The following is a 57,255-nucleotide window of genomic DNA, read 5'->3' on the forward strand; positions in this document are numbered from 1 at the left end:
CAGCCGGACCCGCCAGCATCGTCGCCGCATGGTCCAGCCCACGCCCCAGCGAACCCGGAGCACCCGGCGGACCGGGAGGAGCGGGCGGCTGACCCACACCGGCGCCGTTCGACCCACCCGGAACACCAGGCGGACCGGGAGGACCGGGAGGCGCCGGCGGCCCACCGGCCACCACAGCCGGACCCGCCAGCATCGTCGCCGCATGGTCCAGCCCACGCCCCAGCGAACCCGGAGCACCCGGCGGACCGGGAGGAGCGGGCGGCTGACCCGGCGCGGCAGCACCCGGAGCGGCCGGCGGCGCCGCAGGCGGGGGCGAGACGCGGGCCAGGTCCGTGGGCTCCTGGGCCAGCGCCTCGGCGGAGGCGCCCCCGGCCACAGGCGCGGGCCCGGGCGGGGCAGGCGGCGCGACAGAAGGCGCGGGCGGCATCGGCGGCATCCCGGGCGGAGTGACCGGGGCGCGGCTCGTGGGCTCCTGGGCGAGCGCCTCCGGGGTCCCGGGAACGGGCACCGCCGGCGCCCCCGCCCCGAGGTCGACGGCGGACACGATGGCCGTCTTCGGCAGCTGGCTGCCCCCCGCCATCAGCGTGGTCTTCGCCTCCGCGGACGCACCGGCGGACGACGCGAGCTCCTCCAGGTCCGACCCGGACAGCGGCGGCGCGAACACGGTCGCCGGCAGCGCCACCGACCCCTCGTCCGCCCCCGGGTTCACGTCCGTACCCGCCCAGGGCGTCGCCCCGGCGGGCACCCCTTCGCCGGCGGTCGGCTCGTACGGCACCTCACGCCGCAGCGGCACCGGCTCCGGCCCGGCCGCGGGCACACCCGGCAGCGACCCGGCGGACTCCTCCACCGCAGCCGCAGCCGCAGCAGGCGCCGCCGGAGCCGCAGCCCCGACCCCCGCGCCCGAAGACGCGCCCGCACCCGAAGACGCCGGTCCGCCCGGGATCCCCGCCCGGTCCGCGGCCTCCTGCAGCCACTCGGGCGGGCTCAGCATGAACGACGTCTGCTCCGAGTCGATCCGCGGGGACGGCACCGAAGCCTCCGCCGCCGGAGCGGCCACGGCCCCGTACTCCTCCTCGTACCGGCGGATGACCTCACCCACCGGCAGCCCCGGCCACAGCGTCACCTCACCGCTGTCCCGCGCGATGACCAGCCGCTGCCGGCCACCCCCGGACACCGGACCGCCCGGACGGTCCTCCGCCCACACCACGAACCCCAGCCCGAACTCCCGCACCCGCACCTCACGGTGCTGGTACGGGGGCACGTCGCCGTTGATCCACTCCTCGGCACGCTCCTGCGCCTGCGCAAACGTCACCATAGCGCTGTCATCCCTCCACCGGCGCCGCACCCGGCGCCGGAACCGGCCCCTCCACGGGAACCGAGCGTGCAAATCCGCCGTCCACCATCAGACCGGCGACGGTCTCCAACTCCGGTGGATTTCCGGCCAGTCGTTCGAGAAAGGCATCGAAATCGGCACCGCACGGCAGCAACAGCCGCTCGACGCGCTCCTGGACGGACCAGCCGTCCCGGTCACGTCCGTCGTCGTACGGGGAGAACCACACCGACCCGAGGCCCTCGCCCTTCACCTTCAGCGCGAGCAGCCCGCCCTGCGCGAACGCCACACACAGGTAATCCTTCGTCAGGTGGTCGCGCAGACACTTGTTGACGTACACCAGGTCGTTGACCGCCGCCTCCTCACGCACTGTGAAGAACGGCTGGTCCACCAGCACACCCAGATCCACGTCCAGACCGACACCCACCGGCGCGCTCCCGCCCGCCGCCTTCAGGAACGAGCGGTACGCCTCCGGCAGCCGGAACCCGAGATCCTCCTCGATCCCCTGCACCTGCTGCTCCGACACCGAAACCACCGACTTCGGCAGCCCCAAGTGCACCGGGCGCACCTCCTGCAGCGGCCGCGTCCCCCGCTTGTCGTGGTCCACCGGCGCCGTCGCCAGCCCCGCGTGATGCCGCAGCAGCGCCTTCACCTCGACCGGAACCAGCTCCATCCGCCGCGTCCCCGCCACGTGGTGCCAGGTCCAGCCGTGCGGTGTCGCCACCGGCCCGACCGTGTCCCACAACGGGTGACCCACCGCACGCATGGCCGCGTTCGCGGACACGTAGTCCGTCAGCCGCAGCTCGTCCACACCGAAACCCTCCGGCGGCTCGGCGATCTCCACCGCCGCCCGCGCGTACACGGAGAAGTCGGGATGTCCCTGCGCGCCCATCCGCACACCGTGGGGATGCCGAGCGGCCCGGACCGGGTCCGGGAAATGCACGACCTGCCCCGAATAAGCGGCGTTGGGTGGCGCGGCGTGCTGGCCGAGCCGACCTGTCGTCATGGCAGTAGCCCCCTGCTGGATCTGGCTGGTTCACCACAGCCTATGTGCTCCGGCAAGAGGCACACCCGCCCCCGAGCCCCGCACCCATCCGACGGCCGGGAACATCCGAATTGATACGAATATTCGACCCCCGTTCCACACCGCGAGAGACATTTGACAGGCTGTCCCCACAGCACGGGGGCGTGCGCGCCAGCGGCCATCACCGCAGCCACGGGAGGGAAGACGCATGCAGAACACGGCAACACGCACAACAGCAGCCGACACCGGACCGGAAGCCGCAGGCCCCGCCTCGGACCCGCGCCTGCGCTGGAGCGCCGACGGCAGCCGCACCGCCGCACCCGTACCCCGCTTCCGCCGCGACGGCATCCTCCCCACCATCGCCGCCGCCCTCTCCGTACGCGGCGAAACCCTCACCGGCACCGCCGGCAAGGCCGACCAGCCACCCGCACTGCACCCCCTCGTCCAGGACTTCCTCGACACCCTCACCAGCAGCCAGCGCGAACGCTTCACCGGCCGCTGCCCCGAGGCCATCCTCCTCTCCCGGCACCTGACCACCGCCGAGAAGGCCCGCAGCAAACGCGCCTCCCGCAAACCCCTCACGGCCAACGAGGCACGCCGCTCCCTGAAGAACGCCAAGATCACCGCCCGCCGCATCCGCGAGGACGGCGACCCCCTCCACGGCACCTACGCACCCCCCTGCCGCTCCTGCGAGGCCCTCCTCGCCCACTTCGGCGTACGACACGTCGACCTCACACCCGCCTCCGAGAGGGCCTGACCCCCGCCACCATGACCACCACCTCCTCCGCCTCCTACGACCGCTCCTCCGCCACCCGCTTCCCCACCGCCGTCGACACCGCCCTGCGCACCGCCGGCTGGGAACCGGGCCGCTGGGACATCAAGCAGGCCGAGTACTGGGCCGACGCCCTCCGCGACCACACCACACCGGCCGGGCACCGCCACACCGTCTTCCCCGCCGCCGTCGAGGCCTGGGCCGAATTCGGCGGCCTCACCATCACCGCGAACGGCCCCGGCCGCCAGATAGCACCCGTCCCCGTCCACCTGGACCCGCTGACCGGCCTGCACCTCGCCCGCACCTTCGCCGACCTCGGCCGCGCCCTGTCCACGCAGCTCTGCCCCCTCGGCGTCGACTCCGACCGGGGGAACCTCCCGGCGGCGGCCGGGGGCGCCTCCCACCTCGCCATCGACCGTGAGGGCCGCGTCTACGCCATCGACCACACCGGCGACTGGTACCTCGGCTCCGGCATGGACGAAGCCCTCACCCTCCTCCTCACCGGCCTCCAGCCGACCCGCCTCACCGCCGACCACTGACCCGCCCGCCCCGGCGCACCGGATGCGCCGGGACCGGCCGGAGCAGACGCACCGGGACGGCCGGAACGTGAACCGCAGCCGGCAGGGCCGCCCCCACGGCCAGGCCCGAGACCGGGCCGCCCGACGGCACCGGCCGCTACCCCTGCCCCGCGGCACCCGGCAGCACCGCCGACACCCGGAAACCCCCCGCATCCGTCGGACCGGACACGAACACCCCGCCCAGCCCCAGCACCCGCTCCCGCATGCCGACCAGCCCGTTCCCCCCGCTGGGCAGCTCGGGCCGCGCCACGTCCGCCGCACCGGGCCCGTTCTCCACCTGCATCGCCACCTCACCCTCCCGGTGAGCCAGCCGCACGACGACCTTCGCGCCCGGCGCATGCTTGTGGCAGTTCGTGAGCGCCTCCTGCACCACCCGGTACGCCGTCTGCTCCACCTCCGCCGGATACGCGCCCCCCGCACCCCGGACGTCCAGGTCCACGGCCATCCCCGCCGCCCGGGACTGCCCGACCAGCGCCTCCAGCTCCGCCAGCGTCGGCCCGTCCTCCGGCCCCGCCGCCGCGGCCCCCACCGCCACCGGCTCCGCCACGACGGCCGCCGGAGCCGACACCGCCGGCCTCGCCGCGGCCGGCGCCCGCAGCACGCCCAGCATCTCCCGCAACTCCGTCAACGCCTGCCGGCCCATGTCCCCGACCAGCGCCGCGTTCCGCGCCGCCTTCACCGGGTCCTTGGCCGCCACCGCCTGCAAAGCCGCCGCGTGCACCACCATCAGCGACACCCGGTGCGCCACCACGTCGTGCATCTCCCGCGCGATCCGGGTCCGCTCCTCCCGCCGGGCCCACTCGGCCCGCTCCTCCGCCCGCTCCGCCAGCAGCAGCAGCTCCCGCTCCAGCGAGTCCGCCCGCTCCTGCAGGCTCTCCATCAGACGGCGCCGCGCCCCCATGTAGAGGCCGAGCAGCACCGGCACGACGTTCAGCGCCACCGCCAGGACCCCGGACAGCGCGAGCACCACGCCGTGCGTGGCGCCGACGCCCCCGCTGGTGCGCACGTACATGACGGCGAACGTCGCCACCAGCGCCAGCGCGGTCAGCGTCGAGGTGATCCGGCGGGGCACCTCGCTGGCGGCGAGCGTGTACAGCCCGACCACGCTGAGGACGATGCCCATGGCCGCCGGTGCCACGGCGATCCCGAACAGCACCACCGCGACCGGCCAGCGCCATCGCAGCAGCACCACGGACCCCACCAGCACCCCGAAGAGCACCCCCAGCGCCGTCGGAATCCCGGTCTCGTGCGCGAAGGCCACCCCCTCGGCCGCGCACTCCGCGGCCGACACCGCCGCGATCCCCCCGTCGAGCACCGCCGCCTGCGGCCGGTCCCACCACAGGGGCCCGTCCCGCCCGGCCCCGCCCTGCAATTCCCCCGTCATGGTCATGCCGTCCAGCCTACGCAGCGGCCCCGGCACACCACCGCCCGGAATTCCCGCGGAATCCGTCTCCAGGGCAATGGCCCACGACCGGATCCCGCTCGGGCATCGACGAGAACTGCCGCGGCCGTCTCGCTCTTTGCGTCAGCCGAAGCGCAGACATCTACCGTCGCATCGAGGGCGCTTGGTGCGGCATAGTAGGGGCGGTCAGCCTGAACCGGAAAGCTGGAATATCCGATTTGGGGTGATTTACCATCCCCTGTGGTGTAATGGCAGCACTGAGGTTTTTGGTACCTTATGTCCGGGTTCGAATCCTGGCAGGGGAGCTTTGCAGGTGCGGGCCCTGACCGGAAGGTCAGGGCCCGCCCTCGTTCACACCCTCTGACCCCCCGGTATCCTTCGGGAGTCCACCACCCGAAGCCGAAGGGCACACCCGTGAGCGCCAACCGCCCGGCAGCCGTCGTCGTACTCGCAGCGGGTGAGGGCACCCGCATGAAGTCGGCCACTCCGAAGGTCCTGCACGAGATCTGCGGGCGGTCGCTCGTGGGACATGTCGTCGCCGCCTCGCGCGAGCTCGACCCCGAGCACCTCGTGGTCGTCGTCGGCCACGCCCGTGAGCAGGTCACCGCGCACCTCGCCGACATCGACGCCGGCGTCCGCACGGCCGTGCAGTACGAGCAGAACGGCACCGGCCACGCCGTCCGCATGGCGCTGCAGGAGCTCGGCGGCTCCTGGGGGTCCCCCCGGACGGAGTCTGGGGGAGGGACCGTGGTCGTGGTCTGCGGCGACACCCCGCTGCTGACCGGCGAGACCCTGTCTGCCCTGGTCGCGACGCACGGCGCCGACGGCAACGCCGTCACCGTCCTGACCGCCGAGGTCCCGGACTCGACCGGCTACGGCCGCATCGTCCGCGATGCGGAGACCGGCGCGGTCACCGCGATCGTCGAGCACAAGGACGCCACCGGGGAGCAGCGGGCGATCCGGGAGATCAACTCCGGTGTCTTCGCGTTCGACGGTGCGCTGCTGGCCGACGCCCTGGGCAAGGTGCGGACGGACAACAGCCAGGGCGAGGAGTACCTGACCGACGTGCTGGGGATCCTGCGGGAGGCCGGCCACCGCGTGGGTGCGTCCGTGGGCAGTGACCACCGGCAGATCCTGGGGATCAACAACCGGGTGCAGCTGGCCGAGGCGCGGGCGCTGCTGAACGCGCGGCTGCTGGAGCGGGCGATGCTCGCGGGCGTGACGGTCGTGGACCCGGCGAGCACGTTCGTGGACGTGACGGTGACGTTCGGGCAGGACGCGCTGGTGCACCCGGGTACGCAGCTGCTCGGCGCGACGCACGTCGCCGAGGGTGCCGAGGTCGGCCCGAACACGCGGCTGAAGGACACGCAGGTGGGTCCGGGGGCGCGGGTGGACAACACGGTGGCGGACTCGGCGGTGATCGGTGAGTCGGCGTCGGTGGGTCCGTACGCGTACCTGCGGCCGGGAACGAACCTGGGCCTGAAGGCGAAGGCCGGTACGTACGTGGAGATGAAGAACGCGACGATCGGTGAGGGGACGAAGGTTCCGCACCTGTCGTACGTGGGTGACGCGACGATCGGCGAGTACTCCAACATCGGTGCGGCGAGCGTGTTCGTGAACTACGACGGTGAGCACAAGCACCACACGACGGTGGGCTCGCACTGCAAGACGGGTTCGGACAACATGTTTGTGGCGCCTGTCACGATCGGGGACGGTGCCTACACGGCGGCCGGGTCCGTGATCACCAAGGATGTGCCGCCCGGTGCGCTGGCCGTTGCGCGTGGTCAGCAGCGGAATATCGAGGGCTGGGTGGCCCGTAAGCGTCCGGGGAGTGCTGCTGCGTCTGCTGCGCAGTCGGCGGCCCGGGAGGGGTCCGCGGAGGGCTGAGGAAGTCCTTCCGGGTGAACTGTCCGGAAACAGGTGCGCTGGAGACGGCGTACCGTGATAGGTGCACGCAATCGGCTGGCTCACCGTGTGCGGGACGGACGCACGCGGGGGCGAGCAGCTTTCAACACGTCTGAGGAGACTGTGCTGTGACCGGGATCAAGACGACCGGCGAGAAGAAGCTGATGCTCTTCTCCGGCCGCGCCCACCCCGAGCTGGCCGAGGAGGTTGCGCACCAGCTGGGCGTCCAGCTCGTGCCGACCAAGGCTTTCGACTTCGCCAACGGTGAGATCTACGTCCGCTTCCAGGAGTCGGCGCGTGGTGCGGACTGCTTCCTGATCCAGAGCCACACGGCTCCGATCAACAAGTGGATCATGGAGCAGCTGATCATGCTGGACGCGCTGAAGCGCGCGTCGGCCCGGTCGATCACGGTGATCATCCCGTCGTACGGGTATGCCCGCCAGGACAAGAAGCACAAGGGCCGTGAGCCGATCTCGGCGCGTCTGGTGGCGGATCTGCTGAAGACGGCGGGTGCGGACCGGATCCTGACGGTCGACCTGCACACGGACCAGATCCAGGGCTTCTTCGACGGCCCGGTGGACCACCTGTCGGCGCTGCCGGTCCTCGCGGACTACGTGGGCGCGAAGGTGGACCGTACGAAGCTGACGATCGTGTCTCCGGACGCCGGCCGTGTGCGGGTGGCGGACCGCTGGTGCGACCGTCTGGACGCGCCGCTGGCTATCGTGCACAAGCGGCGCGACAAGGACGTCGCGAACCAGGTGACGGTCCACGAGGTCGTGGGTGAGGTCCGGGGTCGTGTCTGCGTCCTGGTCGACGACATGATCGACACGGGTGGCACGATCTGCGCCGCGGCCGAGGCGCTGTTCGCGCACGGTGCGGAGGACGTGATCGTGACGGCCACGCACGGCATCCTGTCGGGCCCGGCTGCGGACCGCCTGAAGAACTCCAAGGTGAGCGAGTTCGTGTTCACGAACACGCTGCCGGACCCGTCCGACCTGGAGCTGGACAAGATCACGGTGCTGTCGATCGCCCCGACGATCGCGCGCGCCGTGCGCGAGGTGTTCGAGGACGGTTCGGTGACGAGCCTCTTCGAGGAGCAGCAGTAGCGGTAGGGGTCGGGCGGCGGGTCCTGTTCCGGGGCCTGCGGTAGATCCTTTTGGGTGCGGTCTCCGCGCCGGGTAGACTTGGTGAGTTGCTCGGCGAGGGAGGCCGCGCCTTTTTTGTGAAGGTGCCGGTGCTCCGTTATCGACGCGCTCTTCGTAGCAGGCCGTTTCGTGGCCGGGTGACCGTTGTCCGTTTCCGTCACCCCACGAGGAGTGTTCATGTCCGAGGTCAAGCTCTCCGCTGAGATCCGTACGGTGTTCGGCAAGGGTGCCGCCCGTGCCACCCGTCGCAACAAGCAGATCCCCGCGGTCATCTACGGCCACGGCGAGGCCCCGAAGCACGTCGCCGTCGAGGGTCACGCCCTCACCATGGCGCTGAAGACCCCGAACGTCCTGATCTCCCTGGACATCGCGGGCGACGGCACCGAGCTGGTCATCCCGAAGGCCGTTCAGAAGGACCCGCTGAAGCGCACCATCGACCACGTCGACTTCCTCGCCGTGAAGAAGGGCGAGAAGGTCACCGTCGAGGTTCCGGTCCAGGCCGAGGGTGAGCTGGCCGCCGGCGGCAACCTGCTGGAGCACGTCCTCGCCACCGTGTCGGTCGAGGCCGAGGCCACCCACCTGCCCGAGTCCGTGACGGTCTCCGTCGAGGGCCTGGAGGCCGGTTCCTCCGTGCTCGCCCAGGACATCGCGCTGCCGTCGGGCGTCTCCCTGGTGACCGAGGGCGAGGCTGTCGTCCTGCAGGTCGTCGCGGCCCAGGTCGAGGAGCCGGCTGCCGAGGCCCCGGCCGAGGGCGCCGAGGCCTGAGCCTCGCCCTTCCTTTTCAGCTGATGCTGAACGACCGCCGTTCTGTTCCACTGGGGCAGGACGGCGGTCGTCCACGTTAAGGAGCTTTGTGATGTCGGACGACGCGGCGCCCTGGTTGATCGTCGGCTTGGGGAATCCCGGGGCGGAGTATGCGGGCAACCGCCACAACATCGGGTTCATGGTGGTCGATCTGCTGGCCGACCGGATCCGGGGGAAGTTCAAGGCGCACAAGGCGCGGGCGCAGGTGGTGGAGGGGCGTGTCGGGCCTCCGGGGCCGGCGAACCGGCGGGTGGTGCTGGCGAAGCCGATGTCCTTCATGAACCTGTCGGGTGGTCCGGTGACGGCGCTGCGGGACTTCTACAAGGTGCCGGTGGACCGGATCGTGGCGGTCCATGACGAGTTGGACATCGATTACGCGGCGCTGCGTCTGAAGCTGGGCGGTGGCGACAACGGGCACAACGGCCTGAAGTCGATGACGAAGGCGATGGGGGCGGAGTACCACCGGGTGCGGTGCGGGATCGGGCGTCCGCCGGGCCGGATGCAGGTGGCGGACTTCGTGCTGAAGGACTTCTCGTCCACGGAGCGCAAGGAGCTGGACTGGTTCGTGGACCGGGCGGCGGATGCCGTGGAGTGCTTGATCACGGAGGGTCTGGAGCGGGCGCAGTCCGCGTACAACTCCTGACGGGCCGACTCAGAGGTGGTCGACCACTGCGAGATCGATGCTCATGTCATAGGGGGCGTCGACCTTGAGCGTGTCGCGGTGCATCCCGGCGTGGATGTACTGGTTCGTCTGCGGGTCGAGGGTGTAGACGTGCACCACGGGGCGGCTTCCGGTGCCGGACCGCTCGACCCGCCAGAAGTTCGGGATGCCGGCGGCCGCGTACTTGCGGGGCTTGGTGTCGCGGTCGCGGGACTCGGAGTCGGGTGAGACCACCTCGACGGCGAGCAGGACGTCAGCTGCCCGGTAGGAGGACTGGTCCGGCCCCGTGACGGCCTCGGCCCGGACAACGGAGATGTCCGGCTCGGGGCCGTTGCGCTTGTCGATGATGACGGTCATCTCCCGCTTGACCCTGAGGTCGGACGGCACCGTCTGGCGCAGGCCGCTCACCAGCATGTCGATGACGTCGGTGTGGAAGTTGCGCTGCGGACTCACGAAGACCAGGCTCCCGTCGATCAGCTCGGTGTGCGGCGGGAGGTCCGGCAGCGTAAACAAGTCGTCCACGGTGTACCCGTCCTGCGGGGGCACCGGCCATGGGTGATGCACGTGGTGTACGGGCTCTGCGGTCATGGTTCCTCCCATGGACGGAACTCTGGTCCAGGGGATCAACGGTAGCGGCCCGTATCCGCCCCCGTCATCACATCGTGTGACGGGGGCGGATACCCCGGCTGCTGGTTCGCGCGGGCGGGTCAGCCGGTGTTGCGCAGGCCGGCGGCGACGCCGTTGACGCTGAGGAGCAGGGCGCGGGAGAGGACCGGGTCGGCTTCCTCGCCGCGGGCTGCGGCGGCGCGCTGGCGGGCCAGCAGGGAGACCTGGAGGTAGGAGATGGGGTCCAGGTAGGCGTCGCGGACGGCGAAGGTCTGCTGGAGGACGGGCTGCGAGTCGAGGAGGCGTTCGCCGCCGGTGATGCGCAGGACCTCGCGGACGGTGAGTTCGTGTTCGGCGCGGATGCGGTCGAAGACGTGCTTGAGGCCGTCGGGGACGAGGGTGTCGACGTAGTGGCGGGCGATCCGCAGGTCCGTCTTGGCGAGGGTCATCTCGACGTTGGACAGGAAGTTGCGGAAGAAGTGCCAGCGTTCGCCCATTTCGGTGAGGACGTTCTCCTGGCCGGCTTCGCGGATGGCCTTGAGGCCGGAGCCGACGCCGTACCAGCCGGGGACGATCTGGCGGGACTGGGTCCAGCCGAACACCCACGGGATGGCGCGGAGGCCGTCGAGGCCGGCACCGGAGTCGGGGCGGCGGGAGGGGCGGGAGCCGAGGTGGAGGTCGGCGAGCTGGTCGACGGGGGTGGAGGCGAAGAAGTACGCGGGCAGGTCGGGGTCCTCGACGAGGGTCCGGTAGGCGGCGTGGGCGGCGTCGGAGGCGATGTCCATGGCCGCGTCCCAGCGGGCGAGGTCGTCGTCGGACTGGCGGGGGGCGGTGTGCAGGGCGGAGGCCTGCAGGGTGGCGGCGACGGTGAGTTCGAGGTTCTCGCGGGCCAGGGACGGCACGAGGTACTTGTCGGAGATGACCTCGCCCTGCTCGGTGACCTTGATCTCGCCTTCGAGGGTGCCCCACGGCTGGGCGAGGATCGCGTCGTGGGAGGGGCCGCCGCCGCGGCCGACGGTGCCGCCGCGGCCGTGGAAGAGGCGCAGGCGGACGCCGTAGCGGTGGGCGACGTCGCGCAGGCGGCGCTGGGCGCGGTGGATCTCCCACTGGCTGGTGGTGATGCCGCCGAACTTGGAGGAGTCGGAGTAGCCGAGCATGACCTCCTGGACGTCGCCGCGGAGGGAGACCAGGCGCCGGTAGGAGGGGTCGGCGAGCATCTCGTCGAGGATGACGTCGGCGGCGCGCAGCTCGTCGGTGGTCTCCAGGAGGGGCACGATGCCGATCTTGGCCCAGCCGGCGTGGAGGTCGACGAGGCCGGCCTCGCGGGCGAGGACGGCGGCGGCGAAGACGTCGTCGGCGCCCTGGCACATGGAGATGATGTAGGACTCGATGACCTCGGGGCCGAACTTGTCGAAGGCGTCCTTGACGGCGAGGAAGACGCCGAGGGTCTTGTGGCCGGCCGCGTCGAGGGGGGCGGGGGTGGGGGCGAGGGGGCGGCGGGAGCGGAGCTCCTTGGCGAGGAGCTTCTGCCGGTACTCGCGGGGCATGTCGGAGTAGCGCCAGGACTCCTCGCCGAGTCGGTCGAAGAGCTGGCCGAGGGCGTGGTGGTGGGCGTCGGCGTGTTCGCGGACGTCCATGGTGGCGAGCTGGAGGCCGAAGGCGGCGAGGGTGCGGATGGTGCGGTCCATGCGGCCGTCGGCGAAGAGGCCGCCGCGGTGCTCGCGCAGGGAGGTCTGGATGAGGGTGAGGTCGGTGAGCAGCTCGGCGGTGCCGAGGTAGTCGCGGCCCTCTTCGTGGGGGGTGCCCTTGGCGAGGCGTTCGCGGGTGTTGAGGAGCTTCTGCCGGACGCAGGTCACCTTGAGGCGGTAGGGCTCTTCGGCGTTGAGCCGCTTGTAGCGGGGGCTGATCTCGGGGAGGCGTTCGAGGTCGGCCTGGAGGGAGGAGAGGAGTTCCTCGGTGGCTCCGGTGTAGCGGATGGAGTTGGACAGCAGGCTGCGCAGGAAGTCGACGAGTTCGAGGGCGTCGGTGATGCCGTGCTCGTGCTGGAGGATCAGTACGTCGCGGGTGACGTCGGGGGTGACGTTGGGGTTGCCGTCGCGGTCGCCGCCGATCCAGGTGCCGAAGGTGAGGGGGCGGGTGCCGGGGGGCAGTTCGATGCCGACGCGCTGGAGTTCGGCGGCGAGGTCTTCGAGGACGTCGCCGACGGCGCCGGCGTGGAGCTCGTCGAGGTAGTAGATGGCGTTGCGGGCCTCGTCGGCGGGTTCGGGGCGGACGACGCGGAGTTCGTCGGTCTGCCAGACGAGGTCGATGTTCTCGGCGAGGCGGAGGTCCTGGCGGCGTCGGTCTCCGGCGCCGGAGGCGGTCTCCTCCAGGAGGGCGGCGATGCGGCGCAGCTTGTTGAGGACGCTGCGGCGGGCTGCCTCGGTGGGGTGGGCGGTGAAGACCGGGCGGACGTTGAGGTTGCGGACGGTCTCGCGCAGGTGCTCGGGGTCGGCGTCCTTGAGCATGTCGGCGGTGCGGGCGAGGAGGCCGCCCTCGGCGGCGCGGTGGGCGCGCAGCTCGCGGCCGCGGTGGACCTGCTCGGTGACGTTGGCGAGGTGGAAGTAGGTGGAGAAGGCGCGCACCAGCTTGGCCGCGGTCTCCAGGTCGGTGTCGCCGAGGAGGGTGGCGGCGGCCTCGCCGTCGGTGCGGGTGAGGGCGCGGACGCGCTCGACGAGGTCGAGGAGTTCCCCGCCTTCCTGGCGGACGATGGTTTCGCCGAGGAGGTCGCCGAGTCGGCGGATGTCCGCGCGCAGCTCGGCGTTGACGGCGGCGACGGCGGACGGGGCCCGGCCCGGGGTGTGGGCGGTGGAGGCCTGGTCGGCACTGCTCACGGGTGCGGCTCCTTGCAGTGGTCGAGCGCTACGGGGAGGTGGGCTCCGGCGTGCGCGCGTGGTGGTACTGCCGCCCGGCCGGGTGTCTGTCCCGTTGCGGCGGAGTCCCTCTGCGGCGCAGCTCGGCTGCCCGTGCGGACCGCGCTGTCCGACGACACCAGGATAGGTGTCCGGGCCTCGTGCCTCGGTAAACGTCTCGACAGGCGGGCGCTGTGCGCCGTGTGGGCGGGCGTGGGCGGTCGATGGGCGGGCGTGGGCGCCGTGTGGGCGGGCGTGGGCGGCGGGTGGGTGGCGGGTGTGCGCCTGTGGGTGCGCCGTGCCGTGTTGTTGCGCCCCCCTTGTCGTGGGGCCGCGCTTTGCCATACTTACGTTGCCGTAGGTTACGCATCCGTAGCCAGGGTGCCTGCCTCCTCCCTCTTCCCTACAGGGGACACCCATGACCACCGGTCCCGATCTGATCGAGGGCGTCCCGGCGCCCTCGGATCCGCCGTCCGACCCCTCCTCCGGCTCCCCGGCCGGTTCCCCCTCCTCGGCCGCCTCCCCGCCGTCCGGTCCGCCGCTGCCGTCCGCGACCCGCGGCGGCGAGCACAAGCGGTCGGTGGAGCAGATCGCGCTGCTGCTGTTCATCACCGTCCCGTTCCTGGCGCTGCTGGCGGCGGTGCCGCTGGCCTGGGGGTGGGGGGTGAGCTGGCTGGACCTCGGCCTGATGGCGTTCATGTACTTCCTGACCTGCCACGGGATCACCGTGGGCTTCCACCGCCATTTCACGCACGGCTCCTTCAAGGCGAAGCGGCCGCTGCGGATCGCGCTGGCGGTCATGGGGTCGATGGCGGTGGAGGGGCCGCTGGTGCGGTGGGTGGCGGATCACCGCAAGCACCACCGGTACTCCGACCAGGAGGGGGACCCGCATTCGCCGTGGCGGTTCGGGGAGACCCTGCCGGCGCTGCTGAAGGGCCTGTGGTGGGCGCACGTCGGGTGGCTGTTCGATTCGGAGCAGACCGACCAGCACAAGTACGCCCCCGATCTGATCAAGGATCCGGCGCTGCGGCGGGTCTCGCGGGACTTCGTGCTCTGGACTGCGGTGTCGCTGGCGGTGCCGCCGCTGGTGGGCGGTCTGGTGACGCTGTCGTGGTGGGGTGCGTTCACGGCGTTCTTCTGGGGTTCCCTGGTGCGGGTGGCGCTGCTGCACCATGTGACGTGGTCGATCAATTCGATCTGCCATGCGGTGGGCAGGCGGCCGTTCCGGTCCCGGGACCGGTCGGGGAACGTGTGGTGGCTGGCGGTGCTGTCGTGCGGGGAGTCCTGGCACAACCTGCACCACGCGGACCCGACGTCGGCCCGGCACGGGGTGCTGCGCGGGCAGGTGGATTCCAGTGCGCGGCTGATCCGCTGGTTCGAGCGGGCGGGCTGGGCGACGGACGTGCGGTGGCCGTCCGGGGCCCGGATCGACGCCCGACGCAGGGAAAACGCGTCGCACGCGGCATGATGGGGGACGTGGCGATCGACGGCAGCACTTCCAGCAGCGACAAGCCCAGGCGTGGCCGCCGGGTTCGGATGACGGGCGCGGAGCGGCGCCAGCAACTGCTGGACATCGGCCGGGCCCTGTTCGCCGAGAAGGGTTTCGAGGGCACGTCGGTGGAGGAGATCGCGGCCAAGGCCGGGGTGTCCAAGCCGGTGGTGTACGAGCACTTCGGCGGCAAGGAGGGCCTGTACGCGGTCGTGGTGGACCGGGAGATGCGGCAGCTGCTGGACATGGTGACGGGTGCGCTGACGGCCGGTCATCCGCGGGAGCTGCTGGAGCAGGCGGCGTTCGCCCTGCTGGACTACATCGAGTCCTACACGGACGGCTTCCGGATCCTCGTGCGGGATTCGCCGGTGGCGCAGTCGACGGGTACGTTCGCGTCGCTGATCAGCGATATCGCCACACAGGTCGAGGACATCCTGGGTCTGGAGTTCAAGGCGCGCGGGTTCGATCCGAAGCTGGCCCCGCTGTACGCGCAGGCGCTGGTGGGGATGGTGGCGCTGACCGGGCAGTGGTGGCTGGACGTGCGGCGGCCGAAGAAGGCGGAGGTCGCGGCGCACCTGGTGAACCTGGCCTGGCACGGGCTGGACGGGCTGGAGTCGAAGCCCCGCCTGGTGGGCCACCGCAAGAACTGAGGACGTGCGGGCTCCCGCGGGAGCCCGCACGGGGTACGGCGGCGGGGGCGCCCCCCCCCCCCGGGGGGGGGGGGGCGGCGCGGGGGGGGGGGGGGGGCCCCCCCCGCGGGGGGGGGGGGGGGGGGGCGCGGGGGGGGGGGGGGCGGGGGGGGGGGGGGGGGGCGCCCGCCCCCCCCCCCCCCCCCGGGGCCCCCCCCCCGCCCGGCCCCCCCCCCCCGGGGGGCGCCCCCCCCCCCCCCCCGGGGGGGGGGCGCCCCCCCCGCCGTACGTCCGGGCCGGCTCACCCCGCCGGGTGGTGCGGTTCCAGGAATTCGAGGCGGTTGCCGACGGGGTCCTCGGAGTAGAAGCGGCGGTGTCCGGGCAGGTTGTCGTCCCAGACGACGGTGGCGCCGCGTTCTTCGAGTCCGGCGGCGTAGACCTCGATGCCGGTCACCCGCAGCCCGGGGTGGGCCTTGCGGGCGGGCCGGAAGTCCTCCTCGACGCCGAGGTGCAGCCGGACGGCGCCGGCGGCGAACCAGCAGCCGCCGCGGGCGGCGAGGGCGGGCGGTTTGGGGGTCTCGGTCATGCCCAGGACGTGGGTGTAGAAGGCGCGGAGCCGGTCCTCGGTGCCGGGCGGCGCGGCGAGCTGGACGTGGTCGACTGCGGTGAGCAAGGTCAGTGCTCCTTGACGGCGACGGCGAAGATGCGGCGGAAGGGGAACACCGTGCCGCGGGGGCCGGGCGGGTAGGCGGTGCGCAGCAGGTCGCGGTATGCGGTGAGGAAGGCGTCGGCGGCCCGGGGGTCGTCTTCGAGGGCGGTCAGGACGGGGCGCAGGGCGGTGCCCTTGACCCAGTCGAGGACGGGGTCGTCGCCGGGCAGCAGCTGGAAGTAGGTGGTCTCCCAGGTGTCGGCGGTGCAGCCGAGCTCGGTGAGCCGGTCGAGGTATTCGGCGGCGTCGAGGACGTGGGTGTAGCGGGAGCCGTGGCCGGCGAGCCGGTCGCGCCAGCGCGGGCTGTCGCAGAGCCGGGCGAGGAGGGCGTGGCTGGGGGCGGCGTGGTTGCCGGGGACCTGGAAGGCGAAGGTGCCGCCGGGGCGCAGTGCGTTGATCCAGGTGGCGAAGGACCGGGGGTGGCCGGGGACCCACTGGAGGGCGGCGTTGGAGACGATCAGGTCGTGGGTCTCGTCGGGGAGCCAGTCGGTGAGGTCGGCGCGGCGGAAGTCGAGGGTGCCGCCGCCGGGGGTGGGTCCGGCGTGTTCGGTGTCGGCGCGGTCGAGCATCTCCGTGGAGAGGTCGTAGCCGGTGATGCGGGCGCGGGGCCAGCGTTCGGCGAGGAGGGCGGTGACGTTGCCGGGGCCGCAGCCGAGGTCGGCGATGCGGGCGGGGTCGGCGGGGAGTTCCGGTATGCGGTTCAGGAGGTCGACAAAGGGGCGGGTGCGGTGTCCTGCGTGCCGGAGGTATTGGCGGGGGTCCCAGGTGGGCGCGGCGCGGGTGGCGGTGGTGGGGATGCGTGCCGGGGTGTGCGTATCGGAATGCATGTTCGAGCCTCCCTGCTGGCGGGGCGGTCGGAAGCGGACGCCGCTCATGGCCCCCTCCATGCCCGCGGCCACCAGAAATATATCTCGATATCAAGACTCACGTCTTGAAGATTCACGTCTTCAAGATATACCTCTCCGAGACTCTCGCATTCAAGAGACTTCACATCGACAGACCCCTTACACTGATCGGCATGGAGGACGAGGTCGACCGGTTGGTCGCGGCATGGCGGCGGGAACGCCCTGACCTCGACGTGGAACCGCTGGAAGTGCTGAGCCGCGTGAGCAGGCTCGCCCGCCATCTCGACCGCGCCCGCAGGCTGGCCTTCTCCGAGCACGGCCTGGAGCCGTGGGAGTTCGACGTGCTGACCTCGCTGCGCCGCGCCGGCGCGCCCTACCAGCTCTCCCCCGGCCAGCTGCTGACGCAGACCCTGGTCACCTCCGGCACCATGACCAACCGGATCGACCGGCTCGCCAAGAAGGGGCTCGTCGAGCGGCTGCCCGACCCCAGCGACCGGCGCGGTGTCCTGGTCCGGCTGACCCCCGAGGGCCGCGACCGCGCCGACGAGGCCCTCGCGGGACTGCTGGCCCAGGAGCGGGCGATCCTGGCCCAGCTCTCCCAGACCCAGCGCGCCGACCTCGCCGACCTGCTACGCCAGTTGACCGCTCCGTTCGACAACATCCCCGGATAGGTCCGCCGGCCGTACGCCCGCGCGCCGGGCCAGCGCCACGGCCGCGAGCGTGGAGTGCACCCCGAGCTTGCCCAGCACGTTCTGCATGTGCGTGCGGACGGTGTGCGGGGACAGGAACAGCCGGGCCGCCACGTCCTTGCGGCCCAGCCCCGCCACCATGCAGCGCAGCACCTCGTGCTCGCGCGGCGTCAGGGACTCCACGAGCCGTTCGCTGTCGCTGCGGTGCTTGCGCGCCGCGGTCAACTCCCGCAGGACGCCGGTGAGCAGAGCGGGCGGCAGGTGCGTCTCCTCGCGCAGGACGCCCCGGATGACGGCCAGCAGCCGCGAGAGCGAGCAGTCCTTCGCCACCCAGCCCGACGCCCCCGCCTGGAGGGCGTACGCCGCCCGGCGCGGGTCGTCGCGTTCGGCGAGGACGACGGTGCGGACCGCGGGATGGGCCGCCCGTACGCCGGCGACGAGCGCGATGCCGTCGGAGCCGGGCGGCGGGGCCCCGGACCCCGCCTCGCGCTGGGCGGGCACCTGCCCGGCGCCCGCGCCGAGGTCGGCGTCGACCAGCAGCACGTCGAAGCGGCGCCCCTCCGCGACCGCGCGTTCCAGGCAGCGCAGTGCGGCCGGGCCGCTGCCCGCCGCGGACACGTCGACGTCGGGCTCGGCCGCGAGAGCCGCGGCCAAGGACTCGGCGAAGATGCGGTGGTCGTCGACCACGAGAACTCGGATGCGAACCACAAAACCCCCAAGGGTCGGGGACGGACGACTGCGGGTACGGCGTCCGGACCGGGTGATGGAAGCTGTCGCGGCCGCCGCCGAGACATCTCTTGCACTACCCCGGACCGGACGCCGTACCCGGCGTGTCTCGACCCCTGAATCAACACCGGCCCCCACCGGTGTCACGCATCAGCGTAGAGCGGGGTGCGGCTCGCGGTTGGCCGAATAGCAGAACTTTTCCGAGCGATTTTCCGGTCGGCGCCGCCCCGAACGGCCCTCTGTATGGCCTGAATTCAACGGCTGCAAGTACGGTAAGGCCCTTTCCGGCCCTGGAGGTGCTCCGGGCTGATGCACGGGGGGCATTTCACCCGGCGTGTGCACGCCGGGCGCCCGCGCACTGCGCCTGCCCGCGGCGCTCCCGGTGCCCGGTGCGCTCCCCCGGCGGGCGCCGGGAGACACACCGCGCCCCCCGCACGACGGGTGCGGGGGGCGCGGTGGAGGCGTGCGGGGGCGGTCAGCCGCGGAGGGCGCGCGTGAAGTTCCACGCGTCGGCGATGATGCCCTCCAGGTCGGGGCGGGACGGGGTCCAGCCGAGCCTGTCGTGCGCGGCCTGCGCGGAGGCGACGAGGACGGCCGGGTCGCCGGCCCGGCGCGGGGCGACGGCCTCCGGGATGTCCTTGCCGGTGACCTTGCGGACGGCCTCGACGACCTCGCGGACCGAGAAGCCGTTGCCGTTGCCCAGGTTGCAGATCAGGTGCTCGCCCGCGGTGGCGGCGTCCAGGGCCGCGAGGTGGGCCTCCGCGAGGTCGGCGACGTGGATGTAGTCGCGGACGCAGGTGCCGTCGGGGGTCGGGTAGTCCTCGCCGAACACCGAGATCGACTCCCTCTCGCCCAGGGCGACCTGGAGCACGAGCGGGATCAGGTGCGTCTCGGGGTCGTGGCGCTCGCCGTACTGCCCGTAGGCGCCGGCGACGTTGAAGTAGCGCAGCGACACGGCCGCGACGCCGTGGGCGGCGCACTCACCCGTGATCATGTGGTCCACGGCCAGCTTGGAGGCGCCGTACGGGTTGGTGGGGCGGGTGGCGGACGCCTCCGTGAGCAGGTTCTCGGTGGGCTCGCCGTAGGTGGCGGCGGTGGAGGAGAACACCAGCTTGCGCACCCCGTGCGTGCGCATGGCGCCCAGCAGGGCGAGGGTGCCGCCGACGTTGTTGTCCCAGTACTTGGCCGGGTTCACGACGGACTCGCCGACCTGGGAGAACGCCGCGAAGTGCAGGACCGCGTCATAGGAGGGGTCCAGGTGGCGCTCGGCGTCCTGGATGCGGCCCTCGATGAACGCGGCCCCGGCCGGGACGCCCTCGCGGAAGCCCGTGGAGAGGTCGTCGAGGACGGTGACCTCGTGCCCGGCCTCCAGCAGGTGCGCCGCGACGACGCTGCCCACGTATCCGGCGCCGCCGGTGACCATGTACTTGAAAATCGGCGTCGCGGAAGACGGCGTCTTGCTCACTGGCCTACTACCTCTCGCAGGGGAACGCACGCGCGACGGTGCGCATGCCGGTCACTGGCTTACCGGATTACGGGCGTCCGGGGAAATCGGCGTCCGCCCGCGGGAGTGCCGCCCGGTCCAGCAGGCCGGTCCGGGCGGCCAGGGCGGCCGCCTCCAGCCGCGAGCCGACGCCCAGTTTCATCAGCACCCGCTGCACGTGCGTACGGGCCGTGCTCGGCGCGATCTCCATGCCCGCGGCGATCATCCGGGTGTCCTCGCCCTCGGCGACCCGGACCAGCACCTCCACCTCGCGCGGGGTGAGCAGCCGCAGCAGCCGGCTGCCCTCGTCGTCGGGTGCGGCCGCGGGGTTGAGGAGCTCCGCGAAGGCCCCCTGGAGCAGCTGCGGGGAGATCGCGACCTCCCCGGCCCGCGCCTTGGCCAGCGCCCGCTCGACGCCCTCGATCCGCTCGTCCTGGCGTACGTACCCGCAGGCGCCGGCGGCGAAGGCGGCGGCGATCCCGCGCGGGCTCGGCACGGGGCCGAGGACCACGACCGCGGTCTGCGGGCGTTCCCGTCTGATGCGGACGACGGGCTCGAACACCCCCGGCTCGGCGGGGGTGGCCGTGCCCAGCAGGCAGACCTCCGGAGCGCGGCTGATCACCAGGTCGGCGGCGCCCGCGGCCGGTGCGGCCGCGGCGAGCACCCGGTGCCCGCGCAGTTTCAGGGCCGAGGCGAGCGCCTCGGCCAGCAGCCGGTGCTCGTCGAGCACCATGACCCTTACGCCCATTGGGCCCCCACCCCTCCCCTTTGCCCCGGCAAGCTACACGCTTGTTCGACGGCGTGCGGCGGATACGGCGCAGAAGCCCCCGGAAGGCGGACCTTCCGGGGGCTTCTGCCGCTGCGTGGATACGGCCGGGGATCAGCTGGCGCTGAAGGACGCGAACAGGTATTCCGGATCCGTCTTGGCGGTGTACGGCTTCCTCACGTTCGTGCGGGAGATGAACAGCTTGCCGTTGTGGTAGCGGAACTCGGAGTAGTCGGGGGAGAAGGCGGTCTCGACGGTGTGGCTCGCCTTGTCCGCCGGGTTCTCCATCAGGAGGGTCTCCTTCATCGTCATGCCGTCGATGGAGACGATCTGGCCGCCCTTGTCGTACGGGGGCACCTTGTAGGCGATGATGTTCGACCCGTCCATGCGGAGCGGGAACATGGTGTACCGCTCACCGGCGTCGGCCCGGTCGCTGGTCTGCTTGCCGGTCTCCAGGTCGAAGGAGAGCAGCTCGTTGGTGCGGGCGAGGGAGCCGGAGTCCTTGCCCTGGTGCTCGACCGAGGGCACGTAGACCTTGCCGTTGCCGACCACCATGCTGCTGCACTGCTCGACCTCGCCCCTGCACCTGCCGCCGAAGTTGCCGGAGGCGAGCGAGATGCGGGCCTTCAGCTGGCCCTTGGGGTCGACGACGAACAGGTCGCTGACGCCGGTGCCGTTCTTGGCGGTCCTGCCGACGTTGGCGGCGACGACCAGCGGCTTGGTGGAGATGATCGAGGCCGAGTCGATGCCCTCGGAGAGCTTGTACGAGGCCGAGGGCGCACCGGTGGTCGGGTCCAGGCTCTGCGCGTACAGGGTCTCGTTGCACCTGCGGATGACGGCGAGGCCCTCGCCGCCCGCGTAGCCGACGTCCTTGCAGTCCTGGGCGTCGACCTTGGGCGCCCACAGCGACTTGCCGTCGGCGAGGTTCCAGGCGGCGCCGCCCCTGGAGCCGGCCGCGGCGACGGTCTGGCCGCTGATGGTGATCTCGCCGAGCGGGGCGGGCTGGTCGCCGGTGGCGCTGCCCTTGGCGGTGCCGGACCAGAGGAGCTTGCCGGTGTTCAGGTCGAGGACGCCGACCTCGGTGCACGGCGGGTACTTGTTCTCCGGCGTGCCCGCGACCGGCCTGAACAGCACGGCCGTCTTGTTGTCGGTGACGTGCTTGGTCGCGCCGCAGACCTCGCCCGGGAACGGCAGTTCCCACTTCTTGCCGCCGTCGACCAGGTTGTAGCCGACGATCTTGGAAAGGTCGGTCTTGGCGTACGTGGAGTCGGTGAGCCAGGAGCCGTCGACGGTGGTGATCTCCTCCGGCGTCGGGCTCGGGTGGTTGTACAGCGGCCGCGACTTGGTGTTGGCGGGCACCTTCTCCGAGCCGGGCGTGCCGGCCGGGGCCTTGCTCGCGCCGGCCGTGGGGTTGGTGTCGGGCTCGTCGGCGGGCCCGCTGCCGGAGGCGTACCAGAGGCCGCCGGCGACGATCAGGACCACGGCGAGCGCCGCCGCACCGATGATCATCATCTGGGTGCGCTTCTCCCCGCCGCCGCCCGTGCCGGAGGGGCCGGGCTGCGGCTGGGCCGCCTGCATGGGCGCCGTGGGGGCGCTGTACGGGTTCGGGGCGGCGGGTCCCTGCTGCGGGTAGCCGTAGCCCTGCTGGGGGTAGCCGTACGCGGGCTGCCCGGGCTGTGCCTGCGGCGGGACGGCCGGCCCGCCCGCGGGCACGGTCGGCGGCACGGCGGGCGGCATGCCCGGCTGCTGCGGCATGCCCGGCTGCTGCTGCGGGGCCGTCGGCGGCTGCGGGGCGGCGGCCGGGGGCTGCTGCGGCGGGACGGGCGGGGCCGTCGGCGGCGGGGCGCCGAAGCCTCCGGGCGGGGGATCCTGCGGTGCGCCGAAGCCGCCGGCGGGCGGCTGCTGAGGGGGCGGCGGGGTACTCATCGGTTGTACTGCCTCTCGGTGGACTCTTTCACTTGCCGAAGACCATCAGGAGCTTCTCGTCCTTGTCCTGGGCGCGCAGGTAGGTGACGGAGAGGTAGAGACGGCCGCCCGCGTAGTCGATCTGCGGGTAGTAGAAGGCGCTCTCGATCGGAGCGGCAATGCCGGACGGGTTGCGCAGCAGGGCGGTGGGCGTGCCTCCGGCGGCCGGGATCGCGACGACCTCGCCGCCCTTGTCCTTCGCGTCCTTCTCGGCGGACCGGTAGGCGATCAGCTGCCCGTTCTCCATCCTGATCGGGGTGAGGGTGCGGCCGTCGCCGGCCGGGGTGCGCCACTTGGCCTTGCCGGTGCCCAGGTCGAAGGCGACGATCTCGTTGGCCCTGCCGGTGTCCGTGGCGGTCGGCATGTAGAGGGTGCCGCCGTCGACGACGGTGATGCGGCAGACCTCAAGGGAATCCGACGACTCGGGGTCGCACTCGTTGGCGAACTTGCCCTCGCCCTTCACGGTGGCGCTGTGCTTCCCGTCGGGCCCGAGGACCACGATGGCGCGCTCGTTCTTCGCCTTGTTGACGAGGTCGAGGACGACCGGGTCGAGGGAGTAGACGTTGGCGACCTTGAAGCCGTCGGGGAGCTGGTAGGTCCAGGTCTTCTTGCCGGTGACCGGGTCGGCGCCCGAGACCTCGCCCTTGCCGCCCTTCTCCAGGCAGCGGGAGATCGCGATCATCCTGTTGTCGCGGACGGTGTAGGCGCCGGGCTGGCAGCCCTCGGCGGACCCGCCGCTGGCGAACAGCTTGTCACCCGTGCTGATCTTGAAGGCGCTGGCGGCGGAGCCGCGGCTGACGGCGACGGTGTCGCCGGTCATCCCCAGGGTGGGGCTGGTCATGATGTCGGTGAACCCCTCGTCGGGGATCTCCTTGGACCAGCCCTCCTTGCCCGTCTTCAGGTCGACCATCCGCATCCGGTTGCAGAGGGCGCCCTCGGCTCCGCTCTCCTTGTACAGGACGACGGTCTTGGCGTCGGCGGTGGTCTGCGGGGTGACGGAGCAGATCGGGGTGGGGAAGGCGAGCGTCCACTGCTCCTTGCCGTCGCCGGCCCCGTAGGCGGTGAGGTTGTTCCACAGCCTCTTGACGACGGTGTCGCCGACGACCCACTGGCCCTGGGTGGCGACGCCCCTGCCGGGGCCGTCGATCTTGACGGTCTTGAGCCAGAGGACCTTGTCCTCGCCCTGCTTGCGCCCGGCGTTGAAGTCCTCTGCGGCCTGGGAGCCGTTGCCGCTGCCGTCGCCCTTGTCGGGGTCGCCGGAGGCCTTGGGGTCGGCGGGCGGGGAGCTCTGCGCCACCGGCGTGGCCGGATCCTTCTCCCCGCCGCCCGCGAGGAGCGCGTACCCGCCGACGCCGAGGACGAGCACGCCGGCGACCGCGGCCGCGGCGACGGCGGTGGTGCGCCGACGGCCGGGCGGGGTGCCCGGGCGCCGGGGCGCGCCGGACTGCGGCGGGAAGGCGTAACCGGGCTGCCCCATGGGAGTGGTGGGGGGCTGCGGCTGGGCGTACGGGTTGGGGCCCTGCGAGGGCGTGTTGTACGAGGGCTGCGGGGGGCCGGGGAGGTGCGCGTAAGCGTCCGGCGCCGGAGGCTGGTTCGGCGGCTGGGGCTGCTCGGTCATCGGCGCGTACCTTCGGCGTCACGGGGGAGTGGTGGGAGATCACCTTTCTACCACTGCCTCCGAGACGGCAGCGGGCCGGTCGCACCCCTGTTCCCAAGGGCGGACCGGCCTGTGACAGCGTCGTTATCAGGCCGGTTGGCCGCTGCGCCTGCGGACCGTCAGGCCTCCTCGGCCAGCTCCAGCCAGCGCATCTCCAACTCGTCCCGCTCCGCAATGAGTTCGCGGAGCTCGGCGTCGAGCTTGGCCACCTTCGCGAAGTCCGTGGCGTTCTCGGCGATCTGGGCGTGCAGGTTGGTCTCGCGGTCGGCCATCTTGTTCAGCTGCCGTTCGATCCGCTGCAGTTCCTTCTTCGCGGCGCGGGCGTCGCCGGCCGACGTCGACTTCGGCGCGGCCGGGGCGGGCGCGGGGGCGGCCGCCTCGATCATCTTCTGGCGGCGCTCCAGGTACTCGTCGAGGCCGCGCGGCAGCATCCGCAGGGTCGCGTCGCCCAGCAGCGCCATCACCGTGTCGGTGGTGCGCTCGATGAAGAACCGGTCGTGCGAGATGACGATCATCGAGCCGGGCCAGCCGTCGAGGAGGTCCTCCAGCTGCGTGAGGGTCTCGATGTCCAGGTCGTTGGTGGGCTCGTCGAGGAAGAGCACGTTCGGCTCGTCCATCAGCAGCCGCAGGATCTGCAGGCGGCGCCGCTCACCACCGGAGAGGTCGCCGACCGGCGTCCACTGCTTCTCCTTGGTGAAGCCGAACTGCTCGCACAGCTGACCGGCGGTCATCTCGCGGCCCTTGCCGAGGTCGACGCGGTCGCGGACGCGCTGGACGGCCTCCAGGACCCGCAGGGACGGGTCGAGTTCGCCGACCTCCTGGGAGAGGTACGCCAGCTTGACCGTCTTGCCGACGGTGACGATGCCGGCCGCGGGCTGGACGTCGCCCTGGGTGCGGGCCGCCTCGGCCAGGGCGCGCAGCAGCGAGGTCTTGCCGGCGCCGTTGACGCCGACGAGGCCGATCCGGTCGCCGGGGCCGAGGTGCCAGGTGAGGTGCTTGAGCAGGGTCTTCGGCCCGGCCTGGACGGTCACGTCCTCCAGGTCGAACACGGTCTTGCCGAGGCGGGCGTTGGCGAAGCGCATCAGCTCGGAGGTGTCGCGCGGCGGCGGCACGTCCGCGATGAGGGCGTTGGCGGCCTCGATGCGGAACCGCGGCTTGGAGGTGCGGGCGGGGGCGCCGCGGCGCAGCCAGGCCAGCTCCTTGCGCATCAGGTTCTGCCGCTTGACCTCCTCGGTGGCGGCGATCCGCTCGCGCTCGGCGCGGGCGAAGACGTAGTCGCTGTAGCCGCCCTCGTACTCGTAGACGCTGCCGCGCTGGACGTCCCACATGCGGGTGCAGACCTGGTCGAGGAACCAGCGGTCGTGGGTGACGCAGACGAGGGAGGAGCGGCGCTGCCGCAGGTGCTCGGCCAGCCAGGAGATGCCCTCGACGTCGAGGTGGTTGGTGGGCTCGTCGAGGACGATGAGGTCCTGGTCCTCGATGAGCAGCTTGGCGAGGGCGATGCGGCGGCGCTCGCCACCGGAGAGGGGGCCGATGACGGTGTCCAGGCCCCGGTCGAAACCGGGCAGGTCCAGGCCGCCGAACAGGCCGGTCAGGACGTCGCGGATCTTCGCGTTGCCGGCCCACTCGTGGTCGGCCATGTCCCTGATGATCTCGTGGCGGATCGTCGCGGCGGGGTCGAGCGAGTCGTGCTGGGTCAGGACGCCCATGCGCAGGCCGCCGCTCTGGGTGACCCGGCCGGAGTCGGGCTCCTCCAGGCGGGCCAGCATGCGGATCAGGGTGGTCTTGCCGTCGCCGTTGCGGCCCACGACACCGATCCGGTCCCCCTCGGACACGCCGAGGGAGATGCCGTCGAGCAGGGCACGGGTGCCGTACACCTTGCTGACTGCCTCGACATTGACCAGATTGACGGCCATCAGACGCGCTCCAGGTGGGGTACCCCCGGACGGGTCCGGGGGAGGGTGTGGATCAGCCCCTCAGCCTAACGCTCCGGGGCGGGGCGGGGCGTTCCACCAGGTACCAGCCCCCGAGGGCCATGGCGATGGCGGCGGGTGCGGTGACGGGCAGGGCGACGAGGGTGGCGGTGTGGCCCTCGAAGAGGCCGCCGAGGCCGGTCATGGACAGGCCGAGGACGCCCAGCAGGCACAGGGTGGTGCCGGCGGCGGCGCGCGGCGAGGAGCCGGGGGCGGAAGCCGCAGGGGCGGGAGCGGGGGCCGGGGCGGGGGCCGGGGCTTCGAAGCGGCGGAAGGCGGCGACGAGCAGCCCGGTCAGCGCGGCGGCGAGCAGGAGCCGTACGGGCACCTGGGCCCACCAGGCGGCCGAGGCGGGCTCGGGCAGCCGCATGCCGAGGGCGAGCTGGGCGGCGTACACGGCGAGCATGGCGGTGAGGTGCCACAGGAAGGCGGTCATGGCGATCCCGTTGGCGGCGACCACGGCCCGCCAGACGCGGGGCCGGGCCAGCAGCCGTGCGGCGGGCGCCGCGAGCAGTTCGACGGCCCCGACGAGCCAGAGCCCGTGGCAGAGCAGGGCGAGGGTGGGCGGTGCCATGTTGGAGACCTTCTCGCCGGGCATCCCGACCATGGACAGCGGGTACGGGCCGTACGCGACGAGCAGCGCGGCCCCCGCGAGCCCGGCGGCGGCGAGCACGGCGGGACGCAGGAGGCGGGTGCGGCGGCCGGTGGCGGGGAGGCCGCCGGTGCCGGGGAGGCCGGTGGTGGCGGGGGTGATGCGGCCGTCGGCGCGCAGGAAGCCGAGCTGGTGCACGGCGAGCCAGACGAAGGCGAAGTTGAGGAACTCCACGTAGGGCACGCCGGCCGCGAACCGGAGCAGGTCGACGGCCGCTGCGGCCCCGGCGAGCGCGGCGAAGGCACCCCAGCCCCAGCGGCGGTGCAGCCGGAGCAGGGGCGGGGTGAGGGCGACCATGGCGAGGTAGATGCCGATGAACCACAGCGGCTGGGTGACCATCCTGAGGGCGGCCCCGGAGAGCCGCCCGTCCCCGCGGCCGGCGGCCTGGACGGCGACCGCGGCGGCCGTCCAGACGAGGACGAAGACGAGGGTGGGCCGCAGCAGCCGGCGCAGCCGGGCCCGCAGGAAGGCGGCGTAGACGCCCCGGCCGCCGGCCTTCCGCTCCAGGGAGCGGTACGACAGGGCGTGCGAGAACCCGCCGACGAAGAAGAAGACCGGCATGATCTGCAGCGCCCAGGTGAGGATCTGCAGTTCGGGGACGAGGGCGAGCAGGTTCCCTATCCCGTCACCGCTGACCGCGGCCATCAGCCAGTGCCCGAGCACGACGGTGGCCAGCGAGGCGACGCGCAGCAGATCGACGTACCGGTCCCGCGTCGCGGGGGTCGCCTCGGCCAGGTCCCGTGCGCTCGTTGCACTCTTGTCCATGCCGGTACGCTCCCGCGCGGCCGGGGCCCGGGACCAGAGCGCTGGTACTCATTTCCGGTCTGGGTACCCGGTACCGGGCGGTTCAGGAGTACCGGGCGGTTCAGAGGTACCGGGCGGTTCAGGAATTGAGGACCGCCGCGACGATGGGGCCGGCCGCGTCGCCGCCGTGCCCGCCGCCCTCGACCATCGCGGCCGCGGCCAGGTCGCCGTTGAAGCCGGTGAACCAGCTGTCGGGGCTGCCGGCGCCGTCGACCTCGGCCGAGCCGGTCTTCGCGCCCTTGTCGGAGCCGCGGACGGTGCCCATGACCTCGGCGGCGGTGCCGCTGGAGGCGGTCTGCTTCATCATCCGCACCACCTGCTGGGCGACCGCGGGCTTCATGCCGCGCTCGGCGCGGGCGATCGGGCGGCCGTCGAGGTCCGGGGCGATGATCACGGGCTGGTGGAACCGGCCGGTGCGGGCGGTGGCCGTGAGGGAGGCGACGTTGAGGGGGTTCATGGTGATCTGCCCCTGCCCGATGTAGGCCGCGGCGGCGGCCGCGCCGGTCGCCGCGGGGACCTTGCCGTCGGCGGAGCGGACGCCGGTCTTCCAGTCGAGTCCGATGCCGAAGACCTCGCGGGCCTCCTTCGACAGGGCGGCGTCGTCGCGGACGTCGTCGATCCGCTTGATGAAGGAGGTGTTGCAGGAGCGGGCGAAGCCGGTGGCGAAGGTGGCGTCGGCGGGCAGGTCGAAGTGGTTCAGGTTGCGGAAGGAGCGGCCGCCCCAGGAGGCCTCCTTGGTACACTCGGCCGGCTGGTCCGCCCCGGCCTTGCCGCGGTCGATCAGCATGGCCGCCGTGACGATCTTCATGGTGGAGCCGGGGGCGCGGGCGCCCTCCATGGCCGCGTTGAAGCCGTCCTTGCGGTGGTTGGCGATGGCCAGGATGTCCCCGCTGCTCGGCTTGACGGCGGCCACCGAGGCCTCGGGGAACCGGGCGACGGCCTTCTCCGCCACGGCCTGGACCTCTGCGTCGAGCGTCGTCTTCAGCGTCCCGGGCTCGCCCTCGGCCAGGGTCAGCAGGGTGCGCTTCGGCGCGTCCTGCGCGGCCGGCTCGATCCACAGCTCGGCCCCGGCGCGGCCGCCGGCCTTGGCGCCGTAGGTCTGCCGCAGCTGGTCCAGGACCGGGCGCAGCGAGGGGTACTTCTCGGCGGTGAGCTCCGCGCCGTTGCGGTCGACGGCCTTGACGGGCGGGACGGCGGGGGCGCCGGCGCGCAGCTTCTCGTCCTTGCCGAGCTGCGGGTGGATGACCGAGGGCTGCCAGTCGACGACGGGCTTGCCGCTGGTCGCGCCGCGGACGACGGTCAGCTTGGAGTCGTAGGCGAGCGGCTTGGTCGCGCCCTCGTAGGTGATCTCGGCGGCGACGGCGAACGGGACGGTGGTCCCGGTCGCGGCGCCCGGTGTGATGACGGCCTTGGAGACGAAGGCCTTGGCCCGGTAGTCGGCGACCGCGGCCTGCGCCGCCTGCGGGTTGTTGGTCAGCCGGGCGGCCGCGGCCCCGTCCCCGGCGGCCCAGGCGTCGAGGAAGGCCTTGGCGGTGCGGGCGGCGTCCTGGTCGGTGACGGGGCCGCTCCCCTTCGCGGACTGCGTGGTGGCGCCCTTGACGTCGCCACTGCCGCTGCCGCTGCCGGCGTCGGCCACCAGCGTATAGGCCCCGTATCCGGCCCCGCCCAGCATCGCGAGGAACACCCCGCCGATGATGGCCCCCTTCGCCGCCCCGTTCACGTCACGTCCTCCCCGTAAAATCCCCCGGACCCCTGAACGCGTTCAAAGACCCCTCGGTACGGACCTTACGCGGCGTACGCATGCCATGCACATCTTGTTACGGGAGGGAGACATTCCGAAAAGGCCGCGCACAAGGTGGACCTCGTACGTCGGCGGAAGGCGTCCGTGCCGGGCGGCTGGACGTACGAGGCGCACCTGATGATCCTCGGCCCCGGCTACGCCTCCCCGGCCGTACTCCAGACCGACGTGGACGACCCCAAAACGACGTACCTGGACACCACCTCGTCCCGGCACGCGCAGATCACCTATGCAGAAGCGCTGGAAGAAGCGCTGAGTGAGTCAACCACACCGTGCCAGAACAGCCCTCGGACTGCTGGTCGCGTGGCAGTCCCCCGTCAACGCGGGACCTCTGCTCACCGAACCGCCGAACGGCGGGACCGAGCAACCCCAGATGAGACACGCCTCGTGCGTGACCACGCTGGAGCGCCCGGCCCCCGCCACGGCTGCAACCCGCAGCTCACCCTCCGGTGAATTGCGGATCAAGTCTTAGACCCAGGTGTCCAGCCACATGCGGCTGCGCCAGGAGTCCATCGGGATCGTTTCGCCCGTGTAGACCGGCCAGAAGTAGATGAAGTTCCAGACGATCAGCAGCACGAGCACGCCCGCCGCGATCGCGCCCAGCGCGCGCCTGCGCTCCGACGAGCCCGCCGGGCCCAGCAGCGCCCCCACCGTCATCGCCACCGCCAGGCACAGGTACGGGACGAAGACCACCGCGTAGAAGAAGAAGATGGTCCGCTCCTGGTAGTTGAACCAGGGCAGCAGGCCCGCGGCCAGTGCGCAGGCGATCGCGCCCGCCCGCCAGTCGCGGCGGAAGAACCACCGCCACAGCACGTACAGCAGCGCGAAGCAGCCCGCCCACCACAGCAGCGGTGTGCCCAGGGCCAGCACCTCGCGGGCGCACTTGCCGGCCTCCGTCGCCGGGCAGCCGTCCGTGCCGGGGTCGGGGGACTCGTAGAAGTACGACACCGGGCGGCCCAGGACCAGCCAGCTCCACGGGTTCGACTCGTAGGTGTGCCCCGACGTCAGGCCCACGTGGAACTTGTAGACCTCCGTCTCGTAGTGCCACAGGCTGCGCACCCACTCCGGCAGGAACGACAGGGCGCTGCCCTGGTCCTGCTTGGCGGCCCAGTCGCGGAAGTAGCCGCCCTTGCCGTCGTCCGGGCTGAGGATCCAGCCCGTCCAGGAGGCCACGTACACGGTGATCGCGACCGGGACCGTGGAGACGAACGCCGGCAGCGCGTCCCGGCGCAGCATCGCCGCGTACGGGGTCCCGGCTCCCGCGGTGCGGCGGGCGGCCGCGTCCCACAGGACCGTGAGCACGCCGAAGAAGGCGAGTGCGATCAGGCCGTTCCACTTGGTGCCGAAGGCCAGGCCCAGGCAGACGCCGGCCAGGATCCGGTACGGGCGCAGGCCCAGCCGCAGCGTCTCGGCGACGGCCGCGTCCGGCCTGGTGCGGCCCTCGTCGTCCACGGGCAGCGCGGCCGCGAGTCTGGCCCGCGCCCGGTCCCGGTCGACGAGCAGCGCCCCGAAGGCGGCCAGGACGAAGAACATGAGGACCAGGTCGAGCAGGGCGGCGCGGCTCATCACCAGGTGCAGGCCGTCCACCGCCAGCAGGGTGCCCGCCAGGCAGCCGAGGAAGGTGGAGCGGAACAGCCGCCGCCCGATCCGGCACAGCAGCAGCACCGACAGGGTGCCGAGCACGGCGGTCATGAACCGCCAGCCGAACGGGTTGAAGCCGAACATCCACTCGCCGAGCCCGATGACCCACTTGCCGACCGGCGGGTGCACCACGTACCCGGGGTCCGCGGGCAGGGCGACCCCGTCGGGGTTGGCGAGGATCGACTTGTCGATGTCCTTGGGCCAGCTCGCCTCGTAGCCCTGCCGGATCGTGGCCCAGGCGTCCTTGGCGTAGTACGTCTCGTCGAATATCACCGCCTTCGGGCTGCCCAGGTTCACGAACCGCAGCACGCCGGCGACCAGCGCCACCAGCACCGGCCCGGCCCACGCCATGGCGCGCTGCCAGGTGTCCGCCGCCGACGCGGGGATCCCGAGCGCCGCCCACAGCTGCGCGGAGGGCCGGGCGTACGGGGGCACCAGGCGGGCTCGGACATCCGGCCGCCGTGCGCCGGCGGGCGGCGCGTAGCCGAAGCCGCGCAGGCGGCGCAGCCAGGGGGACGGCTCTTCTTCGCGCCCCGCGACCGGGGCGGGCGGGGCCCCCGCAGGGCTGGGCGGCGGCGTCGCGGTACTGGTCACCGGGTCATCGTAGGGAACGCCGCTGTGGGAACCCCAGTGCCGAACCCCGGTGCCGCAGAAGGCCGGTGTCCGCGCCGGTGCCCGCGCCCGTGCTCCCCGGTGTCCGCGCCGGTGCCCCCCGGTGCCCGCGCCGGTGCCCCCCGGTGTCCGCGCCGGGCGGTACGGGCGGGGGCGGCCGGCCCGGCTGAGAGGATGGACGGGTGACGACTGACCAGCCCATCGGCTCCGAAACCCCCGCACGCCCCGCCGCCTCCCGGGTCTCGGGCAGCGCCTCCGATTCCGGTGCGGGCGTGCTCGTGCTCGCCGGCACCCCGATCGGCGACCTGGCCGACGCCCCGCCCCGGCTCGCGGCCGAACTGGAGCGGGCCGACGTGGTCGCCGCCGAGGACACCCGGCGGCTGCGCCGGCTGACCCAGGGCCTCGGCGTGCACACCTCCGGGCGGGTCGTGTCGTACTTCGAGGGCAACGAGTCGGCGCGCACCCCCGAGCTGGTGGAGGCGCTGCGGGACGGCAAGCGGGTGCTGCTGGTCACCGACGCCGGCATGCCGTCCGTCTCCGACCCCGGGTACCGGCTGGTCGCCGCCGCCGTGGAGCAGGACATCCGGGTCACCGCCGTGCCGGGTCCGTCGGCCGTGCTGACCGCGCTCGCCCTGTCCGGGCTGCCCGTCGACCGGTTCTGCTTCGAGGGGTTCCTGCCGCGCAAGGCCGGCGAGCGCCTCGGCCGGCTGCGCGAGGTCGGGGGCGAGCGGCGCACCCTCGTCTACTTCGAGGCGCCGCACCGGCTCGACGACACCCTCGCCGCGATGGCCGAGGTGTTCGGTCCCGGCCGGCGGGCCGCCGTCTGCCGCGAGCTGACCAAGACGTACGAGGAGGTGAAGCGGGGCGGTCTCGGCGAGCTGGCCGCCTGGGCCGCCGAGGGCGTGCGCGGGGAGATCACCATCGTGGTGGAGGGCGCCCCCGCCGCCGGCCCCGGCGACGTCGACGCCGAGGAGCTGGTGCGCCGGGTACGGGTGCGCGAGGAGGCGGGAGAGCGTCGGAAAGAAGCCATCGCGGCGGTCGCGGCCGAGGCCGGAGTACCCAAGCGGGAGGTCTTCGACGCGGTGGTGGCGGCAAAGAATGCGGCCGGAAACATGCAGTGAGAAGGTAAAGAGCTAATCTGAAAAGCAAAGCTCAGACCGCGCACCGGGCGCTTCGGGAATGAGTCGCCCAAGGGCCGTACAACACTGCACATGGCCTGATGCGCTCCTGCCCGAAGAGGCGTCCACTGGCATTGGCACAGTGGAACAAGAGGAGCTGGCATGAGTGAGACCGCAGACACCTCGATACCCGCCCCCGCACCCGCACCCGCACCCGCGCCGACCCCGGCATCCCCGCCCGTGGCGCCCGGCGTGCGGACCGTGCACGAGGCGTACTCCTTCGCGTGCATGAGGTGCGGATTCGCGTGGGAGCAGGCCTACGAGATCGAGCACCACACCGACGGCAGGGGCCAGCCCTTCATCCTGTACAAGGTGGAGGGCGAGCGGGTGCCCTCCCCGCTGTCGAACCCGACCTGCCAGAACTGCGGCGGCCACGTGGTGCGGATCATGCGCGCGGGGCAGGTCTCGTCCGTGCTGGGCACGATCGACAAGCTCTGGCACCACCGCATCGCACCCGGGATCGCCGGCCCCGTGCCGGCCGGGGCGAACGAGCCGCGGACCCACCGGCAGAGCAGGAAGCCGTCGCACGACAGCCCCGGCCCGGTGGCCGTGGACGCCGAGCTGGACGGGGAGCAGAAGCGCCGCGGACCGCTCGCCCGCCTGCTGCGGAAGCTGCGCCGGTCATAAGATCGGCCCTATGAGCCCTGCCAGCCCCTCCGCCTCCGCCGCGGGCGCCCGGAACGACCGGGACGCCCGCGACACCCCGCCGCCGCTGCCGGAACCGCTCCGCGTGGCGGTCGCGGATGCGCACACCCACCTGGACATGCAGTCCGGCACCGTCGAGGAGGGCCTCGCCAAGGCCGCCTCCGTCGGGGTGACCACCGTCGTGCAGGTGGGCTGCGACGTGAAGGGCTCCCGCTGGGCCGCCGAGACCGCCGCCGCGTACGAGAACGTCCACGCGGCGGTGGCCCTGCACCCGAACGAGGCCCCCCGCATCGTCCTCGGGGACCCCGACGGCTGGTCCCGGCAGGGCGCCCGGGCGGGGGGCGGCGAGGCCGCGCTCGACGAGGCGCTGGCCGAGATCGAGGCGCTCGCGAAGCTCGACCACGTCAAGGCCGTAGGCGAGACCGGCCTGGACTACTTCCGCACCGGCCCGGACGGCATGGCGGCGCAGGAGCGCTCCTTCCGCGCCCACATCGAGATCGCCAAACGGCAGGGCAAGGCGCTGGTCATCCACGACCGCGACGCCCACGCGGACGTGCTGCGCGTGCTCCGCGAGGAGGGCGCGCCCGAGCGGACGGTCTTCCACTGCTACTCCGGCGACGCCGACATGGCCCGCGAGTGCGCCGCCGCCGGCTACTACATGTCCTTCGCCGGGACCGTCACGTTCAAGAACGCCCAGCCGCTGCGGGACGCCCTCGCCGTGGCCCCGCTGGAACTCGTCCTCGTCGAGACGGACGCCCCGTACCTCACCCCGGCGCCGTACCGCGGACGGCCCAACGCGCCGTACCTCATTCCGCTGACCGTACGGGCCATGGCCGCGGTCCGCGGGATCGACGAGGACGCGATGGCCACGGCCCTGGCGGCGAACACGGCCCGCGCCTTCGACTACTGAGCCCTTCTCCGCCCCTCCGTTCCCCCCTCCGCTCCTCCCCTTCCCTCACCCCGACACGCTGGGTAGCTGCGCGGCTTTGGAGAGTCACCGCGGCTCCGCTAGGGTGCCGTGCCCGAAACCGAAGGCGGGCCGGACCAGTGGAGCGAGCGTCGTGAGCGAGAGTCCTTACACCGGGGTCTACGGGCCCGCCGCCGACCCCCGCCTCCCCTGGCCGCCCTACGCGGCCCCCGGAGCGGATCCGGCCCCGGATCCCGGGCCCTGGGCGCACCCGGGCGGGGGCCGCGGCCGGTATCCCGGGCCGGGGCCGGAGCCGGACGGCGACGGCGACGACGGTTCGGCGGGGGCGGTGACGGCCGAGGACGGCCTTCCGGGGCCGCGGAGAGCGGACCGCCGCCGGAAGCCGCCGGAGGCGGCCGTCCCGGGCAGGCGGGCCCGCGGCCGCACCGGGGGCCTCACCGGGGCGACGGAGGCCGCCACCGCCCCCGCGGCCCTGGCCCTGGCCGTGGCCGTCCCCGGCACCGGCCGCCGACGGGCGGGCGCCGTGCCCGACGGCCTCCCCGGCTTCCCCGGCGTCCTCGGCCCCGCCGCCCCCGGCACCGGCCGCCGGCGCGCGGCCGCGCCGCCCGACGGCCCGCCCGGGCCCGGCCTCCCCGGCACCGGCACCGGCCGCCGACGCCGCACCCCGTCGCCGGACGAGCGGGACGAGCCCGCCACCGCAGGCCCCGGCTCCGGGCCCGCCCCCGGGCCCGGCCCCGTCCCCGTACCCGGCCGTGTCGCGGCGCCCGCCTCCTGGCGGCGGATCGTTCCGCAAGCGCTGGTCGTCGCCTTCCTCGCGGGCGGCACCACCGCGTTCGTCGCCGCCGACAAGTCCGTCCGCCTCACCGTCGACGGGCAGTCCCGGACCCTCCACACCTTCGCCGACGACGTCGGCGAGCTCCTCGCCTCCGAAGGCCTCGGCGTCAGCGCCCACGACCTCGTCGCCCCCGCCCGCGGGGCCGCCCTCGGCGACGGCGACGAGGTCGTCGTCCGCTACGGCCGCCCCCTGCAGCTCACCCTCGACGGGCAGAGCCGCCAGGTGTGGACCACCGCCGACACCGTCGAGGCGGCCCTGCGCCAGTTCGGGATCCGCGTCGAGGGCGCCTACCTCTCCGTCCCCCGCACCGCGCCCGTCCCCCGCGCCGGCCTCACCTTCGCCGTCCGCACCGAGCGCAGCGTCACGTTCCTGGCCGACGGCGACGAGACCACCGTCCGCACCAACGCCGCCACCGTCCAGGAGGCCCTCGCCCAGGCCGGCATCGGCCTCAGCGGCCAGGACACCACCTCCGTCCCGCCCGACTCCTTCCCCCGCGACGGCCAGACCGTCACCGTGCTCCGCATCACCGGCACCCGCGAGGTCCGCGAGGAGCGCATCCCCTTCGCGACCGAACGCGTCGAGGACGACACCCTGTTCGCCGGCACCGAGCTCGTCGAACAGCCCGGCCGCACCGGCACCCGGCGCGTCACGTACGTCCTGCGCACCGTCAACGGCGTCCGGCAGACGCCCCGCCAGGTCGCCGAGGAGACCGTCCGCGAGCCCGTCACCCAGCTCGTCAAGGTCGGCACGAAGCCGCTGCCGGCATCCGTCGCCGGCGCGGAGGGACTCGACTGGGCGGCGCTGGCCCAGTGCGAGTCGGGCGGCCGGGCCGACGCGACCGACCCGTCGGGCACGTACGGCGGCCTGTACCAGTTCGACGTCCGCACCTGGCAGGCCCTCGGCGGCAGCGGCCGCCCGCAGGACGCGTCGGGCGCGGAGCAGACGTACCGGGCCAAGAAGCTGTACGTGCAGCGGGGGGCGACTCCGTGGCCGCACTGCGGCCGTAGGCTTTACCGGTGAGCACCGCAGAGCAGCAGCCCGACAGAACCCCTGACGCCCCTGACGCCCTTCTCGGCGCGGCCGACATCCGCGAGCTGGCCGACGCCCTCGGCGTGCGCCCGACCAAGCAGAAGGGCCAGAACTTCGTCATCGACGCCAATACGGTGCGGCGCATCGTGCGCACCGCCGACGTCCGGCCCGACGACGTCGTCGTCGAGGTCGGGCCCGGGCTGGGCTCGCTGACGCTCGCGCTGCTGGACGCCGCCGACCGGGTCACCGCCGTCGAGATCGACGACGTCCTCGCCGCGGCGCTGCCCGCGACGATCGCGGCGCGCATGCCGGGGCGCAAGGACCGCTTCGCACTGGTCCACTCCGACGCCCTCCTCGTCGAGGAACTGCCGGGGCCGCCGCCCACCGCGCTCGTCGCGAACCTGCCGTACAACGTGGCCGTGCCGGTGCTGCTGACGATGCTGGACCGCTTCCCCAGCATCGAGCGGACCCTGGTCATGGTGCAGTCCGAGGTCGCCGACCGGCTGGCCGCCCGGCCCGGCAACAAGGTGTACGGGGTCCCCTCGGTCAAGGCGAACTGGTACGCGGACGTGAAGCGGGCCGGCGCCATCGGCCGCAACGTGTTCTGGCCCGCGCCGAACGTGGACTCCGGGCTGGTCTCGCTGGTGCGGCGGGCCGAGCCGATCAAGACGACCGCCTCGAAGGCGGAGGTGTTCGCGGTCGTGGACGCGGCGTTCGCGCAGCGCCGCAAGACGCTGCGGGCCGCGCTGTCCGGCTGGGCCGGCTCCGCCGCCGGGGCCGAGGCCGCCCTGGTCGCCGCCGGGATCTCCCCGCAGGCCCGCGGGGAGTCGCTGACGGTGGAGGAGTTCGCCGCCATCGCCGAGAACAAGCCCGCCCACGCGGAAAGGCCGGCCCTGTGAGCGCCGCTCTGAACGCGGGCGTGACGGTACGCGTGCCCGCGAAGGTGAACGTGCAGCTGGCGGTGGGCGCGGCCCGGCCGGACGGGTTCCACGACCTGGCGAACGTCTTCCTCGCGGTGTCGCTGTTCGACGAGGTGACGGTCACCCCGGCCGACGAGCTGACGGTGACCTGCTCGGGCCCCGACGCGGACCAGGTCCCCCTCGACCGCACCAACCTCGCGGCGCGGGCGGCGGAACTCCTCGCGGCCAAGGCGGGCCGCTCCGACGCCGCCGTCCACATCCACATCACGAAGAGCATCCCCGTGGCGGGCGGCATGGCCGGCGGCAGCGCGGACGGCGCCGGCGCGCTCCTGGCCTGCGACCTCCTCTGGGGGCTGGACACGCCGACCGAAGAGCTCCTGGACATCTGCGCGGAGCTCGGCAGCGACGTGCCGTTCAGCCTGATCGGCGGGGCGGCGCTCGGCACCGGGCGCGGCGAACTGCTGACCCCGGTCGAGGCGGGCGCGTTCCACTGGGTCTTCGCGGTCGCCGAGGGCGGGCTGTCCACCCCGGCGGTGTTCCGCGAGTTCGACCGGCTGGCCGAGGGGCGGGACATCCCCGAGCCGCAGGCCTCCCCCGCCCTGCTGGCGGCCCTCGCCTCCGGCGACCCGGACGCGCTGGGCGCGGCCCTGGCCAACGACCTCCAGCCGGCAGCGCTGTCCCTCCGCCCGGAGCTGGGGCGCACCCTTGCCGCCGGGGTGGAGGCGGGCGCCCTGGCCGGCCTGGTCTCGGGCTCCGGACCGACCACGGCGTTCCTCGTACGGGACGAGGAGGCGGCGGCCAAGGTCGCCGCGGCCCTCGAAGCGTCGGGCACCTGCCGGGCCACCCGCACCACCACCAGCCCGGCCCCCGGAGCCACGCCCCTCCCCTGACCGGGGCCCCGCCCCGCCCCCGCGCCCCAAACGCCGGCGAGGCTGGAATTGCCCGGCCGGCACCGCCAGGCGCGGGGTCCCTGCGGACGCCGACGCGGCCGGCCCGCGGGGGCAAGCCGGCCGGCGGCGTCACACCGGGGGCTCCGCCCCCGACCCCGCGCCTCAAACGCCGGCGAGGCTGGAACTGCCCGGCCCACGCCGCCAAGCGCGGGTCCCCGCCCCGCCGGCCGGCCCGCGCCGGCAAGCCGCCCCGCAGCTGGATTTGCCCGGCCTGCGCCGCCAGGCGCGGGTTCCTGCCTCCGGCGGCAGCCGGAGCGGGTCCGGACGGAGCCCGGGGAACGGGGGAAGGGTGGGTAGGGGAACAGCCCCGCAGGGCCACGCCCCCCGCCCGGCGTGGCTGCTTCCGCCCCGCCTGCTTCGGCCGCAGGCGCCCGGCCCTGGCGGCGGGACAGCCCCCGGCGGCCGCGGCAGGGCGGCGCAGCCCGCGGCAAGGCGGCGCAGCCCGCGGCAGGGCGCCGCGGCCGGGTGTTAGAGGGAGGCGTGGAGGGCGCGGATCAGCGCCTGCGCCCGCGGGTCGGCGGTGACGGACTTGGCCAGGGCGTTGGTGACGTAGCCGAAGCCGATGCCGGCCTCGGGGTCGGCGAAGGCGAGGGACCCGCCCCGCCCCGGGTGGCCGAACGACGCCGGGGACAGCATCGGCGAGGCCGGGCTGTGCAGCATGTATCCGGGCCCGAAGCGGGTGTTCACGACCAGGACCCGGTCCGGGCCGGCGGACAGTTCCGCGCCCGCCAGGGCCACCGTCTGCGGTGTGAACAGCCGCGGCCCGTCCTCGGTGTCGTCCAGCAGCGCCGCGTACAGCCCGGCCAGGGCCCGGGCGGTGCCGATGCCCGCGGAGGCGGGGAGTTCGGCGGCCCGGTATGCGGGGGCGTTCTCGTCGGCGAGCGGGGTGATCGCGGCGAAGGCGCGGCGGGTCAGCGACGCGGGGTCGGCGTAGGCCTCGGAGACGTTCCGGCGCGGCCGGGTCCGCAGGGCGCCCGCGGATTCCGGCGGTTCGACGGCGCCGATCCGCCCGACCCGCCCGGACGCCGCTTCGGCTTCCGGCAGGCCGATCCAGAAGTCGAGCCCGAGCGGCCCGGTGACTTCCCGGGCGAGCCAGGTGCCGAGGGAGGCGCCGGTGATGCGGAGCACCAGTTCGGACAGCAGCCAGCTGTAAGTCTGGGCGTGGTAGCCGTGGGCCGTGCCCGGCTCCCAGAACGTCTGCTGTTCGGCGACGGCCCGCGCTCCGGTCAGCCCGTCCGCGGCCTGCTGCGGGGTGAGCGGCACGTCGAGGGCCGGTACGCCCGCCCGGTGGGCGAGGAGGTCCCGTACGAGGGCCCGCTCCTTGCCGCCGGCCTTGAATTCCGGCCAGTACGCGCCGACGGGCGCGTCGAGGTCCAGCAGTCCGCGCTGGTGCAGCAGCAGCGGTACGACGGCGGCCACGCCTTTGGTGGCCGAGCGGACGACCTGCGCCGTGTCGGCCGTCCACGGCACGCCGCCGGCACCGGCACCGGCACCGGCATCCGCATCCGCGTCCACGTCCCGCGTGCCGGCCCACAGGTCGACGACCCGCCGGCCGTCCCGGTACACGGCGACCGCCGCGCCCCGGTCGCCGAGCACCTCGAAGTTGCGTATGAAGGCGTCCCGGACGGCCTCGAAGCCCTCCGCCACCTGACCCTGGATGTTCACGAGCGGTGCAACCACCACGGGCTTCCGGTTATGCCGCGGGCACGGTGCGCGGGTCGAAGCCGAAGGGCAGTTCCAGGCGGTGCCTGCGCATGAGCTCCTCGTCGCACAGCAGGTCGTGGGTGCGTCCGTCGGCGGCGATGACGCCCTCGCTGAGGACGACGGAGCGGGGGCACAGCTCCAGCGCGTAGGGCAGGTCGTGGGTGACCATGAGCACGGTCACGTCGAGCGAGCGGAGGATGTCGGCGAGCTCGCGCCGCGATGCCGGGTCCAGGTTGGAGGAGGGTTCGTCGAGGACGAGGATCTCGGGCCGCATCGCGAGGACGGTCGCGACCGCGACGCGCCGCCGCTGGCCGAAGGAGAGGTGGTGCGGGGGCCGGTCGGCGAAGCCGGCCATGCCGACCTGTTCCAGGGCTTCCCGGACCCGCTGTTCGAGCTCGGGTCCGCGCATTCCGGCTGCGGCCGGGCCGAAGGCCACGTCTTCCCGAACGGTCGGCATGAACAGCTGGTCGTCGGGGTCCTGGAAAACGATGCCGACGCGGCGCCGGATCTCGGCGAGGTTCCGCTTCTCGACGGGGAGGCCGGCGACGGCGACGGTGCCGACCCCGCCGGCGAGGATGCCGTTGAGGTGGAGGACGAGGGTGGTCTTGCCGGCGCCGTTGGGCCCGAGCAGGGCGACCCGCTCGCCGCGGCCGACGGCCAGGTCGACGCCGAAGAGGGCCTGGTGGCCGTCGGGGTAGGCGTAGGCGAGGCCGGCCACCTCCAGGGAGGCAGGGGCGGGGGAAGCGGCGGGGGGCGGGGTCACGAGGTCCATCCGATCACACAGACGGCGAGGGCCGCCGTGGGGAGTACGGCCGCCCGCGCCCATTGGGCGGGGGTGGCGGTGACGTCGTCGATGACCGGCATGGAGCCGGTGTAGCCGCGGCTGACCATCGCGAGGTGGACGCGTTCGCCGCGTTCGTAGGAGCGGATGAAGAGGGCTCCGGCGGTCTTGGCGAGCACCCCCCAGTGCCGGATGCCGCGGGCTTCGAAGCCCCGGGAGCGGCGGGCGACGGACATGCGCCGCAGCTCGTCGGTGATCACGTCGCCGTAGCGGATCATGAAGGAGGCGATCTGTACGAGCAGCGGGGGCAGCTTCAGCCGCTGGAGTCCGAGGAGCAGCTCCCGCAGTTCGGTGGTCGAGGCGAGGATGACGGACGCGGCGACGCCGAGGGTGCCCTTGGCCAGCACGTTCCAGGCGCCCCACAGGCCGGGGACGCTCAGTGACGTGCCGAGCACCTCGATCCGCTCGCCCTCGGCCACGAAGGGCATGAGGACGGCGAAGAGGACGAACGGGATCTCGATCAGCATCCGGCGGAGCAGGAGGCCGGCCGGGATCCGGGCCGTGGCGGCGACGGCCGCGACGAGGAGTGCGTACAGGCCGAAGGCCCACACCGCCTCGCGGGGTGTGGACACGACGACGAGGACGAACGCGAAGACCGCGGCGATCTTGCAGTGCGGCGGCAGCGCGTGGACGGGGGAGTCCGCGTGCCGGTAGAGCCGGTGGGCGTGGCCCGCTCCCATGTCAGCCGGCCGAGGGGGTGGGGGCGGCGGCCCGGTCGGGGGCGGCGGCGCGGCGGCGGCGTACGGCCCAGAAGACGCCGGTGCCGACGGCGACGGTGGCGCCGACGCCGATCACGCCGGCGAGGCCGCCGGAGAGGCGGGCGTCGTCGACGTCCTTGACGCCGTAGTCGGCGAGGGGGGAGCCGGCTGCGGCGTGCTCGGTGACGTTCTGGTCGATGCCCTGGTCGGCGGCGACCTTCTCCAGGCCGTCGGGGCTGGCGGAGGCGTAGAAGGAGACGATGCCGGCGAGGACGAGGGCGGTGGCGAGGCCCGCGCCCCACACCTTCTTCGTCGAGCGGGCGGCAGCCGGGGCCGCGGCTGCGGCAGCGGGCGAGGCGGCCGCCGGGGCGTCGACGAGTTCGCCGCCGACGCGCAGCTTCAGCGGAGCGGTCAGCCCGCGCGCGCCGTGGACCAGGTCGGGCCGTACGGCGAGGACGGCGCCGACGGTCGCGGCGGTGATGGCGGCCTCGCCGATGCCGATGAGGACGTGTACGCCGAGCATGGCGGTGAGCACCTTGCCGAGGGGGACGTCGGTGGTGCCGCCGACGGCGTACATGAGGGTGAAGGCGGCGGCGGAGGCGGGGACGGAGACGAGGGCTCCGGTGAAGGCGGCGACGGTGACGGAGCGCCGGGTGCGGGGCAGGAGCCGGGCCAGGCCGCGGAAGACGGCGTAGGCGATGACGACGGTCACGACGGCCATGTTGACGATGTTCACGCCGAGGGCGGTGAGCCCGCCGTCGGCGAACAGGACGCTCTGCATGAGGAGGACGACGGACACGCAGAGCACGCCGGTCCAGGGTCCGACGAGTATCGCGGCGAGTGCCCCGCCCAGCAGGTGGCCGCTGGTGCCGGCGGCCACGGGGAAGTTCAGCATCTGGACGGCGAAGATGAAGGCGGCGACGAGGCCGGCGAGCGGGGCGGTCCGCTCGTCGAGTTCCCGGCGGGCGCCGCGGAGGCTGACGGCTACCGCGCCGGCGGCGACGGCGCCGGCGGCGAGGGAGACGGGGGCGTCGATGAATCCGTCGGGCACGTGCATGAGGCTGGCTCCGCTTCCTGCGGTCCTTGAGCTGACAAAATCTTTATCCGCTTAAGAATAGGCCCTACTTGCAAACCGGTGGCAAGAGCGGCGACACCACAAATGCTTGTTCGCAGCTTCGTCGGAATGTGCGAGGCTGAAGGGAATACGGACTGCTTTGTTCCGATTCGAGGAGTCTTGTCGATGTCTGCCACCGCCGAGAATCCCACCGGCCCCGCCACCGCCACGGCCGCCACCGCCACCACGAGCGGCGCTGTCGCCACTGCCGTCGAGGAGCGCGTCATCGCCCGCGTGATCACCGACGATCCGCTCTACCGGAAGATCCCCGTCGCCCTGCGCTTCGCCCCCGGCGAGCCGCTCGCCGTGCGGATCGTCTTCCCCGCGGGCCTCTCCCCCGAGGGCACCGACAACGAGTGGGTCTTCCCCCGGGCCCTGCTGGAGGCCGGCCTCCAGGCTCCGTCCGGGACCGGCGACGTGCGCATCTGGCCCTGCGGCCGCGTCCAGGTGGTCGTGGAGTTCCACTCCCCGGACGGGGTGGCGGTCATCCAGTTCGACAGCGCCGCGCTGCGCCGCTTCCTGCGCCGCGCGTACACCCCCGCCACCCGGTCGGCGTAACAACGGGCCACGGGCCGCAGGCCGGCCGCCGCGGGACGCAGGCCGGCCGCCACGGGCCGGAACACGCGAACGGCCCGGCCCCGCACCCGGCGATCCCCTCGGATCGGCCGGGTACGGAGCCGGGCCTTGCCGACCGGATCGGCTCCGGTCGGGCGTTGGGCGGCTCGGTCAGGCGTTGACCAGCTCGCGGTCCTTGTCGGGGCCCTCGGCGGTGCCGGCGGCCTCCAGGTGCTTGCGCAGGCTCTCGCCCTCGACGTCCACGTTCGGCAGGATCCGGTCCAGCCAGCGCGGCAGCCACCAGGCCTTGTGGCCGAGCAGGGCGAGCACCGCCGGGACGATGGCCATGCGGACGACGAAGGCGTCGAAGAAGACGGCGACGGCCAGGCCGAAGCCGATCATCTTCACCATCTGCTCGCTGGCGCCGATGAACCCGGCGAACACCGCGATCATGATCACGGCGGCCGCGACGACGACCCGGGCGCTGTACTGGAAGCCGGTCACGACGGCCTGGCCCGGGCGCTCGCCGTGGACGTACGCCTCGCGCATCCGGGTGACGAGGAAGACCTCGTAGTCCATGGCCAGGCCGAAGACGACGCCCACCATGAAGATCGGCATCATGCTCATGATCGGGCCGGTCTGCTCCACTCCGAAGACCGAGCCGAGCCAGCCCCACTGGAAGACCGCGACGACCGCGCCGAGGGCGGCGACGACGGACAGCAGGAAGCCGAGGGCTGCCTTGAGCGGGACCAGGATCGAGCGGAAGACGACCATCAGCAGGAGGAAGGCGAGACCGACGACGAGCGCCAGGTAGGGCAGGAGCGCGTCGTTCATCTTCTGTGAGAAGTCGATGTTCATCGCGGTCGCGCCGGTGACGAGGACGTCGTCGCCGCTGCCCTCGCGGATGTCGTGGACGAGGGCCTCGGTCTTCGCGGAGGACGGGCGGTCCTTCGGGATGACGGTGATGATGGCGGCGTCGCCGGCCTCGTTGGGCGTCGGCGGCACGACCACGGCCACGCCGTCCAGGCCCTTGATCCGGTCCGCGGTCTCGTCGGCGAGCTTCTTGCCGCCGTCGACGACCACGAGCAGCGGGCCGTTGAAGCCGGGGCCGAAGCCCTCCGAGAGCAGGTCGTAGGCCCTGCGCTGGGTGGTGGAGACCGGCTGGGCGCCGTCGTCGGGCAGGCCCATCTCCAGCTTGCCGGCCGGGACCGCGATGGCGCCGAGGCCGATCACGCCGAGGAGGAGGACGACGACCGGGCGGCGCAGCACGAAGCGGGCCCAGCGGGTGCCGGCGTTGGCCTTGGGCTCGGCGTCGGCGGGGCGGCCCTTGCCGAGCAGCTTGCTCCTCCTGCCCGCGGGCAGCACCTTCCTGCCGGCGAAGCCCAGGATGGACGGGACCAGGGTGAGGGCGACGAGGACGGCGATGACCACGGTGCCCGCGGCGGCGAGGCCCATCTTGGTGAGCATCGGGATGTTGACGACGGCCAGGCCCACGAGGGCGATGACCACGGTCAGGCCGGCGAAGACGACGGCGGAGCCGGCGGTGCCGGCGGCCCGGCCCGCGGCCTCGTCCCGCGGGTGGCCCTCGGCGAGCTCCACGCGGTAGCGGGAGACGATGAAGAGGGCGTAGTCGATGCCGACCGCGAGGCCGATCATCATCGCGAGGGTGGAGGTGGTGGAGCCGAGGTCGAGCACGTTGGCGAGCGCGGTGACGGTGGAGACGCCGATGCCGACGCCGATCAGCGCGGTCAGCAGCGGCAGCCCGGCCGCGATCAGCGAGCCGAAGGTGATGACGAGGACGACCGCGGCGACCGCGATGCCGATGACCTCGCCGGAGCCGCTCTCGGGGACGGTCATCAGGGCGTCGCCGCCGATCTCGACGGTCAGCCCGGCGGCCTTGGCGGCGGTGCCGGACCCGGTGAGCGCGTCACGCGTGTCGTCCTTCAGCTCCATGCCGCTGACGGTGTACTTCACGCTCACGTACGCGGTGGAGCCGTCCTGGCTGACGGCCTGCACCTGGAAGGGGTCGGCGATCGAGGCGACCTGGGCCTTGCCCGGGCCTTCCTGAAGGCCGGAGACGATCTTCTGGACCTGGGCCTTGTTCGCCTCGTCGGTGATCTTGGCGCCCTGCGGGGCCTTGATGACGATGCGGGCGGAGGCGCCGTCGGCGGACATGCCCGGGAACTTCTCGTCGAGCAGGTCGAAGGCCTTCTGGGCCTCCGTTCCGGGCATCGAGAACGAGCCGGAGGTGGGCGCGCCGGCCGACGCCGCGCCGAAGCCGGCGGCGAACAGCAGCGCCACCCATATGAGGGCGACGAGGCCGCGGCGCCGGAAGGCGCCCCGGCCGAGGCGGTAGAGGAAGGTGGCCACGGAGGCGGTCTCCCGTTCTGGTCGTGGGATGGATCCGGGTGCGGATCAGGGCGTGGGGAGCCGGCCCGACGACGAGAGCGGCGTGTCAGGAGCAGCAGGAACGGTGCGCGGGTGGTGACTCAGACGCCGAGGGCGGGGAAGACCACGGCGTCGACGAACTCGGCGAGGAAGGCCCGGTCGACGGACCGGTCCTCGATGAGCGGGAGCGCGATGAAGGCCCCGATGAGCATGTGCGGTACGAAATCCAGGGCGGGACAGTCCGGGGCGATCTCACCCCGGTCGACGGCGCGCCGGAGCATCGCCTGGAGACCGGTGATCTCCGGGTCGATCAGCAGCTCCCGCAGGGCCTGGTGGAGTTCCGGGCTCGTGTGGACGGCATGGGCCAGGCCCCGGATCAGGGCGGTGTCCTTGGCCATCTGCGCGTCGTCGGAGTGCTGGACCATGAGTCCGAAGTCCCCGCGCAGGCTGCCGGTGTCGATCTCCTCCAGGGAGACCGGCTGCGTGCAGCGCAGGGCCCGGGCTACCAGCTCGGGCTTGCTCCCCCACTGGCGGTAGAGGGTGGCCTTGCTGGACTTGGTGCGGGCGGCGACCGCGTCCATGGTCAGTGCGTCGTAGCCGACCTCGCGCAGCAGGTCCAGGACCGCTCCGTGGAGTTCGGCCTCCCGTTCGGGGGTGATGCGGCTGCGCCGCGAGGAGACCTCGTCGGACACCACGGCGCACCTCCCTTCGAACGAAACCGTTTCGTACTTCACGTCGTACAGGTACGACCATACTCCCGACGCGAGCGAAACGAAACCGTTCCGTTTCGCTTTCGGGGGTGGCCTGGATCACCTGTACGAGTTGCCGGGCCCCCCTACCGCGGAAAGCATGGTGGGGTGAGCCACGACCTCGCCTACCTCCGGTTCCCGCACCTCCACGGCGACCTGCTCTGCTTCGCCGCCGAGGACGACCTGTGGATCGCGCCCCTGGTCCCCGAGGGCGAAAGCCCCGGCCGGGCCTGGCGCATCACGGTCGACCGCACCCGCATCGGCCATCCCCGCTTCTCCCCCGACGGCCGCCACATCGCCTACACCACCTGGCGCAGCCTCGACCCCGAGATCCACCTCGCCCCCGTCGAAGGCGGCCCGGCCCGCCGGCTCACCTACTGGGGCGCCACCGACACCCGGGTCTGCGGCTGGACCCCGCCCGAGGCCGACGGCCGCAGCGACATCCTGGCGGTGTCCTCGCACGGGCAGCCGTTCTCCTACTTCGCCTGGGCCTACCGGGTGCCCACGGACGGCTCCCCCGGCGGCAAGCTCCCCTGGGGCCCGGTCTCGGACATCGCGGTGCACGAGGAGGAGCACGACGGCGAGGGCCCCGGCGGGCGGCGCACCCTGCTGCTGACCGGCAAGCCCCCGCACGAGCCCGCCTCCTGGAAGCGCTACCGCGGCGGCGCCACCGGACGGCTCTGGCTGCACGGCAAGCGGCTGCTGGAGGACATCGGAGGCCACCTCGACGCGCCCATGTTCGTCGCCGGCCGGATCGCCTTCCTCTCCGACCACGAGGGCATCGGCAACCTGTACTCCTGCCTGCCCGACGGCACCGACCTGCGCCGGCACACCGACCACGAGGAGTTCTACGCCCGGCACGCCTCCAGCGACGGCTCCCGGGTCGTCTACCAGTGCGCCGGCGAGCTCTGGCTCGTCGACTCGCTGGCCCCCGGCTCCGCCCCGCGCCGGCTCGACGTCCGCCTCGGCGGCCCGCGGGCCGGCCGGCGCACCTACCAGGTGCCCGCCGGCAGCCACGTCGACTCGCTGTCCGTCGACACCACCGGCCGGGCCAGCGCCGTCGTCATCCGCGGCAGCCTGTACTGGCTCACCCACCGCGACGGGCCCGCCCGGACGCTCGCCGACACCCCGGGCGTACGGGTGCGGCAGCCCGAGATGCTCGGCACGGGCGGGCAGGTCGCGTACGTCACGGACGCCGAGGGCGAGGACGCCGTCGAGATCGCCTACCTGCCGCGGGCCTCCGGCGACCGGGAGCCGCGCCGGCTCGCCTCCGGGCAGCTGGGCCGCGTACTGGAGATGGTGGCCGACCCGGCCGGGGAGCGGCTCGCGATCGCCTCCCACGACGGGCGGCTGCTGCTCATCGACGCGACGGAGGAGTCGGCCGGCGAGGTCACCGAGCTCGTCCGGTCCGTCAACGGGCCCGTCACCGACCTGGCGTTCTCCCCCGACGGGTCGTTCCTGACCTGGTCGCACCCGGGCGTCGGGCACGCGCTGCGGCAGATCAAGATGGCCCGGATCTTCGGTCCCGGCGCGCGGAACATCGTGGACGTCACCAGCGGCCGCTTCGTCGACGAGAACCCGGTCTTCACCCGCGACGGCCGCTACCTGGCCTTCCTGTCGTGGCGCGGCTTCGACCCGGTCTACGACGTGCACACCGGCGACCTGTCGTTCCCGCTGGGCTGCCGCCCCTACCTGGTGCCGCTGTCCTCCGCGACGCCCTCGCCGTTCGCGTTCACCCCCGACGGCCGCCCCGCGGCGGGCGGACTCGACCCGGCGGAGGGGGAGTCCGGCCAGGAGGGCGACGGCTCGGTGACCGTGGAGGTGGAGGGCCTGGAGAGCCGCGTCACCCCGTTCCCGGTGACGGCCTCCAAGTACTCGGCCCTGTACCCGGTGCACGGCGGCGGGCTGGTGTGGCTGCGCTGGCCCATCTCGGGCGCGCTCGGCGAGACCTTCGCCAACCCCGCCGACACCAGCGGCAAGCCCACCCTGGAGCACTTCGACATCACCAAGGCCCGCAAGACCGAACTGGCCTCCGGACTGGACTGGTTCGCGGTCAGCGGCGACGGCACCCGGCTCGTCCTCAACGACGACGGCGACCTGCGGGCCGTCCCCGCCACCGAGGCCGGCGACGGCGACTCCACCGTCTACCTCGACCTGCGGCGCATCCACCACGAGGCGGACCCGGCCGCCGAGTGGCGGCAGGCCTTCGAGGAGGCGGGCCGGCTGATCCGCGCCTACTTCTGGGAGCCGGACATGTGCGGCATCGACTGGGACGGCGTGCTGCGCCAGTACCGGCCGCTCGTCGAACGCGTCGCCTCCCCCGACGAGTTCGCCGACCTGCTGCGCGAGGTCCTCGGCGAACTCGGCACCTCGCACGCGTACGTCTCCCCCGCCCGCCGCAACGAGGGCCCGCCGCACTACCAGCGGCCCATCGGCCTGCTCGGCGCCGACCTCGTGCCCCGCGACGGGGGCTGGGTCGTCCGGCGGATCCTGCCCGGCGAGGCCTCCGACTCCAAGGCCCGCTCCCCGCTGGCCGGCAGCGGCATCCGGGAGGGCTCCGTCCTCACCCACGTCGACGGGCGGCCCGTCGACCCCGTCACCGGGCCCTACCCGCTGCTGGCCGCGGCCGGCGGCACCACCGTCGAGCTGACCTTCACCCCGGCCGACGGCGAGGGCGCGGCCCGCCGCGTGGCGGTGGTCCCGCTGGTCGACGACCGGCCGCTGCGCTACCAGCACTGGGTGTCCAAGCGCCGCGCCGTGGTCCGCGAGGTCAGCGGCGGCAAGTGCGGCTACCTGCACATCCCCGACATGGGCGGCTCGGGCTGGGCGCAGTTCAACCGGGACCTCCGGATGGAGATGTCCCGGCCCGCGCTCCTCGTGGACGTCCGCGGCAACGCGGGCGGGCACATCAGCGAACTGGTGGTGGAGAAGCTCACCCGCTCGATCCTGGGCTGGGACCTCACCCGCAACGCCCAGCCGGTGTCCTACGCCTCCAACGCGCCCCGCGGCCCGATCGTGGCGCTGGCCGACGAGGCGACCTCCTCCGACGGCGACATGATCACCGCGGCGTTCAAGCTGCTGGGCCTGGGCCCGGTCGTCGGCCAGCGCACCTGGGGCGGCGTCGTCGGCATGACCGGCCGCCACACCCTCGGCGACGGCACGGTCATCACGGTGCCGATGAACGCCGCCTGGTTCCCCGAGTACGGCTGGTCGGTGGAGAACCACGGCGTGGAGCCGGACTTCGCGATCCTGCGGACCCCGCTGGACTGGGCCGAGGGCCGCCACGCACAGCTCGACGACGCCGTGCACCTGGCCCTGGAACTCCTGGAACAGGAACCGGCCGCAGTCCCACCCGGCTACGAGGACGTCCCCGACCTACGCCGCCCAAAACTCCCGCCGCGCTAGGCGGTTCCCCGCTCCCCGCAAGGGGCGCGGGGAACGGCGCGACCAGCCACAGCCGGCCCGCAGACGACCGCCGGACCCTCGCGCCCCTCCCACGGAGCACTCAGGCCGGGCCGGGCTGCGGCCCGGGGCCGCGCCGGGCCAGGCCGGGGCGCGGCCCGGGCGTCAGGCGGGCGTACTACCCCCGCGCTCCCGCTCATCGGCGGCTCCGCCCGCCCCGACGAGCCCCTTGGAGACGCCGGCCAGCCGCGGCTCGAACCGCTCCATGTCCCGCCGCCCGCCGACCGCGATGAGCCCCGGCAGCCAGCCCCGTACGCCCTGCATCGCGCGCAGCCACCCCTGGGCGTACACGTGCGCGGAGCGGCGTTCGATGCCGGCGACGATCCGGTCCACGGCCGGGCCCAGCGGGTAGGTGCGGTTCGCCGGCCACGGCAGCCGCTGCCGCAGCTCCCGCATCACGTCGTTCCGGTCGGCGCCGCGCACCATGTCGGTGTCGGTCCAGGACAGGTAGCCGACGCCGACCTTGACGCCCTTGTGGGCGACCTCGGCCCGCAGGCAGTGGGCGAAGGCCTCGACCCCGGACTTGGAGGCGCAGTACGCGGTCATCATCGGCGCCGGGGTGATCGCGGCGAGCGAGGCGATCTGGAGGAAGTAGCCGCGGCTCTCGGTGAGGACGGGGAGGAAGGCCCGGCCCGTGACGGCGCTGCCGATCAGGTTGACCTCGATCACCCGGCGCCAGGCCTCGGGGTCGGAGTCGGCGAACGGGCCGCCCGCGGCGACCCCCGCGTTGGCGACGACGATGTCGACCTTGCCGAAGCGCTGTTTGACCTCCTGCGCCACCCGGGCCATGGCCTCGTGGTCGGTGACGTCGGCGTGCCAGTGGTCGCTGTCGGTGTGCAGGCGCTCGGAGACCTCCTTGAGGGCCTCCGGCTCCAGCCCCACCAGTGCGATCCGCGCGCCGCGCGCGGACAGCTTGCGGGCGAGCAGCTCGCCGACGCCGCGGGCTGCGCCGGTGATGACGGCGACCTGGCCTTCCAGACTCCTGTGGGCGCTCACGGCGTCTTCTCCTTCGCGTCCTTCGCGGGTGTGCCGAGGTAGGCGGTGGTCAGCTCGCGCACCGCGTTGGTGACGGCCTCGGGGGCTTCGATCGGGGTCATGTGCCCCATGCCGGTCAGCTCGGTCAGCCCGATGCAGTGCGGCAGCGCGGCGGCGATCCGCCGGGCGTGCACGATCGGGGACAGCCGGTCGGCGGTGCCGCCGAGGACGGCGGTGGGGGCGGTGAGGGCGGGCAGGTTGGCGTGCACGTCGAGCTCGGCCAGGACCTGCGACCAGGCGTACCGGACCGAGGTGGGGCAGGCGTGCACGATCCGGGCGCAGGCCTCGACCCGGTCGGGCGCCGAACCGGGGCCCATGGTGGCGTACTTGAGCACCCGTTTGGCGGGCGGGGTGACCGGGCCGAGCGGGGCGCGTGAGCCGAGGAGCGCGCGGGTCAGGCGGGTCCGCAGGGGCCCGGGGCGCAGCGGCACCACGAGCGCCTCGGCGGCCAGCCGGGAGCTGCCGGTGCTGCACAGCAGGACGGCGGCGGCGTGCTCGGCGAGCTCGGGCCGCCCGGCGGCAGCCATGATCGTCATGCCGCCCATGGAGTGCCCGGCCAGGACGGCCCGCTCGCCGGGGGCGAGGGCGGCCCGCAGCACGGCGGCCAGGTCGTCGGCGAGGGCGGTGGTGGAGTAGCCGGATCCGGCGGGGCTGCGGCCGTGGCCGCGCTGGTCGTAGGCGATGACCCGGTGGTCGGTGGCGAGGTCGCGGATCTGGGCGGCCCAGAAGGCGGTGGAGCAGGTCCAGCCGTGGGCGAGCACGACGGGCGGCGCGTCCGGCTCGCCGTGTTCCTCCACGTGCAGCCGCGCCCCGTCGGCGGATACGGCGGTCAGCTCGCGGCGGGCGGCGGGCGGCGTGTACCGCCCGCCGGTGACGTGCGTCAGCCGGCTCACGCGGCACCGTCCTCGGCGGAGGCGGAACCGGAAGCGGAGGCGGCCGATCCGGTAGCGGCGGCGGACGCAGCCGCGGACGCGGCGGCCTGGACGGGAACCCGCCCGCCGTCGGGCTCCCGGAGCCGGACGACCTCGTACTCGCCCATGTCCACGGTCCGCGTGAGCTTGCGGAACTCCCCCGTCGTGCCCGGCCAGACGGTGGTGTTGCGGCCCTGCGCGTCCAGGTACCAGCTGGTGCAGCCGCCGGTGTTCCACACGGTCCGCTCCATCCGGGTCTGGACCTGCCGGTTCCACCGGTTCACGGCCGAGGGGCGGGCGGCGAGGGCGACCCGTCCGCCGAGGACGTTCAGCTGGCGCAGGTAGTCGGCCATGTAGTTCAGCTGCGACTCGATCATCAGGATCATCGAGCTGTTCCCGAGCCCGGTGTTCGGTCCGATGATCGTCATCCAGTTCGGGAAGCCGGCGGCGGTCGCCCCGCGCAGCGCCTGTATCCCGTCCTTCCAGTGGTCCGCGAGGGTGCGGCCCTCCGCGCCCACCACGCGTTCCGCGATCGGCATGTCCGTGATGTGGAAGCCGGTGCCGAAGACGATCGCGTCGGCCTCGGTCTCGGTGCCGTCGGCGGCGACGAGGACGCTGCCCCGGATCTCCTTGAGCCCGGAGGCGACGAGGTCCACGTCGGGGCGGGCGAGCGCCGGGTAGTAGTCGCTGGAGAGCAGGATCCGCTTGCAGCCGATCCGGTACGAGGGCGTCAGCTTGGCGAGCAGCGCCGGGTCCTTGATCGAGCGGGCCATATTGGCCTTGGCCAGGGTTTCGATCAGCCCGAGCTGGTTGGGCCGCTTGGTGAAGGCGCTGACCTGGAGCTCCCGGATGCCCCACAGCAGCCCGCGGCGCGCGGCCTGGGTGAACGGCAGCTGCCGGTGCAGCCGGCGTTCGACGGAGCCGATGGCCCGGTCGGCGCGGGGCAGCACCCACGGCGGGGTGCGCTGGAAGAGGGTGAGCCGCTCCGCCTCGGGCGCGATGGCCGGGACGATCTGGATGGCGGAGGCGCCGGTGCCGACCACGGCGATCCGCTTGCCGCGCAGGTCGTAGCCGTGGTCCCAGCGCGCGGAGTGGAAGACGGCGCCGGGGAACTCGGCGAGTCCGGGGATCTCGGGCATCTTCGGCTCGGACAGCGGCCCGGTCGCGGAGACGACGACGTCGGCGGTGAGTGCGCCGGCGGTGGTCTCGATCTCCCAGCGCAGCTCGGCGCTGTCCCAGCGGGCCGTGAGCAGCTCGGAGTTCAGCCGGATGTGCGGGCGCAGCCCGAAGGTGTCGGCGACGTGCTCCAGGTAGGCCCGGATGTGCGGCTGGCCGGAGAAGGTGCGGGGCCAGTCGGGGTTGGGTGCGAAGGAGAACGAGTACAGGTGGGACGGCACGTCGCAGGCGCAGCCCGGATAGCTGTTGTCCCGCCAGGTGCCGCCGACGGAGTCGGCCCGTTCCAGGACGACGAAGTCCGTGATCCCCTCGCGGCGGAGCCGGACGGCTGCGCCGAGCCCGCTGAAGCCGGACCCGATCACCGCCACCCGGACGTGCTCGCGCCCGCCCCCGCGCCCGCCTTCGTGCCTGTCTGTGCCGCCCATGCCGCCTCCCAGCCACCCCAACAACACACCACGCACACACTGCCAGCAATCACTGGCACAATCGGGAGGGTAGAGCAGCTCCGTACCGCTGGGTAGGGGTCGCACCCGGAAAGTTACCGCCGGTACGCCCTAGGCTTCGGCTGTGGCAGACACGGAAGCGGGGACGACAGTGCGTGAATACCGTACGGAGGAGCTGGCCGAGGCCGCCGGCATCCCCGTCCGCACCCTGCGCTTCTACCGCGAGCGCAAGCTCCTGCCGCCGCCGCGCCGCGAGGGCCGGATCGCCTGGTACGACGACCACCACCTGGCCCGGCTGCGCACCATCGCCGCCCTCCTCGAACGCGGCCACACCCTCGGCGGCATCGCCGAGCTCACCGCCGCCTTCGAGAACGGCCGCGACGTCGGCCAGCTCGGCGAACTGCTCGGCATCGGCTGGTCGGAGGAGACCCCCGTCCGCCTGACCCCGGAGGCGCTGGCCGACTACTTCGAGGGCGAGGTCACCCCGGAGAACCTGGCGGCCTCCCTCGACCTCGGCTACGTGGCCACCGACGGCGACGAGATCGTCCACGTGAGCCGCCGCCTGCTGGACGTCTCCTCGGCCCTGGTGCGCGAGGGCGTCCCCCTCGCCGCCGTCCTGGAGACCGGGCGCCGGGTCCGCGAGCACGCGGACGCCCTGGCGGCCCTGTTCGCCGGGCTGGTCACGGAACACCTGGGCAAGGGGGACAAAGAGGACGCGGAGGCGGTCACCCGTCTCCGCCCGCTGGCCAAGAGCGTGGTCGAGGCCGAGCTCTCGATGGCCATGGACCGCCTCCTGGCCGCGGCACGGCTGCCGGAAGAAGCGCCCCAGACCCCTCGGCAGTCCGGGACGCCTCAGACACCGGCCCCGTAGACGCCTCAGACACCGGCCCCGTAGACGACGGTCACCGGCGCGTGGTCGGACCACCGCTCCGGGTGCGTCTCGGCCCGCTCCACGAACGCCTTCACGGCCCGCGCCGCCAGCCCCGGCGTCGCGACCTGGAGGTCGATCCGCCAGCCGGAGTCGTTGTCGAAGGCCCGCCCCCGGTAGGACCACCAGGAGTACGGCCCCTCCGCGTCGGGGTGCAGCTCGCGGACGACGTCCACGTAGCCGGCCTCGGAGTAGACCTTGCCGAGCCACTCCCGCTCCTCGGGCAGGAAGCCGGCGCTCTTGCGGTTGGTCCGCCAGTTCTTCAGGTCCGCTTCCCGGTGGCAGATGTTCCAGTCGCCGCAGACGACGACCTCGCGCCCGTCCGCCGCGGCCTTCTCCTTCAGGGCCGCCAGGTAGGGCAGGAACTCGTCCATGAACCGGTACTTCTCGTCCTGCTTCTCGGTCCCGGCCTCCCCGGACGGCAGGTAGAGGCTGGCGACGACCACGCCGGGCAGGTCGACCTCCAGGTACCGCCCGGAGCCGTCGAACTCGTCGCTGCCGAAGCCGACCTGCACCCGCTCGGGCTCCCGCCGCGTGTACACGGCGACCCCGGCCCGCCCCTTGGCGGCGGCCGGCGCGAAGACGGTGTGCCAGCCCTCGGGCTCCCGCACCTCCTCCGGGATCTGCGCCTCCTCGGCGCGTACCTCCTGCAGGCACACGACGTCGGCTTCCGAGCCGGCCAGCCACGGGGAGAAGCCCTTCTTGGCGGCAGCGCGGATCCCATTCACGTTCACGGAGGTCACGGAGAGCATCCCAGCACCATAGCCCGGCCCTTCCGTACGATGTCCGGATGTCTCACGGGATAGACCTGCGCGCCGTGCCGTACGACCACCCGGACGCGATCAGGCTCAACGACCAGGTTCAGCTCGAATACCGGGTGCGGTACGACGGCGAGGGCGACGCCACCTTCCTCGACCCGGCGATGTTCCTGCCGCCGCAGGGCCTGTACCTGGTGGCGTACGACACATCGGGAGCGCCGGTTGCCACCGGCGGCTGGCGCACCCAGGACGAGAACGACGAGGGCTACTCGGACGGCGACGCCGAACTGAAGCGCATGTACGTCGTCCCCGAGGCCCGCGGCCTGGGCCTCGCCCGCCGGATCCTGGCGGAGCTGGAGTCCGACGCCCGTGCGGCCGGGCGCACCCGCATGGTCCTGGAGACCGGCAACAAGCAGCCGGAGGCCATCGCCCTCTACCGCTCCTCGGGCTACGCCACGACGGAGAAGTTCGGCTACTACCGCGAATACCCGTCCAGCCACTGCATGGCCAAGCCCCTCTCCTGACGCCCGCCGGGCGCCCCGTGGTCCCGCCCGTCCGCCCATCAGCCGGGCGGGATCACCCCTGCCGGAGCCGGAGCCGGAACTTCGGGCAGACGTCCGGATCCCGGTCGTCGTAGACGAAGGTGCGCTTCGCGTCGATGCCGATGGAGAGCTTGTCGAGGGTGTCACCGTGCAGGAAGCCCTCCGGCTCGGTGAATTCCAGGACGAGCATGGTCCGGCCCTTCGCCGAAACAGGGGCCTGCACCTGCCAGGTACCGGACCCGCTGAAGGTCTTGCCGAGATGGGCGTGGAAGGAGCTGTCGCCCGTGGGCCAGTTCTCCGCCGTGAAGCTGCCCCCCTGAGCCGTTCCGGGAGTGAGGGTCAGAACGAGGCTGGCCCCCTTCGCCTTGAGCTCACCGTCGAACGTGCCCGCCAACTGCGCGGCGCCCGCGGTGTCAGCCGCCTCCGGGACGCACCGCTCAAATGCGTCGGAGCCACAGGCGGTGAGGGCCCCGCCCACGGCGGCAAGGGCAAGCACAAGCCCCACCACCCGCACCCGGCGTCGATACACGGCCCCCCCTCCCGGGTAACTCCGGTCATTGTCCCGGCAAACGCCGAGATCCCGCCCAGCCTTTCGGCTGAACGGGATCTCGTGACGATTCCCGGTAGCTATCCGAGAACTGTCGTCTGTGGACCTGTGGGGATTTGAACCCCAGACCCCCTCGATGCGAACGAGGTGCGCTACCAGACTGCGCCACAGGCCCTTGCGACGTGTGAAACATTAGCATCCTCGCGTCGCCGCACCAAAATCCGTTCCCGGAGCGGCTTCGCGGCGGTCATTCGTTGGCCGCGCGGGGGCGGTCGTCGCTCTCGTACTGGTCGAACAGGGGCGTGCGCCCGCGGTCGCGGCCGCGCGGGCGGGCCGGCTGCGCGGCCCCGGCGGCGTCCGGCTTGGCGGGGGCCGCGGGCTGGGCGCGCAGGCGGGGGTCCGTCGGCTCGGCCGTGCTGGAGCGGGAGGCGCTCCAGCCGTCCGGGGCCGCCGGGCCGGTGGCGCGGGGGGCGACCGGGGCCGTCACGTAGGTGGGCAGCGGGACCGGGACGGGCTCCCAGCTGTCGCCGCGGCCGGGGCCGCGTTCGCGCTGCTGGTCCACCCACTCGGCGTGGTCGGTCTGCTCGACCAGGGCGCGCCGCCCCGCCTCCTGCGGGGAGACCGGCGGTGCGGGCTCGGGTTCGGCTCCCGGGGCTTCCTCGGTCTCGCGGCGGCCCGGGCGGTTCTCGCGCAGGTGGCGGGCGGCGGCCTCGGCGCGCCGGCGGTCCATGGTGAACTCGTAGCGCCGCCGCTCCTGGGCGCGCAGGTACGCGATGTACGCGCTCAGCAGGACGGCCGGCAGGCCCGGGGCCCACAGGTAGGCGATGCCGCCGACCGCGGCGACGACGGCACCGAGGGAGAAGACGAGGAAGAGGAGCGCGGTGGTGCGCCGGCGGCGGGCGAGCACCTGCAGGCGCTGTTGGCGCCGCTGCCGCTCGGCCACGGCCTGCCGTTCCACGAGGGCGGACCTCGGCTCCGTCCTGGTTGCGGGCATGCCGACGGACCGGGCGTCGGCGTCCACGGAATTCACCGTTTCCGTCGCGGCGTCCGGATCCGCGAGGTACTGGGGATCCGCCTCCTGGTCGGTGCGCTCACGCAGCCCCTTGGCGTAACGGCGCTCCATTCCCGCCCGGCCGGAAAGCAGCCGGATGGCAGTGGAGAAGCGTTCCGTCGGACGGGCCTCGTTCAGCTCGTCCTGCCTCCGGAGCCACATGGGCACCAAGTAGGCGGCCCAAGCCCCCACAATGACTGCGTAGATGAGGCCGCTGCTGCTCACACCTCACACCGTAGAGGGATACGGCCTGAGGGATCCGCCAATTGGACCGGTGTGTCGCACGAACCGGCTGATATCACCGACTTTTTT

At 73.2% G+C, this 57,255-nt stretch carries 46 protein-coding genes, 2 tRNA genes and 1 pseudogene; 20 read left to right on the plus strand and 29 right to left on the minus strand.

Annotation, left to right across the window (positions count from 1 at the left end; all coding sequences use genetic code 11):
- Both ACIQUT_RS20215 and ACIQUT_RS20220 read right to left on the minus strand, forming a co-directional pair.
- Positions 1-1,315 (minus strand): annotated as a pseudogene (locus tag ACIQUT_RS20215) (hypothetical protein); the annotation flags it as partial.
- 7 nt (positions 1,316-1,322) lie between these two features.
- The gene (locus ACIQUT_RS20220) at positions 1,323-2,336 is read right to left on the minus strand and encodes an SMI1/KNR4 family protein (RefSeq protein ID WP_403564290.1); all 1,014 of its coding nucleotides are present in this window, start codon (positions 2,334-2,336) and stop codon (positions 1,323-1,325) included.
- Positions 2,337-2,562: 226 nt separating this feature from the next.
- Between ACIQUT_RS20220 and ACIQUT_RS20225 the strand changes: the two genes are divergently transcribed.
- Together ACIQUT_RS20225 and ACIQUT_RS20230 are read left to right on the plus strand one after the other, a co-directional pair.
- Complete coding sequence (locus ACIQUT_RS20225; RefSeq protein ID WP_403564291.1) at positions 2,563-3,111, plus strand: YwqJ-related putative deaminase; 549 nt, start codon at positions 2,563-2,565, stop codon at positions 3,109-3,111.
- An 11-nt stretch (positions 3,112-3,122) separates the two neighbouring features.
- The gene (locus tag ACIQUT_RS20230; protein WP_403564292.1) at positions 3,123-3,665 is read left to right on the plus strand and encodes an SUKH-3 domain-containing protein; all 543 of its coding nucleotides are present in this window, start codon (positions 3,123-3,125) and stop codon (positions 3,663-3,665) included.
- Positions 3,666-3,801: 136 nt separating this feature from the next.
- Here ACIQUT_RS20230 and ACIQUT_RS20235 read toward each other — a convergent pair whose 3' ends face one another.
- Positions 3,802-5,094, minus strand: coding sequence for a sensor histidine kinase (locus ACIQUT_RS20235; protein ID WP_403564293.1), 1,293 nt, complete (start codon positions 5,092-5,094; stop codon positions 3,802-3,804).
- Positions 5,095-5,340: 246 nt separating this feature from the next.
- Between ACIQUT_RS20235 and ACIQUT_RS20240 the strand changes: the two genes are divergently transcribed.
- The 5 genes from ACIQUT_RS20240 to pth all read left to right on the plus strand — a co-directional run bounded on the left by ACIQUT_RS20240 (position 5,341) and on the right by pth (position 9,603).
- Positions 5,341-5,411: transfer RNA gene (locus ACIQUT_RS20240), tRNA-Gln, on the plus strand.
- A gap of 109 nt (positions 5,412-5,520) precedes the next feature.
- The gene (gene glmU, locus ACIQUT_RS20245) at positions 5,521-6,993 is read left to right on the plus strand and encodes a bifunctional UDP-N-acetylglucosamine diphosphorylase/glucosamine-1-phosphate N-acetyltransferase GlmU (protein ID WP_403564294.1); all 1,473 of its coding nucleotides are present in this window, start codon (positions 5,521-5,523) and stop codon (positions 6,991-6,993) included.
- Between the two features lie 146 nt (positions 6,994-7,139).
- A complete protein-coding gene (locus tag ACIQUT_RS20250; protein WP_179175499.1) occupies positions 7,140-8,117 on the plus strand; it encodes a ribose-phosphate diphosphokinase in 978 nt (325 codons plus the stop codon).
- A 216-nt stretch (positions 8,118-8,333) separates the two neighbouring features.
- A complete protein-coding gene (locus tag ACIQUT_RS20255; protein ID WP_403564295.1) occupies positions 8,334-8,921 on the plus strand; it encodes a 50S ribosomal protein L25/general stress protein Ctc in 588 nt (195 codons plus the stop codon).
- A 91-nt stretch (positions 8,922-9,012) separates the two neighbouring features.
- A complete protein-coding gene (gene pth / locus ACIQUT_RS20260; RefSeq protein WP_403564296.1) occupies positions 9,013-9,603 on the plus strand; it encodes an aminoacyl-tRNA hydrolase in 591 nt (196 codons plus the stop codon).
- 9 nt (positions 9,604-9,612) lie between these two features.
- On the opposite strand, the gene ACIQUT_RS20265 is transcribed toward pth, so the two are convergent.
- Together ACIQUT_RS20265 and ppc are read right to left on the minus strand one after the other, a co-directional pair.
- A complete protein-coding gene (locus ACIQUT_RS20265; protein WP_403564297.1) occupies positions 9,613-10,221 on the minus strand; it encodes a Uma2 family endonuclease in 609 nt (202 codons plus the stop codon).
- 107 nt (positions 10,222-10,328) lie between these two features.
- The gene (ppc, locus tag ACIQUT_RS20270; RefSeq protein WP_403564298.1) at positions 10,329-13,100 is read right to left on the minus strand and encodes a phosphoenolpyruvate carboxylase; all 2,772 of its coding nucleotides are present in this window, start codon (positions 13,098-13,100) and stop codon (positions 10,329-10,331) included.
- A 436-nt stretch (positions 13,101-13,536) separates the two neighbouring features.
- Between ppc and ACIQUT_RS20275 the strand changes: the two genes are divergently transcribed.
- Together ACIQUT_RS20275 and ACIQUT_RS20280 are read left to right on the plus strand one after the other, a co-directional pair.
- A complete protein-coding gene (locus tag ACIQUT_RS20275; protein ID WP_403564299.1) occupies positions 13,537-14,586 on the plus strand; it encodes an acyl-CoA desaturase in 1,050 nt (349 codons plus the stop codon).
- Entirely contained in the window at positions 14,583-15,257 is a 675-nt protein-coding gene (locus tag ACIQUT_RS20280) for a TetR family transcriptional regulator (RefSeq protein WP_403564300.1), read from the plus strand. The genes ACIQUT_RS20275 and ACIQUT_RS20280 overlap by 4 nt, the downstream gene beginning before the upstream one ends.
- Before the next feature lie 280 nt (positions 15,258-15,537).
- Here the strand turns inward: ACIQUT_RS20280 and ACIQUT_RS20285 are convergent, their stop codons facing one another.
- Together ACIQUT_RS20285 and ACIQUT_RS20290 are read right to left on the minus strand one after the other, a co-directional pair.
- Entirely contained in the window at positions 15,538-15,909 is a 372-nt protein-coding gene (locus ACIQUT_RS20285) for a VOC family protein (RefSeq protein ID WP_403564301.1), read from the minus strand.
- Positions 15,910-15,911: 2 nt separating this feature from the next.
- Positions 15,912-16,772: a trans-aconitate 2-methyltransferase gene (locus ACIQUT_RS20290; protein WP_403564302.1), complete on the minus strand. Its 861-nt coding sequence runs from the start codon at positions 16,770-16,772 to the stop codon at positions 15,912-15,914.
- Positions 16,773-16,963: 191 nt separating this feature from the next.
- Here ACIQUT_RS20290 and ACIQUT_RS20295 point away from each other — a divergent pair, with 191 nt between their 5' ends.
- A complete protein-coding gene (locus ACIQUT_RS20295; protein WP_403564303.1) occupies positions 16,964-17,461 on the plus strand; it encodes a MarR family winged helix-turn-helix transcriptional regulator in 498 nt (165 codons plus the stop codon).
- Here ACIQUT_RS20295 and ACIQUT_RS20300 read toward each other — a convergent pair.
- The 9 genes from ACIQUT_RS20300 to ACIQUT_RS20340 all read right to left on the minus strand — a co-directional run bounded on the left by ACIQUT_RS20300 (position 17,420) and on the right by ACIQUT_RS20340 (position 31,538).
- Positions 17,420-18,187: a LuxR C-terminal-related transcriptional regulator gene (locus tag ACIQUT_RS20300; protein ID WP_403564304.1), complete on the minus strand. Its 768-nt coding sequence runs from the start codon at positions 18,185-18,187 to the stop codon at positions 17,420-17,422. The genes ACIQUT_RS20295 and ACIQUT_RS20300 overlap by 42 nt on opposite strands.
- Before the next feature lie 493 nt (positions 18,188-18,680).
- A complete protein-coding gene (galE, locus tag ACIQUT_RS20305; protein WP_403564443.1) occupies positions 18,681-19,628 on the minus strand; it encodes a UDP-glucose 4-epimerase GalE in 948 nt (315 codons plus the stop codon).
- 109 nt (positions 19,629-19,737) lie between these two features.
- Complete coding sequence (locus tag ACIQUT_RS20310; protein WP_403564305.1) at positions 19,738-20,436, minus strand: response regulator transcription factor; 699 nt, start codon at positions 20,434-20,436, stop codon at positions 19,738-19,740.
- Between the two features lie 132 nt (positions 20,437-20,568).
- Positions 20,569-22,380: a PQQ-binding-like beta-propeller repeat protein gene (locus tag ACIQUT_RS20315; protein ID WP_403564307.1), complete on the minus strand. Its 1,812-nt coding sequence runs from the start codon at positions 22,378-22,380 to the stop codon at positions 20,569-20,571.
- Between the two features lie 28 nt (positions 22,381-22,408).
- Positions 22,409-24,037, minus strand: coding sequence for a PQQ-binding-like beta-propeller repeat protein (locus ACIQUT_RS20320; RefSeq protein ID WP_403564309.1), 1,629 nt, complete (start codon positions 24,035-24,037; stop codon positions 22,409-22,411).
- Between the two features lie 158 nt (positions 24,038-24,195).
- Positions 24,196-25,992 carry an ABC-F family ATP-binding cassette domain-containing protein gene (locus ACIQUT_RS20325; protein WP_403564311.1) on the minus strand — a complete coding sequence of 599 codons (1,797 nt, stop codon included), beginning with the start codon at positions 25,990-25,992 and terminating at the stop codon, positions 24,196-24,198.
- Positions 25,993-26,044: 52 nt separating this feature from the next.
- Positions 26,045-27,466 (minus strand): acyltransferase family protein, encoded by a 1,422-nt coding sequence (locus tag ACIQUT_RS20330; RefSeq protein WP_403564313.1) that lies wholly within the window; start codon positions 27,464-27,466, stop codon positions 26,045-26,047.
- 118 nt (positions 27,467-27,584) lie between these two features.
- Positions 27,585-29,225 carry a penicillin-binding transpeptidase domain-containing protein gene (locus tag ACIQUT_RS20335; protein ID WP_403564315.1) on the minus strand — a complete coding sequence of 547 codons (1,641 nt, stop codon included), beginning with the start codon at positions 29,223-29,225 and terminating at the stop codon, positions 27,585-27,587.
- Between the two features lie 546 nt (positions 29,226-29,771).
- Positions 29,772-31,538: a dolichyl-phosphate-mannose--protein mannosyltransferase gene (locus tag ACIQUT_RS20340; protein ID WP_403564316.1), complete on the minus strand. Its 1,767-nt coding sequence runs from the start codon at positions 31,536-31,538 to the stop codon at positions 29,772-29,774.
- Between the two features lie 218 nt (positions 31,539-31,756).
- On the opposite strand from ACIQUT_RS20340, the gene rsmI reads away from it, so the two are divergent.
- The 6 genes from rsmI (at position 31,757) to ACIQUT_RS20370 (ending at position 37,981) form a co-directional block, all read left to right on the plus strand.
- A complete protein-coding gene (rsmI, locus tag ACIQUT_RS20345) occupies positions 31,757-32,677 on the plus strand; it encodes a 16S rRNA (cytidine(1402)-2'-O)-methyltransferase (RefSeq protein WP_403564445.1) in 921 nt (306 codons plus the stop codon).
- A gap of 159 nt (positions 32,678-32,836) precedes the next feature.
- A complete protein-coding gene (locus ACIQUT_RS20350) occupies positions 32,837-33,361 on the plus strand; it encodes a hypothetical protein (protein WP_403564317.1) in 525 nt (174 codons plus the stop codon).
- Positions 33,362-33,371: 10 nt separating this feature from the next.
- Positions 33,372-34,289 carry a TatD family hydrolase gene (locus ACIQUT_RS20355; protein WP_403564318.1) on the plus strand — a complete coding sequence of 306 codons (918 nt, stop codon included), beginning with the start codon at positions 33,372-33,374 and terminating at the stop codon, positions 34,287-34,289.
- Positions 34,290-34,440: 151 nt separating this feature from the next.
- Complete coding sequence (locus ACIQUT_RS20360; protein WP_403564319.1) at positions 34,441-36,162, plus strand: ubiquitin-like domain-containing protein; 1,722 nt, start codon at positions 34,441-34,443, stop codon at positions 36,160-36,162.
- Positions 36,159-37,070 carry a 16S rRNA (adenine(1518)-N(6)/adenine(1519)-N(6))-dimethyltransferase RsmA gene (gene rsmA, locus ACIQUT_RS20365; protein WP_403564320.1) on the plus strand — a complete coding sequence of 304 codons (912 nt, stop codon included), beginning with the start codon at positions 36,159-36,161 and terminating at the stop codon, positions 37,068-37,070. The genes ACIQUT_RS20360 and rsmA overlap by 4 nt, the downstream gene beginning before the upstream one ends.
- An 8-nt stretch (positions 37,071-37,078) precedes the next feature.
- Positions 37,079-37,981: a 4-(cytidine 5'-diphospho)-2-C-methyl-D-erythritol kinase gene (locus tag ACIQUT_RS20370; protein WP_403564447.1), complete on the plus strand. Its 903-nt coding sequence runs from the start codon at positions 37,079-37,081 to the stop codon at positions 37,979-37,981.
- A 528-nt stretch (positions 37,982-38,509) separates the two neighbouring features.
- On the opposite strand, the gene ACIQUT_RS20375 is transcribed toward ACIQUT_RS20370, so the two are convergent.
- From ACIQUT_RS20375 to ACIQUT_RS20390, 4 genes are read right to left on the minus strand one after another with little or no spacing between them, the layout of a single operon-like run.
- Complete coding sequence (locus ACIQUT_RS20375) at positions 38,510-39,706, minus strand: serine hydrolase domain-containing protein (RefSeq protein WP_403564448.1); 1,197 nt, start codon at positions 39,704-39,706, stop codon at positions 38,510-38,512.
- 28 nt (positions 39,707-39,734) lie between these two features.
- The gene (locus ACIQUT_RS20380) at positions 39,735-40,517 is read right to left on the minus strand and encodes an energy-coupling factor ABC transporter ATP-binding protein (protein ID WP_403564321.1); all 783 of its coding nucleotides are present in this window, start codon (positions 40,515-40,517) and stop codon (positions 39,735-39,737) included.
- Positions 40,505-41,266 (minus strand): cobalt ECF transporter T component CbiQ, encoded by a 762-nt coding sequence (gene cbiQ / locus ACIQUT_RS20385; protein ID WP_403564323.1) that lies wholly within the window; start codon positions 41,264-41,266, stop codon positions 40,505-40,507. The genes ACIQUT_RS20380 and cbiQ overlap by 13 nt, the downstream gene beginning before the upstream one ends.
- Position 41,267: 1 nt before the next feature.
- A complete protein-coding gene (locus tag ACIQUT_RS20390) occupies positions 41,268-42,341 on the minus strand; it encodes an energy-coupling factor ABC transporter permease (protein ID WP_403564324.1) in 1,074 nt (357 codons plus the stop codon).
- A gap of 183 nt (positions 42,342-42,524) precedes the next feature.
- On the opposite strand from ACIQUT_RS20390, the gene ACIQUT_RS20395 reads away from it, so the two are divergent.
- On the plus strand, positions 42,525-42,956 hold the full coding sequence (locus tag ACIQUT_RS20395; RefSeq protein ID WP_403564326.1) for an SsgA family sporulation/cell division regulator: 432 nt from the start codon (positions 42,525-42,527) through the stop codon (positions 42,954-42,956).
- Between the two features lie 168 nt (positions 42,957-43,124).
- On the opposite strand, the gene ACIQUT_RS20400 is transcribed toward ACIQUT_RS20395, so the two are convergent.
- Both ACIQUT_RS20400 and ACIQUT_RS20405 read right to left on the minus strand, forming a co-directional pair.
- A complete protein-coding gene (locus tag ACIQUT_RS20400; RefSeq protein ID WP_403564328.1) occupies positions 43,125-45,323 on the minus strand; it encodes an MMPL family transporter in 2,199 nt (732 codons plus the stop codon).
- A gap of 119 nt (positions 45,324-45,442) precedes the next feature.
- Positions 45,443-46,033 (minus strand): TetR/AcrR family transcriptional regulator, encoded by a 591-nt coding sequence (locus ACIQUT_RS20405; protein ID WP_403564450.1) that lies wholly within the window; start codon positions 46,031-46,033, stop codon positions 45,443-45,445.
- Between the two features lie 165 nt (positions 46,034-46,198).
- Here ACIQUT_RS20405 and ACIQUT_RS20410 point away from each other — a divergent pair, with 165 nt between their 5' ends.
- A complete protein-coding gene (locus ACIQUT_RS20410; protein WP_403564330.1) occupies positions 46,199-49,495 on the plus strand; it encodes a S41 family peptidase in 3,297 nt (1,098 codons plus the stop codon).
- A 162-nt stretch (positions 49,496-49,657) separates the two neighbouring features.
- Here the strand turns inward: ACIQUT_RS20410 and ACIQUT_RS20415 are convergent, their stop codons facing one another.
- The 3 genes from ACIQUT_RS20415 to ACIQUT_RS20425 are packed head-to-tail and all read right to left on the minus strand — an operon-like array spanning position 49,658 to position 53,099.
- Positions 49,658-50,548, minus strand: a complete 891-nt coding sequence (locus ACIQUT_RS20415) for an SDR family oxidoreductase (RefSeq protein ID WP_403564331.1) — start codon at positions 50,546-50,548, stop codon at positions 49,658-49,660.
- A complete protein-coding gene (locus tag ACIQUT_RS20420) occupies positions 50,545-51,480 on the minus strand; it encodes an alpha/beta fold hydrolase (protein ID WP_403564333.1) in 936 nt (311 codons plus the stop codon). Before ACIQUT_RS20420 ends, ACIQUT_RS20415 begins: the two co-directional genes overlap by 4 nt.
- A complete protein-coding gene (locus ACIQUT_RS20425) occupies positions 51,477-53,099 on the minus strand; it encodes a flavin-containing monooxygenase (protein WP_403564334.1) in 1,623 nt (540 codons plus the stop codon). Before ACIQUT_RS20425 ends, ACIQUT_RS20420 begins: the two co-directional genes overlap by 4 nt.
- Before the next feature lie 142 nt (positions 53,100-53,241).
- Here ACIQUT_RS20425 and ACIQUT_RS20430 point away from each other — a divergent pair, with 142 nt between their 5' ends.
- Positions 53,242-53,988 (plus strand): MerR family transcriptional regulator, encoded by a 747-nt coding sequence (locus ACIQUT_RS20430; RefSeq protein WP_403564336.1) that lies wholly within the window; start codon positions 53,242-53,244, stop codon positions 53,986-53,988.
- 5 nt (positions 53,989-53,993) lie between these two features.
- Here ACIQUT_RS20430 and ACIQUT_RS20435 read toward each other — a convergent pair whose 3' ends face one another.
- Complete coding sequence (locus ACIQUT_RS20435; RefSeq protein ID WP_403564337.1) at positions 53,994-54,797, minus strand: exodeoxyribonuclease III; 804 nt, start codon at positions 54,795-54,797, stop codon at positions 53,994-53,996.
- A 38-nt stretch (positions 54,798-54,835) separates the two neighbouring features.
- Between ACIQUT_RS20435 and ACIQUT_RS20440 the strand changes: the two genes are divergently transcribed.
- The gene (locus ACIQUT_RS20440) at positions 54,836-55,327 is read left to right on the plus strand and encodes a GNAT family N-acetyltransferase (protein ID WP_403564339.1); all 492 of its coding nucleotides are present in this window, start codon (positions 54,836-54,838) and stop codon (positions 55,325-55,327) included.
- A 52-nt stretch (positions 55,328-55,379) separates the two neighbouring features.
- Here ACIQUT_RS20440 and ACIQUT_RS20445 read toward each other — a convergent pair whose 3' ends face one another.
- The 3 genes from ACIQUT_RS20445 to ACIQUT_RS20455 all read right to left on the minus strand — a co-directional run bounded on the left by ACIQUT_RS20445 (position 55,380) and on the right by ACIQUT_RS20455 (position 57,168).
- A complete protein-coding gene (locus tag ACIQUT_RS20445) occupies positions 55,380-55,850 on the minus strand; it encodes a hypothetical protein (protein ID WP_403564340.1) in 471 nt (156 codons plus the stop codon).
- A 143-nt stretch (positions 55,851-55,993) separates the two neighbouring features.
- Positions 55,994-56,067: transfer RNA gene (locus ACIQUT_RS20450), tRNA-Ala, on the minus strand.
- 72 nt (positions 56,068-56,139) lie between these two features.
- Positions 56,140-57,168, minus strand: coding sequence for a hypothetical protein (locus ACIQUT_RS20455; RefSeq protein WP_403564342.1), 1,029 nt, complete (start codon positions 57,166-57,168; stop codon positions 56,140-56,142).
- Positions 57,169-57,255 lie beyond the last annotated feature (87 nt).

The organism is Streptomyces sp. NPDC090445, assembly GCF_044769385.1.
Lineage (GTDB): Bacteria > Actinomycetota > Actinomycetes > Streptomycetales > Streptomycetaceae > Streptomyces.

What these genes read in the sequence shown, in the direction of transcription:
- ACIQUT_RS20220 (WP_403564290.1), bottom strand. Translation starts at nt 2,336, where the DNA reads ATGACGACAGGTCGGCTCGGCCAGCACGCCGCGCCACCCAACGCCGCT.
- ACIQUT_RS20225 (WP_403564291.1), top strand. Translation starts at nt 2,563, where the DNA reads ATGCAGAACACGGCAACACGCACAACAGCAGCCGACACCGGACCGGAA.
- ACIQUT_RS20230 (WP_403564292.1), top strand. Translation starts at nt 3,123, where the DNA reads ATGACCACCACCTCCTCCGCCTCCTACGACCGCTCCTCCGCCACCCGC.
- ACIQUT_RS20235 (WP_403564293.1), bottom strand. Translation starts at nt 5,094, where the DNA reads ATGACCATGACGGGGGAATTGCAGGGCGGGGCCGGGCGGGACGGGCCC.
- ACIQUT_RS20255 (WP_403564295.1), top strand. Translation starts at nt 8,334, where the DNA reads ATGTCCGAGGTCAAGCTCTCCGCTGAGATCCGTACGGTGTTCGGCAAG.
- pth (WP_403564296.1), top strand. Translation starts at nt 9,013, where the DNA reads ATGTCGGACGACGCGGCGCCCTGGTTGATCGTCGGCTTGGGGAATCCC.
- ACIQUT_RS20265 (WP_403564297.1), bottom strand. Translation starts at nt 10,221, where the DNA reads ATGGGAGGAACCATGACCGCAGAGCCCGTACACCACGTGCATCACCCA.
- ACIQUT_RS20275 (WP_403564299.1), top strand. Translation starts at nt 13,537, where the DNA reads ATGACCACCGGTCCCGATCTGATCGAGGGCGTCCCGGCGCCCTCGGAT.
- ACIQUT_RS20280 (WP_403564300.1), top strand. Translation starts at nt 14,583, where the DNA reads ATGATGGGGGACGTGGCGATCGACGGCAGCACTTCCAGCAGCGACAAG.
- ACIQUT_RS20290 (WP_403564302.1), bottom strand. Translation starts at nt 16,772, where the DNA reads ATGCATTCCGATACGCACACCCCGGCACGCATCCCCACCACCGCCACC.
- ACIQUT_RS20295 (WP_403564303.1), top strand. Translation starts at nt 16,964, where the DNA reads ATGGAGGACGAGGTCGACCGGTTGGTCGCGGCATGGCGGCGGGAACGC.
- galE (WP_403564443.1), bottom strand. Translation starts at nt 19,628, where the DNA reads ATGGTCACCGGCGGCGCCGGATACGTGGGCAGCGTCGTCGCGGCGCAC.
- ACIQUT_RS20310 (WP_403564305.1), bottom strand. Translation starts at nt 20,436, where the DNA reads ATGGGCGTAAGGGTCATGGTGCTCGACGAGCACCGGCTGCTGGCCGAG.
- ACIQUT_RS20315 (WP_403564307.1), bottom strand. Translation starts at nt 22,380, where the DNA reads ATGAGTACCCCGCCGCCCCCTCAGCAGCCGCCCGCCGGCGGCTTCGGC.
- ACIQUT_RS20320 (WP_403564309.1), bottom strand. Translation starts at nt 24,037, where the DNA reads ATGACCGAGCAGCCCCAGCCGCCGAACCAGCCTCCGGCGCCGGACGCT.
- ACIQUT_RS20325 (WP_403564311.1), bottom strand. Translation starts at nt 25,992, where the DNA reads ATGGCCGTCAATCTGGTCAATGTCGAGGCAGTCAGCAAGGTGTACGGC.
- ACIQUT_RS20330 (WP_403564313.1), bottom strand. Translation starts at nt 27,466, where the DNA reads ATGGACAAGAGTGCAACGAGCGCACGGGACCTGGCCGAGGCGACCCCC.
- ACIQUT_RS20350 (WP_403564317.1), top strand. Translation starts at nt 32,837, where the DNA reads ATGAGTGAGACCGCAGACACCTCGATACCCGCCCCCGCACCCGCACCC.
- ACIQUT_RS20355 (WP_403564318.1), top strand. Translation starts at nt 33,372, where the DNA reads ATGAGCCCTGCCAGCCCCTCCGCCTCCGCCGCGGGCGCCCGGAACGAC.
- ACIQUT_RS20380 (WP_403564321.1), bottom strand. Translation starts at nt 40,517, where the DNA reads ATGGACCTCGTGACCCCGCCCCCCGCCGCTTCCCCCGCCCCTGCCTCC.
- cbiQ (WP_403564323.1), bottom strand. Translation starts at nt 41,266, where the DNA reads ATGGGAGCGGGCCACGCCCACCGGCTCTACCGGCACGCGGACTCCCCC.
- ACIQUT_RS20390 (WP_403564324.1), bottom strand. Translation starts at nt 42,341, where the DNA reads ATGCACGTGCCCGACGGATTCATCGACGCCCCCGTCTCCCTCGCCGCC.
- ACIQUT_RS20395 (WP_403564326.1), top strand. Translation starts at nt 42,525, where the DNA reads ATGTCTGCCACCGCCGAGAATCCCACCGGCCCCGCCACCGCCACGGCC.
- ACIQUT_RS20425 (WP_403564334.1), bottom strand. Translation starts at nt 53,099, where the DNA reads ATGGGCGGCACAGACAGGCACGAAGGCGGGCGCGGGGGCGGGCGCGAG.
- ACIQUT_RS20435 (WP_403564337.1), bottom strand. Translation starts at nt 54,797, where the DNA reads ATGCTCTCCGTGACCTCCGTGAACGTGAATGGGATCCGCGCTGCCGCC.
- ACIQUT_RS20440 (WP_403564339.1), top strand. Translation starts at nt 54,836, where the DNA reads ATGTCTCACGGGATAGACCTGCGCGCCGTGCCGTACGACCACCCGGAC.